The sequence below is a fragment of the Bacillus tuaregi genome (genome assembly GCF_900104575.1).
Taxonomy (GTDB): domain Bacteria; phylum Bacillota; class Bacilli; order Bacillales; family Cytobacillaceae; genus Bacillus_BD; species Bacillus_BD tuaregi.
On record NZ_LT629731.1, the window covers coordinates 4,074,228 to 4,131,898 of the forward strand.

The window sequence follows — 57,671 nt, forward strand, 5'->3', positions numbered from 1 at the left end:
TTTATTCGCAGTTTCCGGAGTTAATCCACGCTTTTTCAATTGAATTAGAATCGCGGTTCCCCAGAATAAACCGAACGTAACGTGCAATCCATGGGTTCCTAATGTTGTTAAAAGAATTGCAGTGAAGGCACTAATTTGGAGACCTGCTCCAATGTGTACATAATGAGCAAATTCATATATTTCAACACCTAAGAAGGCTAAACCAAGTACAAGTGTAATCGCAAAGAATGCCATCATTGCTTTTTTATTACCAAGACGCATTGCATGGACACCAAGACCAATAATGAAACTACTTGTTAATAAAAGAAGAGTTTCAATAAGAACTGGTGTAATTTCAAAAATCTCTGCCCCTGTTGGACCGGAACCTGTACGTCCTTCATAGACAAAATAGGTGGTGAAAAGTGTTGCAAAAAGCATTATTTCAGCGCCAAGGAAAATCCAGAAACCAAAAATATTTAAATCATTTTGGTGTGTACTATATTCAAGAGGCTGTGCATGTCCTGCTTTCATTATTTAGCACCTCCTAATTTTTCTTCTGTTTCAGTAACTTCCTCTAAAGAGATATACCGTCCGTGATCCTTTTCAAATGAGCGATGTGCCAAGCATGCGAAGATTCCGATCGTCGTAATGATAACAAGTGGCCAAATCGCAAATACAAATGAAAATCCCCATACAAAGAAAATCGCACTCATAATAAATGGAACACCACTATTATTAGGCATATGAATTTTTTCCAGTTTACCTTGGAATAAAACGTGTTTACGCTTCTTTGCATCCCAAAGTGGTTCGCTCGTTTTTACCTGTGGTGTAATCGCAAAATTGTATTCTGGTACAGGGGTATGTGTTGCCCATTCTAATGTACGCGCATCCCATGGATCTGCACTAATATCCCTTGAAGCATAACGAACACTGTAGTAAACATTGTATACAATTAATGCAAAGGCAACAGCCATGATTCCTGCACCAATAAATGAAATCATATTTAACGTACTAAAGCCAGATGCTTCAGAGTATGTGTACATACGACGAGCCTGCCCGTCTAAACCAGAGATATACATTGGGGCAAATGCTACTACAAATCCGATTGATAATAACCAGAATGTCCATTTTCCGATTCTTTCATTTAGCATGAAGCCAAACATTTTTGGCCAGTAGTAAGTTAAACCAGCAAGCATTGCGAATACAACACCTGGAATAATTGTGTTATGGAAGTGGGCCACTAAGAACATTGTGTTATGGTATTGATAATCAGCTGCTGACATCGCAAGCATAACACCTGTGACACCACCAATTGTGAACAGCGGGATAAAGCCTACCGAATATAGCATTGGTACTGTAAAGCGTATTTTCCCTTTCCACATGGTGAACAACCAGTTAAAGATCTTAACCCCCGTTGGAACAGCGATTGCCATTGTTGTAATCGAGAAGAAGCTGTTTGCTAGAGCGCCTTGACCCATTGTAAAGAAGTGGTGGGCCCATACAAGACATGAAAGGGCTGAGATCATAACCATTGAAGCAACCATTGATTTATATCCATATAAATTTCGGCTTGAGAATGTAGAAATAATCTCACTGTATAAGCCAAACGCCGGCAGAATTAGAATATAAACCTCCGGATGTCCCCAAACCCAGAATAGGTTTGCCCACATCATATCCATACCACCGTTTGTTGTAGTAAAGAAGTTTGTTGCAAATAGTCGGTCCATTGTTCCCATAGCAAGCGCAACCGCTAAGACTGGGAACACTGTCACAATAATTAAGTTAGCTACTAATGTAGACCATGTGAACATCGGCATCTTCATTAAGGTCATGCCAGGTGCTCTCATTTTCATAATAGTCGTAATCATGTTTATCCCTGTCATTAATGTTCCCAAACCGGATATTTGAAGTGCCAGCATATAATAGTTCGTTCCAACAGATGTACTGAAATCATTACTTGCCAATGGGAAGTATGATGTCCAGCCTGCATCAGGTGAACCTCCGACTACGAAGGAAATGTTAAATAACATGGCACCCATAAAGAATAACCAGAAGCTGATTGCATTTAAACGAGGGAATGCAACATCACGAGCCCCAATTTGTAATGGGACAATATAGTTCATGAAACCAATAATGAATGGCATCGCCATAAACATAATCATGACAATCCCGTGTGTTGTAAATACCTCATTATAGTGCTGTGAATCAAGTAATGTATTATCAGGTACTGCAAGCTGTGCACGCAGCATGATTGCGTCAACGCCGCCGCGGAAAAGCATTAATAAAGCAGAAAGTAAATACATAATACCGATACGTTTATGGTCAACCGTTGTTAACCATTCACGCCATAAATAACCCCATTTTTTAAAATAGGTTAAACCTGCGACAATCGCGATCATGACTAGACCTATAGCAACCATTGAAGCATATATCGCAGGACTTGGATGTGGTACGGCAAAACGTTCAAAGAATTCCATCCTTTTTTGACTCCTTTCGGGAATGATATTAATCAATTAAACTATTTCAAGTGAAATACGTACAATTTCTTAATAATTAGTGACCACTATGGTCTGAATGTTCTTCATTCATTTCCTCACTGTTCATATGTCCCTCATGTGACTCTGCAGAATCAGTTTCAGTAGCTCCATGATTATGCTCTGGTGCGGGAGAGAAATCTAAATGAGTTCCGGTAAATGTCATTTGACCAAGATGCCCCGGTTCAAGCAGCTTATCAAATTTTTCTTCTGTCAGAGGATCAGCTGTTTCATGAACCTCCTCTACCCATTCATCAAAATCTTTTTGAGACATAGCGGTAACATTGAACATATTTTCAGCAAAACCTTTACCGCTGAAGTTAGCATTGCGTCCCATCATTTCGCCCTTCTCGTCAGCCGCTAAATGAAGAGTTGTAACCATGTCTGACATCGCATACTTTTGTCCGCCTAGCTGTGGAATCCAGAAGCTTGTAATTGGTCCAAATGAGTATAATTTAAACTCCAACGGACGATCAGTTGGAATATATAAATAGTTAATCGTCTCAATATCTTCTTCCGGATAGCTAAAATGCCATTTCCAGTCTGAAGAAGAAGCATAGATAACTAACGGTTCTTTATCCTCATAGCCTTGAGGAGTTGCCTCAACAATATAGTTACTTTGTACAGATACAAATGAGAAATAGGCAACAATGATAACTGGAATACCGACACAAATTGCTTCCACCCATGGATTACCTTCGATGTGAGGAGGTTCATAATCAGGACTTTGCTTTGAAGCGCGGTATTTAATTAATACATAAATCAAAATAGCGAAAACAATGATAACGATAAATGACATGATACCGATGGATAACATAATATCCCTTGCTTGACGTTCGGCTTGAGGGCCTTTAGGGTCTAAAACCAACAATGGTTCACACCCTGTTAGCACCGTGGCAATAGTGATAATAAACGTGAATAAAGCCGATTTAAATTTCATACTAGTACCCCTTTCTTTGAAAGTATTAATATATTTTTCTTCAATAAAAAATTGCATGCTCTACAAAGCATCAATTCAAAATAAAAACAGTAAACATGAAATTGACATAAATTTTTTTCGATATGTGATTTTTGTCACTGTAACTGAATTTATTTTTTGGTAGGTTACATAAACAATATTAACACGATAACTACATAATTATCCTAAGGTAATTGTTACAAATTTAGTAAGGTAATATTTTCCAATTAACACATTACAGAAATAACTCCTCCTTTTTCAAAAGTTGCTACAATAGCGTTTGAAAGCCCTTTCATTAAGGGAACCAGATGAAATATAAGTCTTCCAAAGAAATTATAAATAATAACTTTATTAGAAAACTATACTAATATATGAAAAACTATTATCATTATTAAAACAGAAATTACATTAAAAAGGAATTATTTAGCACGCATTTTTAACAAATATTTCATTTATTTAGCAAAATATTGAAATCTATAGAAAAACACAAAAAGGTAAGAACTGAATCATTGACAGTTCTTACCTTTTTTAACAGCGAATTCAATTTTTATGTTTTATCCATTAGCCTGCGATGATGAAGTACCATTCTTATATAGTAGACAGCGCTAAATAATAAAAGCCCTGCACTGGCATATAATAAATAGATTTGATAGAAATAGTAGCTAATATAGACAAAAACTAGGCTCAATAGACATAGAAGAAATGCGTCTCTTTTTCTCGAAACAACCATTTCATGCTTCATCTTTAATGCTTCATTTGTTCGTTTCCATTCACGGTATTTCCTTGGTTCTTCTAGCACCTGTTGGATTTGATTCGGTAAGGAAACAAGTGGCTTTAAGGAAGATTTCGCAAAGTTTATTACGGTCGCTTTAGCCCCCTCTGAATTCTCCTTTAGCCAGTCCTTCAGCATCGGCTTACTCATTTCTATTAGGTCCATCTCAGGGTCAAGACTGTAAAGAATCCCAATGAACGTAGAAATAGCCCTTCCCAAGAACGCATATTCACTTGGCAATTGAATCGGCTGGTTGTTAACAAGCTTTTCAATGTCATTCATGATTTCTTCTACAACCCTTGTGTCATTTGCCTTTAAACCGTTATCGCTATAGGTTTCAATTAGCATTCTCAGAACCCGTTCAATTTCTTCCTTATCTGCATGTGGCAGCAAGAAACGCATTCCTTCTATACCATCAACAACCTTTTTATAATCCTTTAACATAACTCCAATAACAATATCACGGATATACATGGCATCTCTTTTTCTAATAACACCCACCATACCAAAATCAATTAAAACAATAGTACCGTCAGCCTTTACCATAATATTACCGGGATGGGGATCAGCATGGAACTTTCCTTCATTCAAAAGCTGCCCAAGAAAGCTCTCTAGCAGTACATTGGATATTTTATATTTGTCTATATGATGCTTTTCCAAGAAAGCTAAATCGTTTATCCGATTTCCTTCCTTCCATTCCATGACCAATACCCTTTTTGTTGAGTATTCCGGATAATATTGGGGAATTTCGAGACCGGGAAAATCCTCGTATTTTTTCTGAAAATAAAGCCCATTCTCAAGCTCCAAGTGAAAATCCAATTCATCACCAATGGTTCTGACAAACTCACGATAGAATAAAGAAAGGTCCATTGTATTTTCTAATTTTGTGAAACGTTTGGCTAGCCAAAGTACAATCCGTACGGCTCTGAAATCACTATAAATAATATCACCAATTTTAGGGCGTTGAATCTTCACAGCCACCTCTTCACCTGAGTGAAGTGTACCTCGATAAACCTCACCAATTGAGGCGGAAGCAATAGGCTCAGAGCTAATATCGTGAAGGACTTCACTATAAGACCTATTCCATTCATCTTCTAGTACTTTTTTCGACTTCTCCCATGGGACCGGTGGAACCTGGTCCAGCAGATCTGTTAATTCCTTTATATAGATATCAGGCATGATATCTTTACGTGTACTTAAGTATTGACCGAGTTTAATCATAACTCCTTCTAGGTATAATGCCTTCTCTTTGTATCTGCGCGCTTGTTTGCGTAGCAGTGCCTCCCACTGCTTATCTATTTTTTCATTCAAATTCCCGCGATGTCTTTTTTTAAAGAGAATAATCTCTATAAAAATCCTCACTGCTAGCCATACAATGGTGTATATTCTATAGAGGGAGAAATACTTCATGCTAATACCCCTTTTCAATAAATGATGTCTACTTCATTGTATATCATTCGACTTCTATTCGCATTTTTCACTCTTAACATTCTCATTTTTTCCAGCATTTTTATTAAAAAATCGTCATATTCCTGTAACTTTATTATTTACTATTTTTATGAGATAAAACCTTTGACAAAGAGGGTGTACATCCATTATAGTTGTGACACAGTATATTCAAATAATCAAATATACAAATATAAAAATCAAATTCGCCCGTCGAATTTGCGCCCGGATTACCTGAGCTCGCTCGATAAACTACCTTTTAAAAAACCTGTGACATCCGCCGGAGGCTTAACTTCATTCAACCGGGGTTTGAACCCCCATTGAATCGAAGTACCCTTTGCATTCATCCCCCACTTGTAGTAGTGGAGGACTTCTGCTGAATGAAGTTAAATTCTAGAATACAAAAAGAGGAGATACATAAGAAAATGGTTCGTAAATTTCTTTTTGACGAGAGATTTCAACATTATAGCTGGCAGACTTTACAGAAGGACCTAATATCAGGAACGATTGTAGGAATTATTGCCATTCCGCTCGGTATGGCATTTGCGATTGCTTCTGGTGTAAAGCCTGAATACGGAATTTATACGACCATCATTGCCGGGATATTAATTTCCCTTTTCGGTGGCTCAAAGTTTCAAATCGGCGGTCCAACTGGTGCCTTCATCCCGATTCTATTTGGAATTGTTATGTCCTACGGTTACGAGAATCTGCTTGTTGCCGGCATCATGGCTGGTATTATTTTAGTGCTAATGGGGATTTTCAAGCTTGGTTCGCTAATCAAGTACATCCCTCGGCCTGTCACCATCGGTTTTACAGCAGGGATAGCCATCACTATATTCACAGGACAGATTGCTAGTTTCCTAGGTTTATCAGGAATAGAAAAAAAAGAAAGCTTTATTGAGAATATGACGGAGATTGTCCATCAATTGCACACCGTCAATCTATACAGTGTCATAACCGCAGTCATTTGTTTCATTACCATGCTGCTTACACCAAGGCTTTTTCCAAAGGTACCCGGTCCATTAATTGGGCTCCTTTTATCTACTGTTGTTGCCGCTCTTCTGTTTCCAGGTCAAGTTGATACAATTGGTACGGCGTACGGTGAGATTCCAAGCTCTTTGCCGAGCATCTCCTTGCCACAGATCGATTTCGGGACCATTCAGCAATTAATTGGGCCTGCACTCGTCATTGCCCTTCTCGGCGGAATTGAATCGCTTCTATCTGCTGTTGTTGCCGATGGAATGACGAACACTCGCCATAACAGCAATAAAGAATTGATTGGTCAAGGGATTGCCAATATCATTACACCGCTTTTCGGTGGAATTCCAGCTACAGGTGCTATTGCCCGAACTGCTACAAATATTAAAAACGGAGCTGCCTCACCTTTGTCCGGAATCATACATGGTGTAGTAGTATTATTAATCTTAATGATTTTTGCTCCCTATGCATCACATGTTCCACTTGCTAGTCTTGCACCAGTATTAATGGTTGTAGCTTGGAATATGAGTGAAAGACATATTTTCTCACATATTTTAAAGACCAAGACATCTGATTCACTTGTTTTAGTCGTAACATTTCTTCTAACAGTATTTGTAGATTTAACTACCGGTGTGGAGGTTGGACTGCTTTTAGCTGTCGTCCTGTTCACGAAACGAATGGTCGATGCACAAGTCATTGCAAAAGCCCTTCCTAACCCAAATAAAGCCAGTAAAAAAGTTGAAACTCAAATGGTCACTGATGGACATGATTGTCCACAAATTACCATCTATAATGTAGAGGGACCATTGTTCTTTGGAGTTGCCCAGACATTTCAACAAACAATTATGCATACCATTAACCATAAACCATCTGTCCTGTTATTACGAATGGGAAAGGTACCTTTCATTGACATTACTGGTGAAGCAAACCTTACCAGTATCGTTAAAGACTTCTCAAAGCATGGCACTCTGCTCATTTCCGGTCTCAATGCTCAACCGGAAGAAATGTTAAGAAAAACAGGTCTATATGATTTGATTGGCGAGGAGCATTTCTTTAAGAGTACCGGAGAGGCTATCCAATTTGCCTTATATCACCTAGACACAACTAAATGCTTAGGGTGTAAACATTTCGCCTTCAGTGAATGTAAAAGCCTTTCAAATTCAAAAGAGTTGGTTGTTGAGCAAAAAAAAGTATATACTTCTATTAACTAAATAAAACGGACGTTACCTTGATAAAGCGTCCATCTCTCTAAGGAGCTGGATAAATTGAATTTAGAAATGCAACAGTTTAAAGCGGAATTCTTTAAGGCGTTGGCCCACCCACTTAGAATTAAAATTCTGGAAGTGTTGTCTGAAGGAGATTTCGGAGTAAACGAAATACAAAATGCAATTGGCAGTGAAGGCTCAACGGTATCCCAGCAGTTAATGGTTTTACGAACAAAAAACATCGTTGTCGGAACAAAAAACGGAAATCGAGTGATTTATTCATTACGAGACCCCTTAATCATCGATCTTCTTACTGTGGCAAAGCAAATTTTTAACAATCATTTAGTCGATACGATTAATATCTTAGACAAAATCGTAGATCAAGAAGATGAGGATTCTGCTGAAGGATAATCTTTACCACAAAAAGCGGGGTTGATTGGTAAGCTTCCAATCAACCCCGCTTTTTGTACGTTATTAGTCATTGAACATATTAAAAAGACCGCCAATACCGCCTTCACCTTTTGATTGCCCTCCGCTATGCGGTGCCGCTGCAAACACACGGCTCGCCAAACGGCTGAATGGCAGAGATTGAATCCACACCGAACCCGGTCCTCTTAACGTAGCAAAGAATAGCCCTTCACCGCCAAATAATGCGGTCTTCACGCCTTTGACCATTTCAATGTCATAATCGACTTCTTTTGTCATAGCAACTAAACAGCCGGTATCCACACGAAGAACCTCTCCTGGGGACAATTCCTTTTTAATAATGGTTCCGCCAGCATGAACAAAGGCTAACCCATCACCTTCAAGCTTTTGCATAATGAAGCCCTCACCACCGAAGAATCCGGCTCCAATTTTCCTTTGGAATTCAACTCCCACTGTTACTCCCTTTGCCGCTGCAAGAAAAGCATCCTTTTGACATATAATTTTACCGCCCAATTCACTTAAGTCCATCGGGATGATTTTTCCTGGGTATGGAGAAGCAAAGGAAACATGCTTTTTCCCACTGACTTCGTTGGTAAAGGTCGTCATGAACAAGCTTTCACCAGTGATGACACGCTTACCAGCATTAAGCAGCTTGCCCATAAGGCCTCCACCGCCGCCTGAGCCGTCGCCAAAAATCGTTTCCATACGGATGCCGTCCTCCATCATCATTAAGCCTCCCGCTTCGGCAATCACCGTTTCACCGGGGTCAAGCTCGACTTCAACAAACTGCATGTCATCACCGTAGAGTTTGTAATCAATTTCGTGATTATTCATATAATTCTCCTCCTGACAATATTAGGACCTTGACTTACTTCCATTTTACCATGTCTATTCCATTAAAAGATTAATACAATTGGTTACAATTGTTATATACAGCTAAGTCAGCCAGAAAGTTTCGTTATTTTCATTTTTTCCTTTTTATGCTATCTTCATTCCCCTGCTGGCTCCATTTTATCTTAGATTATAGTACCTATTTCTCCGCTAAAGGTGCCATTTTCTAAAGAATATCGTCGAAAATTGTTTCACATGAAACATTACTCTGACAATATCCTAAATCCTTCTATAGATACTCTATAAAGAACATAACGTTCTCAATAGTTATCACTCAATAATTTATTATAGGTATAATTAACTAATTTTTGAAGCTAGTTTCATCATTTGAAATTGGCTAACAATTTAGACTTGTTTATTAATTATTAAGGTGTAAAATATGGTTGCGGGTAAAAGTTACCTCACTTTAATAAGGTAATATGGGAGTAAAATAGTTTGATATCTTCCCATTTTATGGGAGGTGTTACCTATTAAAAGGGAGCTGATATCATTATTGTTTGAATAACAAGTGGGTGTTCAGTTACATGGTTTGCTGGATGAAAAGGGGTTCTGGGGTTTCTCTTTAGTAAATTTCGACTCAAAGATATTTTACTATAAAGGTTAAGGCAGTTCCACATTTCGACAGATTTTGCTCAAAAAAGCTAAATACAGGCCAAGATGAAAACGCAATCAATAAGATGCTTGGCACAAACCACGGCGTAAATAACAATATAATTATATGCTTATATTTTATATAAATATATAGTATAGTAATCCAATGTTTTTACTCCCTATTTAGTTAATTGAAAACATAATGTAACCCTTATTAAATAGGTAATTCAAGCTCTAAACATGCTCTATCCGTAAAAAAAGCAGAAAGAGAGTGATAAAATGGAAAAGCATAAAAAACGTTCCATCTCACGCACCATCTTCCTAGCATTGTTTGCTGCAGTGTTAATCTTTACACAGGCAATGGCAGCTAGTGCAGCAACCTTCTCTGATGTACCAGAATCTAGTGATTATTATGAGGTTGTTGAAGAAATCGCTAGTAAGGGCTATGTAAAAGGCTTTGATGATGGTGATTTCCATCCGGAAGTTCTATTAGACCGTGTACAGGGGGCTCTTATCTTTAGCCGCATTTTACACACAGATACATCAAATCTTACAAAACAATATTTCACGGATGTACCAAAAGAATACCGATTCTATAAAGAAGTATCATCCATTGCCCGTGACGGTGTAATTAACGGATACACTGACGGAACATTCGGATTATACGATTCACTTACACGTGGACAAGTGGCAATCCTTATCTATAATGCATTTGATGAATTCAAAGATTTCGAAACGGATAACGGACCATTCACAGATGTAGACGGAACAATCTATGAGGAAGCTGTTACTGCATTGTATAACGCTGAAGTAACAAAAGGAACAAGCTCTACTACATTTAGTCCACATAAAACAATTAAAAGAGGAGACTTCCTTCTTTTATTATCAGCTGCACTAAAAGCTGTTAACGGAGAAAAAGAGATTGCTAATGTTAAAGTTAATGTAAACGAAAACCAAACTGCAACCGTAAGTGGTAAAATTAAAGACTTTAAATTAAACGGTAAAGAATTAGTAAACATTAAAATTGAGCAAGGTGACAATCAACTTGTCAATGTGGATGTAGAGCCAACTGCAAGTCATAATTTCTCATACACTACTTCAGTTCTTGAAGTGGGTGATTACACAGCCAAAGTATCAATCGTTGGAAGTGAGAAAGTTAAATCTGTAGATTTTACTGTAACTGACATGATTGCACCAGCAGCACCTGGCATCTCCTTCGTAGGTAAAAGTGTTGTTGGCGATGTAGTTGATTTATTAGATTTAAAATCAGATTTAACAGTTCGTTATACTTTTACAACTGAAGATGCACGAGGAGCTAAAGTTGGTGACACACTTAAATATACGGTTACATCTGACTCTGGCAAAATTGAGGAATCTGTTATATTAACACAACAGGATATTAACCGAGGCTATGTTGAAGACGTAATCAAAACAAATGCATTAAGAAATCTATTAGGCGGCTTATTAGGTGGTACTGTCGGTGATCTTACTGGTGGATTATTAGGCGGTACTGTTGGTGGTATTCTAGGTGCTAGCACAAATGTTTCTGCAGCTGCAGCTGACGATACCATTATCGTTGAATCACCAAGCGGAGAAGAAATTGTTACTAGTGCAGGTCTTTTAGATGGTCTTTTAGGTGGACTTCTTGGTAATGATGGTCTTCTTGGTGGATCAGGTGATGGTGGAGTTCTTGACACTAACGGTCTTTTAGGATTACCTGTTAACGGTCTTCTAAACGGTGTTGTCGAAATTGTTGACGGCGTTCTTGTAACAGTTGTTGACGGAGTTATCGTAGGCGTTGTCGATGGACTACTTGATGGTGTCGTTGGCGGACTAGTTAGTGGTTCTGAAGAAGTAACAATTGAAGCGCAATTAATTGATGCTGCCGAACATAAATCAGAAATCACAAAAGAGGTCTATAAATTCCAAGTTTCTGATGTAGTCGGTATCCTATAATCACTTTCAAAGGACAGAGTCTTCACTCTGTCCTTTTCCATTTTATCGTTATTCCCCTATCCCCTTCGTCTTATTTGTACATGCCTTCATTGCTTCCAAGATTGCTGCCCGAAATTGCTTTTCCTCTAAGGCCGCAACAGCTCGAATCGTTGAACCGCCTGGTGTACAGACATCATCCTTTAACACACCTGGATGCTTCCCAGTCTCCAACACCATTTTTGCTGCTCCTAATATTGCCTGGGCAGCCATACGATAGGCTTGGACACGGGGAATTCCATCACGAACACCGCCGTCAGCTAATGCTTCAATGAACATATAGGCATATGCTGGTGAGGATCCGCTTATAGCTGGAACGGCATCCATGAGTTTTTCATCAATGACCTCTGTTTTACCAAAGCTATTCAATAAATGGAGAACAAGATCTAAGTCATTCTCCGTCACAAAGCGGTTGACACTCAGCGCTGTCATCCCTTCCCCCACAAGCGACGGCGTATTGGGCATGGTACGAACAACCTTGACACTTCGACCGATACCATTTTCAACCTGTTCGATAGTAATCCCAGCTGCCATGGTGATAATCACAGCATTCTCCTTCAGACTGCCCTTTATTTCAGCCAGAACCTGAACATGATCTGCTGGATGAACAGCAAGAAACAGAATATCCGACCATTCCGCAACCTCTTGATTATGAAGACTGCCCTTTACCTGATAATGCTCCTCTATTTCTATAAGAGTAGACTCTCTTCTCGTGCTTACCAATATATTCTCATTTAGTACAACACCAGCCTTAAGCATCCCTGCCATAATAGCCTTACCCATTTTGCCACAGCCAATAAATCCAATTCTTTCATCCATTTATTCCACTTCCTATTCTCATTTACTAGCTACCCACATCATAGCAAAAACAGCAGATGGAGAAAAACTATCCACATTGCTAAAAATTTAGGTTTCGGGAAATGCACAAAAAAACTTAGACATCTCATGAACGTCTTTATTCTCTTTGATTAAGCAAATTCGATTGTTATAATGGCATTAATTCCGGAAAAATTTTGATTTAAGTTTTCTGCATTAATATTCGAGAGGAGATCTTTATTATGAATTTAGCGCAGTTTCCTAGAAAGCGATACACAGCAAGCTACACACCCATTGAAAAATTAGAGAAGCTTTCTGAAGCTCTTGGCGGACCGTCTATTTATATGAAGAGAGACGATATGCTCGGTCTGACTGCCGGAGGTAATAAAACAAGAAAGCTTGAGTTTCTGATGGCAGATGCTCTGAAGCAGGGTGCAGATACGATCATTACCTGCGGCGGCATTCAATCTAATCACTGTCGCTTAACACTGGCTGCCGCAGTAAAGGAGAATTTGAAATGTTTCCTTCTACTCGAAGATGGAGAAGAGGAAAGCACGGAGCCTGATTTCAACGGTAACTATTTTCTCTATCATTTATTAGGTGCAGAAAAGATAAAAATCGTTCCAAATGGAACAGATTTAAATAAAGAAATGGAGCTTATGGCTGAAGAGCTTGCTAAGGAAGGCAGACAATCCTATATGATTCCTGTCGGCGGTTCCAATGTTATTGGTGCCACAGGCTATGCTGCCTGCGCACAGGAGATTTTAACGCAGATGTTTGAAGAAAATCTGCATTTTGATACCGTGTTGTGTGTAAGCGGCAGCGGTGGCATGCAGTCTGGACTAATTATTGGATTTGAAGCTAATCAAAGCGGCATCCCGGTTATGGGAATCAATGTCAGTCGTAGAAAAGCAGCACAAGAGGAGAAGGTTTTTCAATTGGTTAATGAAACAGCAAAGCACCTGGGCCTCTCTGGGAATATTACTCGTGATTCTGTTACCTGTTTTGATGATTATGTCGGACCTGGTTATGCGATTCCAACCCCAGAAATGGTAGAAGCAGTTAAACTGATAGCAAAGACAGAAGGTATTTTACTAGATCCTGTCTATACCGGAAAAGCGGCTGCAGGACTGATTGATTTAATTCGAAAAGGTTATTTCAAAAACGAAGACCATATCCTATTCGTTCATTCCGGCGGTTCCCCTGCTTTATACGCAAACACTTCTCTTTTTAGGTAAAGGTAATGGTTCGGAGTAAGCTACTGTTAGATATAAAGGACATTCCCTAATATGATTTTTTGGTAATGTCCTTCTCTCGCACTATACTACTCCTGTATCAACCGCAGAAATTGCTTTGTTCGCTCCTCCTTCGGGTCAGCAAACATTTCATCAGGACTGCTATGCTCGACAATTACCCCTCCATCCATAAAGATAACTTCATCTGCCACTTCCCTGGCAAAGCGCATTTCATGCGTAACCACAATCATCGTCATCCCCTCACGCGCTAAATCCTTCATTACCTTTAGCACTTCTCCGACAAGCTCTGGGTCAAGCGCTGAGGTCGGCTCGTCAAACAGCATCACCATTGGCTCCATCGCCAATGCCCGAGCGATTCCAACCCGCTGCTGCTGACCGCCTGATAGCTGGAAGGGGTAGTAATCAAGCTTATCACCCAGTCCCACCTTCGCCAATAGGTCCTCCGCTCTTTTTCTCACCTTGCCGCTTGCCTCTTTTTTTACCGTAATGGGCCCTTCCATGACATTTTCAAGCGCTGTTTTATGAGGAAATAAGTTATAGTTTTGAAACACCATCCCTGTTAAGCTCCGAAATAGTGGAATCTTCTTCTTGGCTATTGTCTTAGAAAAATCAAGCGATTGATTCTCAATTGAAACCATCCCATTTGTGGGTATCTCTAACACATTCAGACATCGAAGAAAGGTTGTTTTCCCTGAACCAGATGGGCCGATTAGAACAACCACCCTACCCTTCTTCACCTCAAAATTAATTCCCTTCAAAACCTCCAGCTCACCAAAACGTTTATGCAAATTTTTTATGCTAATCATCGGTTTTACTCCTTATCCAAGATACCTCCGCTCCATATGCATTCAATATCTAAGAGTCTCACTTTGCCACATAGCGGTCAAAACGGCTTTCCAGTCTGCCCTGTACAATCGATAGCAGAAAACAAATGGCCCAATAAATAAGGGCTGCCTCTGAGTATAGAAGCAAAAATTCATAGTTTGTAGCCGCAATTTCCTGCGCCCTGCGAAACATTTCCGTTACAAGAATCATCGCCGCCAGCGACGTATCCTTCACCAAACTGATAAATGAATTAGACAGCGGAGGAATCGATACCCGTGATGCCTGCGGGAGAATAATTCGTTTTAATGCCTGTGTATAGGACATGCCAATAGAATAGGCTGCTTCCCACTGTCCTTTCGGAATCGAAACAATCGCTGCTCGAATAATCTCCGAGGCATATGCGCCGACACTCAAGGAAAACCCAATGACTGCCGATGGAAACGGGTCGATAATAATCCCGACAGTTGGAAGCCCATAGAAGATAATAAATAATTGCACAAGTAAAGGCGTTCCCCTTATCGCTGATACATAGACTCTGGCAATCATTTGTAAAACTTTAATTGTAGATAACCGGGCAAGGGCTGTTAAGATGGCTAAAATTATGCCAATGATAAAGGCTATGATTGCTAAAGGAATCGTATAAAGCACCGCTCCCTCCAGCAAGGGCTGAAGGGAACCTTTTGCAATTTCAATGAGTCGGGCAGTCTTATCCTGGTGCATCATGACATTAGTTAAGTACATTTTCACCAAACCATTTCTCTGATATTTTTTCGTAGCTGCCGTCTTCAATCATCTCCTGCAGTGCTTTATTCACCGCCTCTACAAGAGTATCATTCCCTTTACGAAACATTAGTCCACTTTGACTTGCTTCTTCCTTCTCAGCGACAATTTTCACAGGTGCATCCGGCTGCTTTTTTTTGTAATCAAGAAATGAGATATTGTCGTTTATCGTTACATCGGCACGCTTTGAATTAATCAGCTCTACTGCCTGCATAAACCCCTCAATCCCGACGATTTCCGCTCCATGCTCTCGGGCAAGGTCTCCATAATTACTTGTCAGCGTTTGAGCTGCCCGCAGCCCCTTAATATCCTCGAAGCTCTTTATATTTTCATTCTCTTCATGGGCAATTAATACGGCCTTTGATGTGATATAATGATCAGAGAAATCATATTTTTCCAAGCGGTCAGGACGAATTCCAACTTGGTTCGCTATCATATCAAAACGCTCAGCATCCAAGCCCGCAAAAATCGCATCCCATTGTGTTTCTGAAAACTCCGCTTCAACCCCAAGACGCTTGGCCACTTCTTTTGAAATTTCTACATCAAATCCAGTTAACTCTCCACTATCATCATGGAAAGTAAAGGGTGGATAGGTGCCTTCTGTTCCTACCTTAAGCTTGCCGTCTTCTTTAATTTTCTCTAATAAATCCTGTTCTTTTTCTTCATTATCCTTATTGGCAGCCGTATTATTTTCTTCTTTATTTTGCTTTGCTTCATCTGTTCCGCATGCAAAAAGCAACATACTTATACTGAATAAAAACATGAGGAATACAAAGTATTTCTTCATCAGATTACCTCCTTATTTCTTAATATTTCTTTTGCTTTTAATAGGATTGTAAAAATCCCGTTTTATTATGCAAATAGGATGCTAAACTCTTACATGAAAATAACACTAGAAAACTCCCTATTCACACTCGACTATATTTTTAAAAAATATCCACTTCCATCATTCATACCTACTAGACTACACTTGATTCCAAGTCAAAAAACCTACCCTATTTCGACTAATAGTGCTAAAATAATAAAAAGTTGAAAAATTGACTAAAAATAGATTGCGAGAAAGCGGGGGAATTATTGTGGCAGAATTACGTAGTGACATGATTACAAAAGGTGTCGACCGTGCACCGCATCGAAGCCTGCTTCGTGCAGCCGGAGTGAAGGAAGAGGATTTCGGCAAACCATTTATCGCGGTTTGTAATTCTTATATTGATATTGTTCCTGGACATGTACATTTACAGGAATTCGGAAAATTAGTGAAGGAAGCGATTATCGAGGCCGGCGGTGTTCCGTTTGAGTTTAATACAATCGGTGTTGATGATGGAATCGCGATGGGCCATATTGGAATGCGCTACTCCCTTCCAAGCCGTGAGATTATTGCCGATTCAGTTGAAACAGTAGTATCGGCACACTGGTTTGATGGAATGGTTTGTATTCCTAACTGTGACAAAATCACTCCAGGAATGATGATGGCAGCTCTTCGTGTGAACATTCCAACGATTTTTGTCAGCGGTGGTCCAATGGAGGCTGGTACGGATGCAGCCGGAAACGCACTGGATTTAACTTCTGTGTTCGAAGGCGTTGGTGCCTATCAAGCGGGGAATATTGACGAAGCTAGATTAAAAGAAATTGAGACAGTTGCCTGTCCTACCTGTGGTTCCTGTTCAGGTATGTTCACAGCGAACTCCATGAACTGTTTAGCCGAAGGACTTGGACTTGCGCTACCAGGTAACGGTACTATTTTAGCAACAGCACCTGAGCGCCGTGATTTTGTGAAAAAATCAGCTAAACAATTAATGGAGTTAATTAAAAAGGACATTAAGCCTCGTGATATCGTGACAGTAGAAGCAATTGATAATGCCTTTGCCCTAGATATGGCTATGGGCGGTTCAACAAACACAGTGCTGCACACATTGGCATTAGCAAATGAAGCAGAAATCGAATACTCAATGGAACGAATCAATGAAGTGGCTGCTCGTGTACCACATTTGGCAAAAATTGCCCCTGCTTCAAGCTATCATATTCAGGATGTTCATCAAGCTGGTGGAGTGAGTGCCATCATCAACGAGGTTCTTAAGAAGACAGGCGCTATGCATGGCGATTGCTTGACAGTCTCTGGTAAAACGTTACGCGAAAATGTTGCCGGGGCAGATATTTTAGATACTGATGTGATTCGTCCATTAGATAACCCGCATTCTGAACAAGGCGGTCTTGCTGTTCTTTTCGGTAACCTTGCTCCACAGGGCTCCATCGTTAAGGTTGGTGCAGTTGATCCATCGGTTGGCGGCTATCACAGAGGTCCTGCGATTTGCTTTGATTCCCAAGAGGAAGCACTTTCTGGAATCATTACTGGAAAGGTACAGGAAGGCAATGTAGTTGTCATTCGCTATGAAGGGCCTAAAGGCGGTCCTGGTATGCCGGAAATGCTTGCACCTACCTCTCAAATTGTTGGACGCGGACTTGGTGCAAAGGTTGGTTTAATTACTGACGGTCGTTTCTCAGGTGCATCACGAGGAATCTCTATCGGACATATTTCTCCAGAAGCAGCTGAAGGCGGTCCAATTGCCTTTGTTGAAGATGGCGATATCATTGAATTGGATATGAACAACCGTAAGATCACGCTTGAGGTTTCGGATGAAGAAATGGCAAAGCGTAAAGCTAATTGGAAAGGCTTTGAACCAAAAGTGAAAAAAGGATATTTAGCCCGCTACTCCAAGCTTGTTACGAACGCAAGCTCCGGCGGTGTCATGAAAATCTAAGTCAAAAAGAAATCCCCCAGGGGATTTTTTTTTTATATCCAAATTGTCTAATATTTTTAATATCTCCCTAGTATTTCGTTAAGTTTTATCCTAGGGTTTCCATTTATACTATATTTAAAAGGAAAGGGACTAAACTTCCTTTACAATAGAAATAATTGTTGAAGAAACATTATCAAGCTTTTTAATCAACTCGATTACCCTTAGGAGATGATGATCTTGAAAAAATACACAGCCAGGGTTACCACCATCATCGCTGCCCTGCTTTCATTGCTATGGGTCTTTGGATTTGCCTGGTCTATAGAAGATTTCTACAATGGAGAGGTCGAAGCGCTAGAGAAGAAACCAGCAGAAGCGGAGAACGATACAAAAATGGAGGCTAAAGACATGACCGTTGTGGCACTCGGAGATTCACTAACGAGGGGCACCGGTGATGATTCAGGCATGGGCTACGTGGGGCTTGTGACAGAGGAATTGAAGGAACGATTAGCACCAAAGGACATTCAAGTATACAATCTAGGAATTAACGGTCAAACATCAGCTCAGCTCCTGCAGCAATTAGGTGAGCTTAACATTGGCCGGCAGCTAGCAGAAGCAGATGTCATTCTCATGACCATAGGTGGAAATGATCTTTTTCAGCAGGGTGACACGTTATTTGATTTAAATCTAGCAAAGGTTCAGGAGCTACAGCAGACCTTTCTAGCCAATCTACAGCAAATTTTCACTTTTATTCGTCAGCATAATCCACAGGCATCCGTATTTATTCTTGGACTTTATAATCCATTTATTGATTTAGAGGATAGTGACACGACCAATAAGATCGTCATGGGCTGGAATCATGCGACAGAATTAACCACAGGGCAATTTGAAAAAATTGTATTTGTCCCTACTTTTGACTTATTCCAGCTATCTGTTAATGAGTATTTATATACAGATAAATTTCATCCGAATCATGCAGGCTACCAGTTAATTTCTGATAGGCTGGCCCCACTTATCAATTGGGAAAAGGAGATACAACCTAATGACTGAAGTGACGCTAGAAGTAAAAAACCTGCGTAAAACAATTGGACGAAAAGAAATTATTAAAGGATTGAACTTTAAACTGCATAAAGGTGAAGTTTTTGGCTTTCTTGGTCCAAATGGAGCCGGAAAGACAACCACCATCCGTATGCTGACCGGCCTCATCAAGCCAACCACAGGAACCATTTCGATTTGCGGCTATGATGTAAGAAAGAATTTTACAAAGGCCATGGAGTATTTAGGCTGTATTGTTGAGAACCCGGAGCTATATCCATACTTATCCGGCTGGGATAATCTGCTGCATTTTGCACGAATGCTTCCTGCTGTTACAGAGCAGCAAATTGAAGATACCATCCAGTTCGTCGGACTGGATAACCGAATTCATGATAAGGTAAAAACCTATTCCCTTGGAATGCGGCAAAGACTTGGAATTGCCCAAGCTCTCTTGAATCGTCCCAAGGTACTTATTTTAGATGAGCCAACGAATGGGCTTGATCCTGCCGGGATTCGAGAAATGCGGCAGTTCATTCGTAATCTTGCCGAGAATGAAGGACTGAGCGTATTAGTTTCCAGTCATTTATTAAGTGAAATTCAGCTTCTATGCGACCGAGTGGCGATTATGAAAAAAGGAGAGATTATTAGCATTGATTCGGTGGATCATCTGCTGACTCGGCAGGAGAAGCTGTACTGGAGACTTACTCCGCTACAACAGGGAAGAAAAGTTCTGGAGCGATATACAGATGTTCTGGTGGAGGATGATTATTTGATTACTCCGCTAATTGATGAAAAAGCTGCCGAATGGAGTAAAGCATTAATGGATGAAGGAATCTCGATTCTAGAAATAAATCGTAAAATTCCTGTCTTAGAGGATTTATTTCTACAGCTGACAGGCGGTGAATCCGTTGATTAAGCTAGTACAAAATGAAATGATGAAAATTCTGGCGCGTAAACGGTTAATCGTGATTGCATTGATTACAGCAGTATTAGTTGGATTATTTACCTATGCACAATATAAACAAACGATGGAGCGGCAGGAAAAGCTGGGTACGGACTGGAGAGCACAGGTACAGGCACAGGTTGTTGATATTTCCAACCGGCTCAGTTCCAGTCGGATGTCGGAGGACCTTCGCGAGCGACTGCAAATAACTTTGAAGCAATCGCAATATTATCTAGATCATGACATTAATCCAAATGAACCAGGAGCACCATCTTTCGTAAGGATGTTCATAGAAAATTCGGGATCGATGTTTATTCCTTTGCTTGTGATGGTCATTGCCAGTGACCTTGTTTCCTCCGAGCATACTTTGGGCTCTATCAAGCTGCTCTTGACGCGACCGGTGAAGCGCTGGCGGATTCTTTCTAGTAAATATATAGCACTGGTCTTGTCCATTTCCATTATTATTGCAGTCGTAGGTTTGCTAGCCTATCTGATTTCAGGACTCGTATTTGGATATAAAGGGATGAACGCTCCTATCCTGACTGGCTTTACCGCTGAAGGTGGCAGCTTAGATACTAGTCAAGTAAGACTGATTAGCCAATGGAAGTTTATCTTTATGGACTTTGGATTGGTGTGGTTTGTTGCCATTGTCATCGGCACGCTATCCTTTATGCTGTCCGTACTCATAAGAAGCACCGCTGCTGGTATGGGAATTATGCTGGCAGCACTTATATCCGGTTCCATCTTAAGCAATATGGTTTCCGCATGGGAATTTGCTAAGTACCTATTCATGGTTAACCTAAACTTAACCGGTTATTTAAGCGGTGCCGCTCCTCCAATTGAAGGCATGACCCTGCTTTTTTCCATTACCCTCTTAGCCTTCTGGTGGCTAGCGGGCTTTATAGTATCATTCCTTGTCTTCACAAATCAGGACGTCTACTAACTTAACTGGTGCCTGACATATACAGTTAACGATATGGACAAGTGGAATACGTCAATAAATTTCTGAGCGATGCTTGCAGCTTATTCGAAAAAGCATGGGCATTTATATCATTTTATGTTAATCTTTCAGCATGGACTTTTTTCAATGTGCATATGAATGTAATATTGATTGTCCTAAATCAAAATATAGTAATGCGTGTCTGGTCATTAGAGGTCCTTCGTAAATAATTGGGACAAGTAGATTATACATAAAGTGATCATATGTTGGAGGTTGAAAATGGAAAGCTGGATTACAGGTTTTATGGAGCAGTATGGTTATATTGGCGTTTTCCTCATGATAGCACTAGAAAACGTCTTTCCTCCTATTCCATCAGAGATTATTCTTCCGTTTGGCGGATTTATGACTACTTACACGAGTATGACAGTTACAGGGGTAGTTATAGCATCAACAGCAGGCTCCGTTGTTGGGGCCGTGATTTTGTATGGGATTGGTCTTTTGCTTGATGTGGAAAGACTTGAGAAAATCATTGACCGCTGGGGCCATATTTTACGGGTGACTAAGGAGGATATCCACAAAGCTGATGCATGGTTTGACCGTTACGGCATTTGGACTGTACTGTTTTGCCGGATGGTCCCGTTAATTCGCAGTTTAATTTCGATTCCTGCTGGTATGTCGAACATGAAGTTTATCATATTCCTTATCTTTACGTTTATCGGAACGTTAATTTGGAATATCATCCTTGTTTCAGTCGGTGCCGCACTTGGAGACAATTGGCATGCCATTACAAACTTCATGGATGTCTATTCAAATATTGCTTATGCTGTTATCGCAGTAGGAATTATTGTATTTGTCTTCTTCTTTTTCCGCAATAAAAGAAAAAAAGTTTAAAACAAATAAGGAGCATATAATAGCATGGATTTTATTGAAATAGTGAAAGCTATTATTCTTGGCATGGTAGAAGGATTAACAGAGTTTGCACCTGTTTCCTCTACCGGTCACATGATCATTGTCGATGATATGTGGCTAAAATCTGAAGAATTCTTAACAAAATATGTAGCTAATACGTTCAAGGTCGTAATCCAGCTAGGGTCCATCCTAGCTTCCGTCATTGTCTTTAAGGATCGTTTTATCGATATCCTTGGGCTAAATCGCCTTTTCAATAAGAAGACGGTTGTAGCATCACATGGAGGCGGTCATTTTAATCTACTTCATGTGATTGTTGGTTTAATTCCAGCCGGTATCCTTGGTGTTTTATTCGAGGATTATATTGATGAGCATCTATTTTCGATAGAGACAGTTGCTATCGGTTTGATTCTTGGTGCAATACTTATGATTATTGCTGATAGATTTGGAGGAAAGCGTCCTTCCGTTAACTCCCTTGATGAAATCACCTACAAGCACGCCTTTATTGTTGGGCTGGTACAATGTTTTTCCCTCTGGCCGGGGTTCTCACGTTCAGGTGCAACCATCTCGGGTGGTGTCTTGTTTGGACTCAATCACAGGACCGCGGCTGATTTTACCTTTATCATGGCTGTACCAATTATGGCTGGTGCCAGCTTTATTTCACTCTTGAAAAATTGGCAATACTTCTCAATGGATTACTTACCATTTTTTATCGCCGGCTTTATCAGTGCATTTATATTTGCCTTAATTTCTATCCGCTTCTTCCTGAAGCTGATTAATAAGGTCAAGCTAGTACCGTTTGCTATTTATCGTATTATTGTAGCTGCCGTGATTTTTCTGTTATATTTCTAATATGAAAAGGGACTCCTACTTAATTAGCAGGAGTCCCTTTTTGTTGGATGGATGTACAATTGTGATGATATCAGGCATGGGTGCGATGAATCGTGTATCTGGTGCTATCTTATGATAAAATGCGTTTTTCGCCTTCCAGAGCACGAATTGGTGCTACGTTTTGTGTGAATTCCAGTGTTCCCAAGTACTTACCCTCTTCGTCTCTAACAGCAAAGTAACGAATGTAGACAAACTTATCTTTAAATGGAATCCAGAAATCCTCTACATCCTTTTTACCAGATTTGAAATCTCGTAAAAGCTCTTCTACGACATGAACACTTTGCGGCGGATGACAGTTTTGCACTGTACGACCGATAACAGCCTTCGTTCTTGCAAAGATTCTTTCTTTTCCATGAGAGAAGTAACGAACAACATCATTCTCATCGATGAACGTCAGATCAACAGGCAGATGATTCATCAATGTCTCTAATTGCTTCAGTGATACAATTCCTGTTTCAAAACGGATAAATCCGTCTTCCTTTACCTCTTCTACGGTTTCTTCTTCAACTGCAAGTGGATGGCGTTCAGGCTTCCACACACCGGCAGGGGATGTTAAACAGAAGCCAATTTCATCACTTTCAGCAGCAATTTTTACCCACTCATCCTCTGTTAATGTTTGAAGGGCCATTGGGAAAAGAATATTTTCTTCTTTAAAAATCATTTCAGATACTTCTTTAATTACATGCTTAAGAACACCGATTACTTCCATTTTATTTCCCTGATACTCTGTTAAAAATGCCTTTGCTTCTTTAATCGCAAGGCGAATTGCATCATCTACTCCCCACATAACCTTTGTCGGACCGTCGATTCCATATTTCTCAAGGTAAGGGAACAGTAGGTTTTCTTTTCTCGAATAATGCTTATCTACATCTAATAATAGATTCAAATCCTCAAGCAGTTTAAATCGATTTTCATCGGAATCTACTTTTTCAAAGCGTTCCATATGCAAGGAAAGCTTGAAATTGACAAGCATATCAATTTCCTTATTCTCTAGCTTCCAGGTGTGAATTGGATGTCCTGGCTGATCCTCTGGGTTGTCAGAGCGATGAATTTCTTCAATAGACCCTTTAAAAATTGCTGTGTGAACAGAGCAAAGTCGCTGTACTTCCTCTACTGGAATACCTTCTTCAACCATCAAGTCATGCTCCATTTGCGAAATTTCCGCTACAGTTACATCGCCAACTGCTTCTTCAAATCTTGCTTTTACCTCGTCAACACTTTTACCAGCATGAAGCTCTTTAATGATTTCCTTTAGCATTGCTTGGCGTTCAGTTTTGTTTTCCATTACTTCACGATTATTAATAAATTCACTCATGATTCCATCCTCCTAAAATCAATTTGTTCGTATTTTTTAACGTACCTATTGCTTAACGGTATATCCGTTACGTTCGAATGTTTGCACGATATCAGCCAGCTCGATTCCCTTCATGCGTGCTCCCTTGGCAATTGTCATCACTCGGCCTGCTGTCTGTAGCATTCCAGCCTTCGTGATTTGATCAAAGCCGAGCTCCTTCATGATTTCCATCACATTTGGATCTTCTGTACATATTTCATAAACTGTCTTTTGAAAGTCGATTGTTTTTTCCATTTTTTTACTCACCCCGTTAGTGAGAATTTATCTTAACTTTATTCATGTTTTATATATTATCGATGAGAACAATTCTCATATTGAAAGTATACTCCTTCTAAATATAATCAAAGTGATGAATATCACGTTCGAAAGTGAGAATTTCCGTAATTGTTAACAAAGTGTGGACATCAGTAATAGAAGAAGTGGACATGAATATATATAGATAGACAGGCACTCCGTTATATCGTCTTGACCCAGTAGATTAGATCAATACGTTGCTTGAAGGAGTTGATACAAAATGAAACCGGCTATACCTATCGTTGGACTTATCATTACCATAATTCTATTAATCTACTTAGAATCACCTTATTCTCTAATAAATAAAGATCATGTTACCATCTCCAGTATTCCGAATGAGGTCATACGAGCTGAGATTCAAGGAGTGGACGAAGGGTTAATTAGTGAACCAGCTGTTACAGGAGAAGAATCGAATGAAAGCGGCACCGAGGATATCGAAGGATTAACGCAGGAATACATGCTGGAAATGATTCTTGAGGACAAAACAATAAGGGATGACTATACAGTGGAAACCTTTAGAGAATATGAGATTTACAAAAATGAGCAAGGTGAAGTCATCAAAAAGGTCCCTACCTCCAACTTTGATTTTATACGTTATTATAATAGATAGGAAAAAGCAGTGCTGGATGTAAGCACTGCTTTATTTTTTAAAGGTAGTTTATCGAGCGAGCTCAGGTAATCCGGACGCAAATTCTACGGGCGAATTTGATATAGATTCTTATGGCTGCTGCTGATATAGAAGGGCTTGAGCAATCCCGACAAAGTATTCTGACTCGCGAATAATATGATCTAAGACGACTTTCGCGGTTGGATTTGCGCTCACGACCTTGCTCTCGTTTTTGATTTGCTGACAAAGCTTGATGAACTGCAGGCTTTGCTGCAGACAAAAGGAAACTAAATGCATCACCTGCTGCTGCAGAGCTTGGGTAATTTTATATCCTGTACGAGTAACCGTCTCAATAAACCGTATCACCTTCTGATGTGTTTCACTAAGTGCTGCCTCCCATTCCTCCAAGGCTTCTACATACTTTGCTTCAAGATTTGGTACAAGTGACCTGATTACCACCGTATGTTCAGCTTCCTGCTGCTTCCAAAATTCAGCTTCATCCAAAATACGTAAAGGCATTTGTGACCCATAATAAAATTGCAAAGCATTCCCCCCTTGTACATGTTCATAACAGTACAGTATATGGGAGAATCGATTAATTATGCTTAAAGCCCCCTATTGACTATATCAATCAACCTGTTTGTTTCAAACATAATTATGTTATGATGTTACAAGACATGAAAGGTTCAACGTATTTGGAGGAATTTCTATGGAAAAAAAGACAGAAAAGTGGTCATCGAAGCTGGGATTCATATTATCCTCAGCAGGTGCTGCCATTGGTTTGGGAGCAATATGGAAATTTCCGTACGTCACAGGAATTAGCGGTGGCGGAGCATTTTTTCTTATCTTTGTTATTTTTACATTAATAATCGGTCTTCCGATGCTAATCTCAGAGTTTATTATTGGACGCGGCACTGGTAGAGAAGCGATTAGCGCATATAAAGCTTTGGCACCAAAGAGCTTGTGGATAAACATCGGTCGCCTTGGAGTAGCTGGCTGCTTTCTACTTCTCTCTTTTTATTGTGTTGTTGGGGGCTGGGTCTTAATTTACAGCCTGTTATCAATTTTTGGTCGTGTCATTCATCCCGGTGCGAATTATCCAGAGTTATTCGGCATGGTAACTAGCAGCCCGGGTATTACATTATTAGGACTCGCTAGCTTTTTACTTATTAACATTGTCATCATTGCCTTAGGTGTTCAAAATGGTATTGAAAAGGCAAATAAATATATGATGCCACTGCTTTTCATCTTTTTTATTATTCTAGTTGTCCGCTCGTTAACATTGGAAGGTGCAATCGAGGGTGTGAGGTTTTTCCTTGAGCCAGACTTTTCCGAAATGACAAGTCAATCTGTGCTATATGCTCTAGGTCAGTCCTTTTTTGCCTTAGCAGTTGGATTTTCCTGTATGGTTACCTATAGTTCTTATTTAGATAAAAATGTCAGCATTCCTGCATCAGCAAGTTCAGTAGTGTTCATGAATATTTTTGTCTCATTGCTTGCTGGACTGGCTATTTTCCCTGTTGTCTTTTCCTTCGGATTGGAGCCCACAGAGGGACCTGGACTTCTCTTTATTGTCCTGCCGACAGTCTTTGGCCAGCTGCCATTTGGAGAATTGTTTCTTAGCTTATTTTTAATCCTGTTTCTTTTTGCTACACTCACCTCTTCCTTTAGCTTATTAGAAATTATTGTGGCAGCTTTTACAGCTAACGGAAAATATTCGCGCAAACGAGTTTCCTGGATTTCAGGCTTCATTGTATTTATTGCCGGTATTCCTGCTGCATTATCATCCAGCCTACTAGCGGACTTTAAGTGGTTTGACAGGACTGTATTTGACCTAACTGATTATTTGGTCAGCAACATTATGCTCCCGCTCGGAAACTTACTAATCGCATTCTTTATTATTTATAAAATGAATCAAACTCTTGTAAAACAAGAGTTTTTCCAAGCTAATACATTAAGTCAGTCTTCCCTGCAAGCCTGGAAGCTATTAATGACATGGGTTGTCCCCATTGTCATCATCCTCGTATTCCTAAGTACAACCGGCATCATAGGTTAACTCGGTGTCAGGCACCTAAAAAGACAAATGGTAGCCATTTGTCTTTTTAGGTGCCTGACACCTTTTTGTTTTACACATATATTAATTAATATTGATAGACATATATAATTAATGCATGCTAAAATGTGAATAAGTGAACAATGTATCAATAATTGTTCTTCTTACAAAATAAACATTCAATGAATATTCAAATTCTTTTAGAAAATTTTGTGTTAGAATGTGAATAAATACACAAATATGGAAGGGAGAAATATATGATGGGAGTATGCAAGATTTGTAATAAAGAGCTTAAAGATAGCGAATGGATAAAAATCGACCATAGGAACAGACTAACTCATTGTACATGCGACAGCCTGCGATCTGACCTAAAGGACCTTGATACGTACAAGAATATTAAAAATAAATACAACTTATACATCAAAGTGGCAAATTAATGCTGTTGATAACCAATTATGTAAACCCTTTCACAATTTGGTGTCAGACACCCTAAAAAGACAATTTCCATCTATCTGTCCTTTTAGGGTACCTGACATCACATCATATCATATCCACTACTCAAATCCAAATCCTTATCTCTCTTTCCTAACCCACCAGTTCAATATTATATAGAGTTTACTACTATTAGTACTACAAAGGAGAAATTAGACTATGGCAACCACACTTAAAAGCTTCGCTCTATCTGGGATTGAAGGTCAGATTGTTGAAGTCGAGACAGACGTACTTTTCGGACCGCCTTCCGTATCTATCGTTGGTCTTGGCGATAAGGCTGTGAGGGAGGCGAAGGAACGCATAGAGGCAGCCATTACTCATACACATTTTATTTTTCCTCAGCAGAAAATTGTCTTCAACCTTGCCGCTCTACAAAATTTACCTAAACTTACTTAAATACTACTTAGAGGCAAGTTTTCCAGTAAACCTTGCTCCCTTGGTCAAGCCATAGGATTCAATTTATTTGCACCGCTATTTCTAACGGATGCAATCGGTTTCTCATGATTTGCGAACAAATCATACCTTACCGCATAGGTGATACAAGCGAGCTTCCACTTTTTCACCCAGTCCGAGCCAGACAATATTTGTATCTTTTTAGCCATATTAATGGCACTATTTAAGTCACGAACAATGGTATGTCCACAAGAAAGACAAATAAACAAACGAACCTCCGGTTCTTTCTTTTCTTTATGACCACAAACACAACATTCTTTGGTTGTATTTCTTTCGTTTACCATTTTATATTGTTTCCCACGTTTAGAAGCAACCCACTGTAATATTTTACGGANTAATAAGTAAGTTTGAATAATTTTATTCTTTTATAACTTCTTCCACCATTTGTTTTAATTTTTTTGACTTATGGCTTCTACTTCCATATAACCGACTACTAAATACCGTTAAAATGGATAATATATCTTCTACCATTTCTTGTTCATATGTTTTGTCTTCTGTTTGATTAATGACTTCTATTTTCACATCGTGAAACTCGCAAATTTGTTCGATTAATTCCATACCAAATCGAATCAACCGATCTCGATAATTTGCCGTTTTTTCCTTTTATGTACACAGTATTTTGTTTGTTGACAAATTTATCTTTTTCTGTATATGCTAAATCGTTACTTTCCAATGTAATGTGTTCTTTCTTAATGCCAGCCAACTCATGTACTCTCGCACCTAAATATGCCATAGTCAAAATTGGATTTTTATATATACCCTTGACATTGGATAAAATCCTTTCTATCTGGTTATCTGTATAAAAACGTCTTGTGACTTGTCTAGCGTTTTTAGTATCTCCGTTCCGTTCGCCTTCCTTTTTTATATTAAAGTTTCTTACTTTGTCAGTGTAGAATGATTTATTTCCGAACTTGACATTTGCAGAATGAGATAATTTCATTAAGGCATTTTTATAACTTAATAGAGTCCGTTCTTTGCAAGACTCTTTCTTTTCTGTCAGGAACTCAATGCAATGATTTTCATTTATTTGACGAAGTTTTTTAACTTCTGGATAATTTACTTTTAGCCAACTTACAAAATGATTGCAACGTTCTAAAGTATCTTTTGCCGAGCGAATGGAAAAAATATATTTTTCCGATAGTTTTCGCTGCAATGTTTCCCCTTTTTTTGACTTAAATTCACTATCAATCTTGACATTTTTAAAATCTTTTTTTGAGGTGTCACTAAGCACTGCGCCGGTCATTTCTTCAAACTTTTCATCTCTATAATCCTTGTTAATTAATATAATTTCATCTAAGCAACTTTTTACTTGGTATTTCATGCTTGTATTTCTTTTCCCCATTTTTCGTCACCTCCCTTCATAAAGCCGAAAAATTCATAAAAAATATTCATTTCCCTATTAATTTCTTATTTTTCCTTTCATTATCTTTTTTTTCGCCCCTACATTATTTTTTTCATTCTTTCGCAGCCTAACCGTTAAAGCGTTTAGGCTGCCCTTTTATAACCGTCTCGCTTCGCTGCGGTTAGGAGTGCAAAAGAAAGTACAAAGTTTAAAAAGCAAAACTTTGTACTTTCTTTTGCACTACAATGTAGGTCTTGCTTTTTACTCATAAGTGTGTTATGTTGAGACCGTTTTTAAACGGTAGAGAGCCTGTCAATTTGGCTCAAAAAGTTATTAAAGTTTTTACGTGTTTTTACTAATTTTTCATTTGTCAATACCTACTTTTTCGTCTGTTTTCCCACCTTTCATTAGTTTAGTTTTTTTTAAAAAGTTGAGTCTCACCATTACTTTCTATTGTATTTTTCTAGAGTTTGAGACTCAGCCATTCTTTCAAGAGTGAACTTGAGGAAGTTGTCCTTTCTATCTTGATGGTGTACTAACATGTTATTGGGTAAGTGTCAAGAGATTCCTTCTTTTTAAAAAAGATTTTAATATATTGTTTTTATTTAACTCTATTAACAGTTTGCTTGTTCATATATACTTGATAATATTCTATGTAGATTATAGGAAGTGTTTAATAATGATTAATGATTTAAAATCAGATTGTAAAAATTGCTTTGGGTTGTGCTGTGTAGCATTGCCCTATGGTAAATCGTCAGATTTTCCTTTCAACAAAGCCGGAGGAGAACCTTGCCGAAATCTATGTTCTAATAATTTGTGTTCTATACATGATAAATTAAGGGATAAAGGTTTTCGTGGTTGTGTATCTTACGAGTGCTTTGGTGCTGGTCAGCATGTTTCACAGTCTATTTATAATGGCAAAGACTGGCGTGAGGATTTTGAACACGCTGAAGAAATGTTTGCTGTATTCCCCCTTGTGCAACAACTGCATGAAATGCTTTGGTATCTCAAACAAGCACTGGCTTTGAAGGAAACCCAATCATTTCAATCAAGCCTGCAAAAGATTTATGATGAAACCTTTGAACTAACTGTAAAAAAGCCTAAAGAGATTTTAGAGATAGATATTCCATCACATAGAAGCAAGGTCAACGCTCTACTAATAGAGACTAGCAGAGTGTATAGAGCCGCCATGAATAAAAAAGGTAAAAAGCACAGGATAAAGAAAGATTTAGACTACCTAGGAGCAAATCTAAAAGGGTTAAACTTGCAAGGCGAAGATTTTCGTGGAAAACTAATGATAGCAACAAATTTAAGCCAAAGTGATTTGAGAAGGGCTGATTTTATTGGGGCTGACCTTAGAGACGCAGATTTAAGTGGTGCTAACTTGACAGAGGCTCTCTTTCTTACACAGTCACAAATCAATTCAGCGATTGGGGATATTCATACTAAAATTCCAAGTTATTTAGATAAACCAAGCCATTGGTGTAACCGAAACGTTTCTTAATCTTTCCAATAAAGAGATGCATTAGTTATCAAAAGACCGTCCTATGACGGTCTTTTTTTGGTACTTAAAAATTTTCCTATTATCCTTTTTGTATTTTAAAAATGATATTGTTAAAACTATTTTTGTGTATTTGTATATGAACCCTTGCCCATGTGGATATTTTGGTCAAAGTCTCTGTCGTTGCACAGATTACGAGATACTATCCTACCGCAAAAAGATTTCTGGACCTATCCTTGATCGAATGGATATTCAAAAATATGTGATTGTAGTTGATATTTTCAACCATAAAAATAACGGAAAAAGTTCTTTAGAGATTCAAGCAGAAATTGAACGGGCGCGAATCATCCAAGCAGAGCGTTACAAAAATTATCGAGAGATTACCTGCAATGGTCAGCTTCCTGCCTCCTTACTTGATGAGTTTTGCTCACTTGATGAAGAGTCAGAAAAGCTACTCTCTAAAGCCGCTAAACACTTTGAATACAGCGGGAGAACCATACACAAATATATAAAAATGCTCGCACCATCGCTGACCTTGAAGGGGAGCCTACTATACAAAGCCACCATATGAAGAAAAGTCTATTCAGCAGAGATGTAGAAAAAGATAATTATATTTTTCAAAAAAGGGGATAGTTTATATGGATACTTACTGGATATGGTTCAGTTTACTTTCATACATAGGTCCAGTATTACAAAAGAGAATATTAAAGGAATTTGAATCACCTAAGGACATCTATCATGCGTCACGTGCTAAGCTGGAAAGTATCCCGAAGTTGAACAAACGTGCAGTTCACTCTATAATAAACAACCGAGATTTAGAAGTTGCCAAAAGAATACTTGAGAAGTGTGATCAAAAGGGCATAAAACTACTATCATTTTCTAATCATCTTTATCCTACATTTGCAAAGTCTGCTAAAGAATCACCTATTTTGCTTTACTACAGAGGGCATTTAAAGGAAATCACACACTCGATTGGCGTTGTTGGTTCAAGACGATGTACAGCATATGGCAGAAAAACTGCTGAGGAAATAGGGATTCATTTGGCTTCACAAGGCATTCCCCTTATAAGTGGATTTGCAAAAGGAATTGACAGCTATACTCAATCCTCCTGTATTAATCATGGAGGTTATACAATCCTTTTCCTTGCCGGCGGTGTCGATATTTGTTATCCGAGAGAGCAGGAAAAGCTCTATCATAAAACAATTGAAAATGGAGGAGTATTCCTCTCCCAATATCCTCCTGGAACAACGCCAAGTCCCAAACAATTCTTGCAAAGAAATGCTCTCATTAGCGCTTGGTCTGAAGAGTTGATTGTTGTGGAAGCCAGTCAAAAAAGCGGTGCCCTCTGGACTGCTGATTTCGCTAATAAGCAAGGAAAAACCATTTATGCTGTTCCACATTCTATCTATTCACCTGAAGGAAAGGGCTGTAATTTACTTCTTTCTCAAGGAGCAGTGCCCTATTTAGGGGTTGATGGCATTACGCTATCCCATTCCGTAAAACCCACTTTTACTCCTCAACTATTTCAAGAAGAAGACTTTATTCTAAATTGCCTTACTGAATGTCCAACTGAAATTTCTACTCTCGCAAAAAAGCTCCATACCACTGAATCCGAGGTAATAGATAAACTCCTTCTGCTAGAGCTAGAAGCCAAAGTAATTATTCGAGGCGAAATGGTCAGTCGTTACTAGAAAACCCAAAAATATAGCACCACTTCGGTGTCTCTTTCAGGAGTGCAAAATTAAGCATATTGTCCATTTTCTGTGCCTGACACCGAATTATTATGGATTTATATATTAAACTATTTTATGATAATAATAGTAATCCATATTCATAGATTAGGGGTTTTGAATCATTATGTATATTAAGCTTGATAAAAATGATAAGAGGACACTATGGCTGCAGATTGTTGATCAAGTGATTGAATATATTACAAATGGACAGCTTTCACCTGGGGATCCATTGGTTCCAAGCCGACAGCTGGCACAGGAGCTTTCGATTTCAAGGTCTACGGTGCAAATTGCTTATGAGGAGCTGCAGTCACGCGGATACGTGATTACTTCAAGAAGAGGCGGGACCCGTGTTTGTGATATTATGCCAGATAATGATACCTTCCCAATAGAGCAGGCGGTTCCTACAATTCCACCCAACCCGTTTCTTGAAGAAAAAAAGGAAGGTGTGGAGCACTGGCCTGAAGTGAATCATAAGGAGATAGCAGAAATTGATTTTCGCCTCCATGTACCCTATATTGATCCCATTTTCCAAAAGTCCTGGCGGCGTGCATCCAATGTAGCGATGAAAGAAGAGAATGTATTTGACTGGGGCTATAGCTCCCCCTATGGCTTATTTTCTGTTCGTGAACAAATCAGCCGCTATTTAGCGATTGAAAGAGGTATCCATGTGCAGCCTAATCAAATCCTTCTTACCCTAGGGGCAAGACAAACAATGGATATCATCGCCCAAGCACTGCTTCAGGAAGGGGATCAAGTGTCTGTTGAGGATCCAGGATTTCCAGTAGCCTGGTCATCGATGCGTTACCGTAATATGAAAATTGAACCGATTCCGGTTGATAATCAGGGCATTTGTGTTGACCAAATTTCTCCACATACAAAAATGATTTTTACAACTCCATCCCATCAATTCCCTAGCGGCGTACTGATGACGGCGAACCGCAGGCAAGAATTAATTCAGTTTGCCAAGCAAAATCAAACCTGGATTATTGAAGATGACTATGACGGAGAATTCCGTTATCGCGGTGGTCCAATGCCAAGCTTATATTCTCAATTGCCGACCAATATTTTATACCTATTAAGCTTCACAAAGCTGTTAGCTCCCGGCATCCGCTTAGCAGCTGTCATTGGACCAGAAGAGGCCATCAGCAGGATGGCAAAGGTTCAAGAGTTTGTCTGCCGTCACCTGCCAATTATGGAGCAGCTTGCACTTGGACAATTCTTCGAAACAGGCGACCTTCTTAGACATGTCAGAAGAATGCGCTCGATTTATCATAAGCGCCATCGTGATGTCATAAACACTTTAACATTATCCGGGTTAGCAGAGCGATTTCATATAAGCGGAACTGAATCAGGACTCCATGTACTATTGGAGGGCGACGAACACTTTGATGAATACAAAGCAGTTAACGAGGCATTAAAAACAGGTGTTGGGGTCTTCCCGCTCAGTCCTTATTGTTTAGAAAGCCCACGCAAAGGTTTGCTGCTTGGCTTCGCCCATCTTGAATCCGCTAAGATTATTGAAGGAATTAAGCGACTAGCCTGTGTACTGATTTAACCTTATTTAAAAAATGAATTCATCACCTAGTTTCAAACAGGTGATGAATTTCTAAATATTATTTAGCTAAGCTATAGAATAATATCCCATCTCTAATTTGAGACTTCACTTTTCCAATTGACTCAAGATAAATAAATCGTGTAATCGTAGCCATTAATTGGGGAGCAGATTTATGCGTCTTTCCCTTTCCATATATTTCCCCTGCAACTTTAAATGAAGTCTTTGCCTCATCTTTTATGGCTGTAATCATTTCCTCTAGACGGTGCTCGTGCCCTAAGCGAATTTCCTCCATCCGCTTATTTACATTTTCAATCACCTTCCCATGGCCAGGTAGTGCAATGGATACATTTAGCTTCTCGACCTTTTCAAATGATATGAAGTATTCCTTAAGAGGATTTATATCTTGAGGAGATTCAATTAATACGACAGGGGAGATTTTATCTAATACAAGATCACCAACAATCATAATCTGTTGCTTCTGCTGATAAAAACAGAAATGATCTGCAGAGTGGCCAGGTGTCCAGATCGCTTCATACATTTCATTACCTAACCTAATAGGCTGACCTTCATCGAATAATCCATTCGGTATAAAGTCATAAATATACTGATCATATTCTGATCCCCTTGGTGAATAATGGTCTGAGTTTCCATGCTGATTAAACAAGCGTATAACATATTCTCGATAATCCTTCTTTTGCCTTCTTTTAATTTCCCTGTAACCGATATTCGAAATATAAACTGGCACCCCATGCTTTTCCTGAAACCATTTGGCGAGCCCTAAATGATCCACATGATAATGGGTCAAAACAACCTTCTCAATGGCGACACCCATATCCATAATTCTGCTCCATATATCCATTCCCTCTATTGAATACACACCCGTATCAATTACCGTAAATCCACTTTCTCCTCGCAGTAAATAACAATTCATCTGCTTCATTCCAAATGGAACGGGTATAGATAATAAATAGATATCCTCTGTAACCTTTTTCACCATTGATAACTGATTTAATTTATTCATTGGACACTAATTCCTTTTATTATATTTTATGAATGTTCTGAATATTATTTTATCATAAACTAGATGGTGATTCTATGAACTTTCATAGAACTGGATATTATAGAATCCTATTTGTCCATAGAAAAAGGCCTGCGATGATAGCAAGCCTCTTCATAAACTTCCTTATCCCTCATGAATGGTAATAGATTCTCGAACCATTTCCATAAACAATTCTGTCATTCGATGATCCTCTGTCAGCTCTGGATGAAAGGAACAGCCAAGAATCTGTCCTTCACGAGCCGCCACAATCCTACCCTCATGCTTGGCAAGAATTTCAACATTTTCCCCTGCCATTACAATATGTGGTGCACGAATGAACACACCAACAAAGGGCTCGTCCAAGCCTCGAATGTGCAACTCTGCCTCAAAGCTATCCTTTTGGCGTCCAAAGGAGTTACGTTCAACAGCTACATCGAATATGCCAAGGTGGGACTCAGTATTTCCCACAAGTTCCTTAGCAAGCAGAATCAAACCGGCACAGGTTCCAAACATTGGTTTTCCCTTTGCCGCAAACACCTTTAATGGTTCCATAAAACCATACTGATCAATTAGTTTCCTCATTGTTGTGCTTTCACCACCAGGGATAATCAATCCATCGATCCCTTCTAATTCCTCTACTCGTTTTACAACGACAGCTTCGGCACCACAGGCTTGGACAGAGCGTACATGCTCTCGAACAGCCCCCTGCAAGCCTAATATTCCTATACTTATCATTTCAAAAACCCCTTACCAGCCGCGTTCCTGCATCCGATTTTCAGGAGCAAGCGTCGAGATTTCTATTCCTTTCATAGCAGCACCAAGTCCTTTTGATAACTCAGCAATTAACTTATAATCCTGATAATGAGTCGTAGCTTCTACAATGGCTCTCGCAAATTTAGCAGGATTTTCAGATTTAAAAATCCCTGAGCCAACAAATACCCCGTCTGCGCCTAATTCCATCATTAAAGCTGCATCAGCTGGTGTTGCTACACCCCCGGCAGCAAAATTGACAACTGGTAGCTTGCCATGCTCTTTAATTTGTAGCAGTATTTCATATGGTGCACCAAGAAACTTCGCCTCTGTCATTAACTCATCCTCACTCATATGAACAATCTTGCGAACCTGCGCATTAACCTTGCGTATATGACGGACAGCTTCAACGATATTCCCTGTTCCTGGCTCACCTTTTGTCCGGAGCATTGAAGCACCTTCACCAATACGACGGGCCGCTTCACCTAAATCTCGACAACCGCATACAAATGGAACGGTATACTCTTTTTTATTTAAATGGTATTCTTCATCCGCCGGTGTTAAAACTTCACTTTCATCTATGTAATCAACACCAAGAGATTCTAGTACTCTAGCTTCCACAATATGACCAATTCTAGCTTTGGCCATTACAGGGATACTAACCGCATTCATAACCTCTTCAACAATTGAAATATCAGCCATTCTTGCTACGCCGCCAGCAGCACGAATATCAGAAGGAACACGCTCCAATGCCATAACTGCAACGGCACCGGCTTCCTCCGCAATTTTTGCCTGCTCTGCATTTACAACATCCATTATGACGCCGCCCTTTTGCATTTCCGCCATACCTCTTTTTACTCGATCTGTACCTGTAATCATTGTTTTACCTCCATTTTTTCACTTTTCGCGATAAACAGAATATATCAGGATTATGGATTTTCTACTACATCCATATTTGCAAAATATTTCAATCCATAATTTCGCTATTATAGGAGGGGGGCTAACTTTCAAATCGTCATCAGGATTTATAGCAGCTAATGAATGAAAAAACTGGTTTCTATTAATTCATATTCCAAACCTTTGGATGATATTCTTTTGTCTTTTTAAAAAAGACGAAAATTAAAGATATGAACAGATATTTAGAGAAAATTAGGTATGATGTTCGTTTTCATTACTGTTGTTTCCGTTTTCATGTACTTTGCCAATATTTCCCCTATATAAGATAATAAAACCATCAACTAGAGAAAGGGTGTCACATAGTGAAAAAATTAATAAGAGATTTATTAAATGATATGAAAAAATCAATCAACGATTATGGAAAAAAACGTTTAGCCTTATACGAAAAACTGTAAAATTGTATAATAATAACCCTAATGATATAAATCAATGAAAAGTTAGGATGATTATTCTTGAATAACTATATTGAATATCAACATGGTTCAGAAACCAATTCTCCCCTATAGAAAGAGAATTGGTTTTTTGTCTTAATTTCCCCCTAGAACACTCCTCTCCTAACGTTAAAACAGTCCCTACTTACATAGTGATATAATTAATTAATATTCAACTATCTATAAACAATTAATATATATGTCTTGAACATTTATGTTTTCACTTGCATTTTCAAAATAGTTATTCTACTATTTAAACAAGTTGATATTCTTAAACAACCACTTATTTTGGCTAGTATCTCTGCAGAAATCTGCTAGGATATTAGCCTTTTTTTCTTTATTTTTATAATAATCAAATTCGCCCGTCGAATTTGCGTCCGGATTACCTGAGCTCGCCCGATAAATTACCCCTAAAAAATCCGTGACATCCGCCGGAGGCTTAACTTCATTCAGCCGGGATTTGAACCCCCACTGAATCGAAGTACAGTTTGCATTCATCCCCCACTTGTAGAAGTGGAGGACTTCTGTTGAATGAAGTTAAAAGCAACAGAAATCTCGAATGAACATTTCGGATAACAGGTGGTATAATAAGACCCGAGGTGAGCAAATGGCACGCGAGCGAAAGTTTTCTAAAGATGAATTATACCAATTAACAAAAGAGCTTCTTCTACATCATGGTTATGAAGGCTTCTCCTTTAGTCTTCTGGCAGATCATTTAGATGTATCAAGAGGAGCGATTTATAAATACTACAAGAATAAGGATGAATTAATCACTGACTTTATGCTTCATGAAATGAATCAGTTCTTGGTTGAATTAAGAAAAATTGAACAATATTCAGGCTTTGATGCTCAATTTGATTATCTTTTAGAGATTATTTTAAGAAAAACTGAAATACATCAATTGATTGGGATGAGTGCTCAAATTCCAACTGAAGTAAACGAAAATGTTAAAAGGAATAAATTGGAATTAGACAAACTACATCTGGATATGTATAGATACCTGCAAAGCTTTATTCAGCTAGGTAAGGATGAATCCAGGTTAAAGCCTCATATTGCCAATGGATTAATGCTGGGTTTTATCTTTCAATCTGTCGCAATCCCAAATCATTTCGGTATCCCGCACTCAGAATGGGTACAATCAATAAAGGAAATTATTAGTCATGGAATGTTTGTTTCTAAATAATTGACACTAGTGTCACCTTTGTTGATAATAATAACTGATACTTTAGCCCATGACCTTTTTCAAAAGTGACACAATCGTCACTTTAATGTCCTATTCTCATGAAGGGTGAAGCTAGAAACCAAGATAAGGGGATTTGATAAATGAAAAACATCATTCATTTTATTACTGATCGTGTAACAACCAAAAGGGGAATGTGGCTAACACTGATGATTTGGCTGGTAGCCACCTTATTGTTAGCCATCTTTGCACCAAGCGCAAAGGATTATGAAGTCTCAAGCATTAATTCTATCCCTGAAGATGCACCATCTGTTATTGCACAAAATAAAGTGGATCAATACTTTTCCGAAAATGATGGAACTCCTGGAATACTGGTGTTTCACTCTGACAAAGGAGAAATTGAACTCGCGGAGCTCATTCCTTTCTTTACAGAAATTGAAGAAGTCGAAGGTGTTGAACAGGTTGTACCATTTACAGCCCTTCCTCCTCAAGCAATGGATGGTTTTCTTTCAGAAGACAAACAGACAGCAGCGATCCCACTGACCTTTGACTCCGCTTTAGAGTCGAAGGAATTAAGAACGAGATTAGAGCAGATTGAGATTATAGCAAAGGATGCCACAAGCTTGGATTTATACGTAACCGGTCCTGCAGGAATTGCCGTTGATTCCCTAAATCTTTTTTCACGGGCTGATGTTGTTCTTATTCTATCAACCGTTGGTTTAATCTTGATATTATTAATTGTCATTTACCGTTCACCATTATTAGCGTTAATTCCCCTGCTAGGGACAGCCTTCGTATACGAAGTGGTTTATCAAATTCTTGGTTTAATGGGGAAAGCTGGACTCCTGATGAGTAACCAGACATTATCGATCATGACCATCCTGCTATTTGCAGCTGTGATTGATTACTCCTTGTTTGTTTTCTCGCGTTTCCGTGAAGAATTGAAGGCGCACGAAAACAAGTATGAAGCAATGAAATTTGCAATGCGGGAAACCGGAATGCCTGTTTTCTTTTCGGGAGGAACGGTATTAGCGGCGATGCTCGTTCTGTTCTTTGCTGAATTTGGCGATTATCGTAATTTTGCACCAACCTTTGCCACAACGATGGCTATCATTATGCTAGCATCCATTACGCTGATTCCAGCACTCTTTACACTTTTTGGAAGAAAATCCTTTTGGCCTAAGGTTCCTTATGTGGGCGACCAGCATGTTAATAGCCATTCAATCTGGAGTAAAATCGGCCGGTTTGTCACAGTGAAGCCAGGTATTGCTGCAGCCGTTATCGGTATCATTTTACTGCTATCAGCCAGCAACCTATTCAGTCTAAATTATGAATTCGATACGATGAAGTCATTTCCTGATGATATGCCATCTCGAATGGGATATGAAATTTTAGAAACCGAGTTTGATAAAGGTGATTTAGCTCCGACCACTGTTCTTTTTGAAGGAAAAGACATCCTGACGAAGGAGGACCAGGACCAATTAATCTCTGTGCTGTCAGACCAGGACCAAGTCAACAGCGTCCGATTAAGCGGTCTGACTGAGGATCAAAAGGTTCTCAATCTAAGCCTAACATTTAAGGAAAGTCCTTATGCAGTTGAAACAATGGATGCCTTGGAAAAGATGAGAGACAACGTAGATAAGTTGGTAACTGACAGTAGTTTGAACGGAAAAATCTACTTTGCTGGTGAAACAGCGAAAAAGGTGGATGACCGTTCCGCAAATAACCGAGACCTTATCGTGATTGTCCTGTTGGAAACCGTGTTAATTTTCCTATTACTGATTGTGTTAACAAAATCCTTTAGGATGCCGATTTACATGATGGGTACCATCTTAGTCTCCTTCCTTGCCGCCTTGGGCTTAGGTATGTTTTTAACTGATTTATTCTTTGATATCGCGACTATTTCAAACAGGGTTCCACTGTATTCCTTTGTATTCTTAGTGGCGCTTGGAATCGATTATAATATTATTTTAATATCACGGTTCCAGGAGGAAAGACTTAAGCACTCTGTCAAGAAGGCAGTCGAAATTGCCGTTTCTCACACAGGCGGTGTGATTTCTTCAGCCGGAATTATCTTAGCTGCAACCTTTGCTGTCCTTATGACACAGCCGGTTGAATTATTGTTTGTGTTCGGCTTTATTGTTGCAGTAGGGATTCTTTTAGATACCTTCTTAATTAGAGGCATTTTATTACCCGCCCTTCTCGTTTTACTCGAAAAGGATAAAATTAAGGAAACCAAATCAAATTTGCCCGTCGAATTTGCGTCCGGATTTTTATCGAGCTCGCTCGATAAACAACCTTTAAAAAATCCGAGACATCCGCCGGAGGCTTAACTTCATTCTGCCAGGGTTTGTATCCCCACTGAATCGAAGTACCATTTTCATTTATCCCCCACTTATAGAAGTGGAGGACTTCTGCTGAATGAAGTTAAAAATTCGCCCATCCAGGTATGCTAATGCAGACCTGGATGGGCTTTTATTTTTCACATGCAACATAGGACTTGCTTACAATTAATAAGCATATATATGAAATAGTAAGCAGAATTTCACTGATATGACAACAGCAGTAAAAAGACGGAGGTTATCACCCTGAAATCAAGAAAGACTTTTTCCTACAGCAGGATATTCGTAATTGGCAGTGGTTTCTTGACATTAATGCTTGTATGGACCTTTTATAATGCCTATATGCCACTTATTCTAGGGGGATTTGTTGAAAGTAGAGCGATCCGAGGGATGATAATGGGACTGGATAATTTACTAGCCGTTCTATTGATTCCAATGATTGGCGCTTGGTCAGATAATGTGGATACAAAGCTAGGGAAACGTCTTCCTTTCATTGCGGTTGGAATGCCGATTGCAGCTCTTTTTTTTATTTTAATTCCCTATGGTGCCTCCATATCCTTTTGGACGTTAATCACGATTGATATTATTTTCCTACTTGCCATGACGATTTTCCGGGCACCTGTAATAGCCCTCATGCCTGATCACACCCCTACAGAAAAAAGGTCATCCGCTAATGGTGTCATTAATTTTATGGGCGGCATCGGTGCGATTATTTCCCTGTTTGGGTTATCACTTTTATATGACTGGGACCGTTCATACCCCTTTCTGGCTGCAGGTCTTTTACTGCTATTAACCTTTTTACTCCTCTTTTTCACCGTAGACCGGAATCCGCCATTTGGCGGGCAGATTGCCTCTGAATCGGAGGAAGCAAAAATCTCTCATTCCTTTCTTTCTGATGTCCAGCACCTCATAAAGCCACAATATAGAGGGCAACTTTTTATTTTACTGGCTATATTTGTCTATTTTATCGGGTATACCGGTGTTGAAGCATTATTTACGGTCTATGCTGTCGAATATCTAAATATGAAGGAAAGCGCAGCCGGTTTGACTCTTGGCTTTTTCAGCCTCGCCTTCTTACTATTTGCCATTCCCGCAGGACTGATGGGAAATAAATGGGGGAAACTGCCGCTTATGAGCATTGGACTCATCCTTCAGCCGCTCTTCTTTCTAAGCATTCCGCTGCTTCCCATCCTCATGACCCATTTCCCAGCTCTAAACGAGGCTCTATTATTGCAAATCATCCTTTTTATCGGCGGTATCACATGGGCACTGGTCAACGTTCAGGCTTATCCGCTCGTTGCTGATTTAGGTGGAAAAGATAAAATTGGCTTTTTCACCGGCCTGTATTACTTATTTTCCATGGCCGCCGCCATCGTTGCCCCAAGCATATTAGGACTCATGATGGACTTATTCACCCATCCCGCTCTCTTCTACAGCTCAGCTATCAGCTTTGTCATCGCCTATTACTTACTAAAGAAAGGTAGCCGTTTTTTGCAGCAGGAGGATGCAGCTTCCCGACCTCCTTCCGTATAAAATCGCAAAAAAGCGACGGTGAAGTGGAATCCCCTTTAACCGTCGCTTTTTAATCAAATTCGCCCGTCGAATTTGCGTCCGGATTACCTGAGCTCGCTCGGGTAATCTACCTTTAAAAAATCGCAAGACTCGCCGGTGGCTTAACTCCATTCCGCCGGGGTTTGCACCCCCACTGAATCGAAGGACCATTTGCCTTCATCCCCCACTTGTAGAAGTGGAGGACTTCTGCTGAATGAAGTTAGATATTTCCAACTACTTTACCAACTGTTTTAATTACTTCTAATCTGCTCATTTTTTCTTTGCCTTCTATTAAAGCCTGTAATGTTCCATGAGCAAGTGCCAATGGGATTTTACAGAATCTAAGAATCGATTCATTTTTGATATCCTTTACATATTGGTCAGCCAGCTCAAGATTACGGCGTGCATAAGCAAACATATCCTCCAGCTTCCAGCCTTCCGGAAAGAAGCTAACACCTCGGTCCTTATCCTCATTGTGATTACGAAGAATATTAACCGCCTGTAAACCGCGACCGAATGCAATCGCTAAATGTTCGTCCGCTTCTGTCTGGTCATACCACTTCCATATATCAGTAAGCATAACGCCCACAAGACCCGCTACATAATAAGTATAGTCATCTAAATCCTCTTCATTTTCAATTTGCCAGTCTTTTTCTACCCACTCAGCCATTCCTTTGGCCATTATTGAGGTTGCTTCTAAAACCTTTTCGATAATCGTATCTGGACAAAGCTTAATCCACTCGCTAAGCTTCACAGTAACCTTTGGCAGCTGTGATCGGTACGGTTGGAAAAGGACTGTTAACTCTTTCTCATGAGAAGATTTCTGGAGAATTTGACTAATGGAAAATAACAGATGGCTTTTATCTTTTGAATCGAGATCGGGGTGATCTTCTATCTCATCAATTGCTCTCATACATAAGTAAGCAGATGCAACAGCCTCCTGTAAGCCTTTCGCCAGATGACTAATCGGAATATAGAATGTCCGGCTTGTCGCCTTCAGCGTTTCTCTAGCATTTTTATCTAAATACTTCGTTTCGCTCACCCTGTATGACCTCCTGTTTTCCTTATGATTATTTGTCTCTATCGACAAATTTTTTTCTCGTCAGAATCCAATTTAGAGAAAAATAATCTTTACAAGAATAGCGCAAATTAAAATATAGACTAATCTAGTATAGATTATACGATTATAAAAGCCAATAAACAACTAAGAGCCAATGAAAACCTTGTTTTTCCAAAATCAATTTGACTAATAAAAAAATTAAGACCTATAATATATTGAAATAATTAACAAGGAGGTCTATATGTCTTTCTCTACCCTTATGTATCATGAAATAAGAAAAGAACAGGATTTTAATCCGGAAACCCCGTCGCATATTGACGTTAAGCAGGATTATGATGATGTTCTACCAGCACCACTCTTTGTCACTCTTGAGCATTTCGAAGAGCAGATGGCTTATTTACATGATCAAAACTATCACACATTATCATTATCCGAAGTAAAAGAATATTATTCCGGAAAAGAAATTCCAGAAAAGTCTGTGCTGCTGACCTTTGACGATTGCTTTCAATCAATTAAGGAGTACGCTTACCCCATTTTAAAAAGATATGGCTTTCATGCAGTCGCATTTGTTGTAACCAGTTGGCTTCAGGACACACCGAAAGAGTTTAGTCCTGAAAAATCAGTCTGCCTAACGAAGGATGATTTAGCGGACATCTCAGATGTTTTTGAATACGCCAATCATACACACGCTTTTCACCAAAGATCAAACGCAACGACGAGCATGATGATGGAAGCGAGTGATGAGGAGCTAGCACTGGACCTTGATATCTGTAATCAATTTGTAGGTGTGAAGGATGTATTCGCCTATCCATTTGGATTATTTAATGAACGAAATGTATCCCTTTTAAGGAAAAAAGGCTTTGTATTAGCTTTTACATCTGAAAGTGGTTCAAATGACCGACAGACCGACCCGCTTCTACTTAAGCGAAACGTTGTTCCGTATTTCATTCATTTAGATGCTTTCCAGAAAATAATTTAGTAAATGATAGGAGAAATATAGCATGAAAAAACGATTAAGAGCTTTACTGTTGCTTGTTTTTTTATTCCTTTTAACAGCATGTGGGAACGGAAATGAAAATGAAGCAGCCGATAAAACCGAAACTAAACAGGATGAAACCATTGAAGCAGAGGCTGCCGAGCCAAGTGGTGAGGAAATGACGATTGGTGTTCTGCCAGCTGAATCAGCTATCCCTATTATCCTTGCGAAGGAAAAAGGTTTTTTTGAAGAAGAGGGCGTTAACGTCTCAATTAAAACCTTCTCTTCTCCAAATGATCGGAACGTTGCCGTTCAAGCCAAGGAACTGGATGCCACGATTGGTGATGTGATGACAGAAGCAACTTTTAAGGATAATGGAATTAACATGAAAATCACCTCAGATATTAGTGAGGATTTCAAAATTCTCTCTTCTCCAGATTCGGGCATCACTGAGATGAGTGGATTAAGTGATAAGAAGGTTTCTCTTGTTCCAAACTTTATACTAGAGTACATAATGGATGAATTCGCCAATAAGGATAGCTTTGACTATGAGGTGGTTGAGATTCCTTCCTTCTCCGGAAGAGCTGAAGCCCTATTGTCTAACCAAATTGATGGTGTTGTTTTTACGGAGCCACAGGCAGGTATGCTAGTAAAACAAGGCGCCCACCTGCTAGGGAGCTCCAAGGAAGCCGGGATCAAGGGTGGTACGCTACAATTTACAGATGAGATGATTGACTCAAAACCAGGCGATATTAAAGCCTTCTATTCAGCCTATAATAAAGCAGTTGATTATATGAATGAGACAGAAGCAGCGGAATACAGTGATATCCTATCAAAGTATCAATTCCCTGAACAAATGAGCGCTTATTTATCCAGCATGAAGGATGATTTTGCCTATGCAGGAAAGATTGATAAAGAACAATTTGATAACATCATCAAATGGACAAAAGAAAAAGGACAGATTAAGAAAGAATACTCTTACGAGGAATTAACCGACTTCCGTTTTATAGAAGAATAGAACATGGTATCAGGTACCAAAAAAAGACAAATGGATTCCATTTGTCTTTTCTTATTTTGTTATCCATGGGGTATAATGTGTTTCTAATAAATCTAATAGCTTAAAGAAAAGAAGGCCAATAAAACCTAATACGATGATTCCGCAGAACATTTCCTCATAATTCATTTTCGTCCATGCGCTCATGATAAAGTATCCGACCCCATATGTCGTCGCATAGTTCTCAGCAAAGAATAATGATGCTAATGAAATACCGATACTGATTCGCAAACCTGAAAATACCTGCGGCAGAATAGCCGGGATGATCAGAAAGCGGTATTGTTGTCTGATAGACGCAGAAAAGCTGTTCATGACTTTGAAATGAGATGCAGGTATGTGCATGACTCCATCCCGAACAGACAGGATCATCTGAAAAATAATGATCCAAATAATTAACATGATTTTTGATACATTTCCTAGACCAAATAACAGCATAAATACTGGCAGGAAGGCAACCTTTGGTATCGGATAGATATAGTATAAAAACGGAGAAAATAGACGATTGATTTTTTTATTAACACCAAGATAAATACCGGCTGGAATTCCAAGCATTAAGGAAATGCTCATGGCTACTAATACCCGTAGAATACTACCGAGGGAATGAAGTCCAAGGTCCCCTATGATAGTCAATAAATAGGTAAATGTCGCAATCGGCGAAGGAATCGTATGTGTATCGACTAAAAGATAGATGACTTCCCAAAAAATAATAAAGCTAAAAAACCCGACAATCAACTGGTTGCTAGCTATTTTCCGTATGATGTTCATTAACCACTGTCTCCATATTCATTAATTTTCGAATTTCGATACAGGCTTCGTAAAATCCAAGCTGCTCCTTTGCGTTCTTTTGCGCAAAATATGGATTCTTCACCTCTTGAATATTTCCATTTTTATTTAATATCAAAATGACTTCACCTAAGAAAACCGCCTCTTCAATATCATGTGAGACAAAAAGCAGGGTCGTTTTTAATTTCTGCTGTTGGGCTAAGATTAATCGCTGAATCTGTTCCTTTGTCATCGCATCCAAGGAAGATGTCGGCTCATCCATTAACAGAAGCTCTGGTTTTCCGATTAATGTTCGTGCAATCGCTACCCTTTGCCTTTGACCGCCGCTTAATTGATGAGGGTATTTATCCTTTAGGCTCTCAAGCTCCATTTCCTTTAGTAATGCTAAAACCTGGGCGAATGCCTTATCTTGATTTTTCTCACCCTTTAGTACTAAGGGCATCATAATAGCTTCCGTAACAGTCTGCCACGGGAAAAGACCTAAATTCTGAAAGAGGAAGGCTATTTGCCCTTTAGATTTTTTGACTGTCTCGCCTCCGATAGTGAGGCTTCCCTGACTTGGTTGTATGAAGCCGGCAATTAAATTCAACAGCGTGCTTTTTCCTACACCGGACTTTCCAATCAAAGCATATGATTTCCCCTTCTTCAAGGATAAACCGACATGATGTAATATCATTTGCTCTCCAAACTGAAACGTAACATCACGTAAAACCACAAAATCTTCATTACTCATAAAGTCCCATCCTTTAATCAGAGATATGAACATAATATCACAAAAAAAAGAACCACTGTAATGGTTCCTTCGTGTATAAGAGAGCACTTGGCTCTTACTCTCTATAATGAAAAAGTTTCAGCTCACTCTGTATCAAACCTCCAGCTGTCTATTTCAAGTTGACCGTTAAGTCCAGCATTGGGATTCCCTTTATTTTCGGGTAGAGTGATATCTCCATCAAACTCTTTATTAATATCCTTCTCAGGGTCTTTTTCAACCGGATTGGTTGGATTCTCTTTTTGTGGGCATGTTTTTTGAACATCCTTTTCTGTCACCCACCACAGCACCTTCTTCTTTACCTTTACAACCGTACAGCCTTCACTATCTACATAATTCGAAATTTCGGAGCATCCACTAAGACTGAAAAGCACGGCCATCGATAATAGCAAAACGAGCAACCTTTTTTTCATTATTTATCACTCTCAATAATAATTTTCTTCTTATTTTTTTCATTAACATAAAATAATTTTAATTCTTCTAGTTGAATTCCATTTGCTTTAAGGTCCATACCATTCTTTGAGATCACATATTTAGCTTGTAAATTCATATTCCTTTCGATATCTTTCCCAGTGTAAATGTTTATCTCCATATTTCCATTCGAAATAATACTTCCATCAACAATCACTTCATTTACATTTGAAATGGACAGCTTAGGGTCCTTTCCATAGGTCACTAAATCTCCCTTAATATGAACTTTATTAAAATTTGAAATGGCCAAGCTTCCGTTTGAATAGAGTGAGCCATTAATCGTTAAGGTTCCACTTTGTCTACTAGGTCCAATGATTTGGTTTCCTTTATTAGCATTACGGTTGCCAGCAATCCAAAGACTTTTAAATTTTATGTCATTAAAGCCTGGCTTAACTCCAAAAATAATATATTCGTCAATATATAAATTTTTATCCTGATAATTCGCTAATATATTTCTAAACTCTTGATCAGGAACTTGATCTAAATATTGAATTAAATCATCCATATCAACGTAGGACATGAATGAATTATCTGGATTCTCTCTTGCCTTAGGAAAGGAGCTGCTATACCAATATAATTTATAATCCATTATTTGGTTAAATACAAATGCATCTCCGATTGAATCAATATTCTTTATAAAGCCTGTACAATCTGTTGCAGCATTAGAAATTAAAATCTTTATAGAATTACTACATTTTGAGCCTGATTGCATGACAAATGAATTGGACTCAAAAAGATTATGGAAGGTTTTATAAGTAAAAATTAACTTGCTGTCATCCCGTTTCGTATCATTATTATTTTTTGCAGTAATCGTTACCTTGTTTAATCCTTCATCCAGCTGAATGTTAATATTTTTATGACGATAATAAGCATTTAAATTAGTTATTAACTCTTTAAACATCGCATTTTCATTAATACTATTCGCTTCAACAAAGCCTTTGGTAATTTCCATTACACTTTCTGCAGTATAATTATTCGTATCTCTATTCACTTCTGTTGTTATTTCCCTCGAACCCATTAATACCTTGCTAATCATTGGGATGACTAGGATAAAAACAATCGTAACCATTAGTAGGACATAGATTAGTGTATAACCTCTGTCATTATGATAAAATCTACTAAGCAAAGTCTTTACCTCCAGTCAGGCAACAGTATCGATTGATTAATAATCGAGACTTCAACATTTCGGTTTTTAACACCATCTTCAAGAATGACACTGTATAAGACCTCATTACTTAGAAGAGAATTATTTGTTTGTTTTGTGATGACCTCGAATTTTTTTATTTTAGATGAAAGCTCCATTGTATTGGTTATCCCATTCTCTGTTTTAGTGAAATTAAGCTTTTTTCCTACTACTTGATAATAGGATTTCTCATTCCTGTTTGTGTATGCCAATGTCAGAACATATCTTGAATTAACTGAATCAAAATCTATCGCTCTGGAATTCTTAATATTATCTTTCAAGTGGGATTCAATAAATTGTAATTCATTGTGCAGCCCTGATTTAACTTGGCTTTCATTGTAATGATTTAACCCGCTAATTAAGAAGCTAACGATAGCCGTTCCAATAATGGATGAGATCGTTAATGTCAGTAACAACTCGATAAGTGTCAAGCCCCTGTTATTCATTACGTACCACCACAGCCATTGGCAGAAAGTTTAATAACAGAAAGCTTCTCAGGTTGTAGTTTGTGATTTTCGGGCGTTAATGTAAGATCAATCTTAAATAGATTCTTGGGTTTTTCTTTTCCAACGACGGCGTTTAACTGTTCAAGCTCCGTCGAGTTACTATAATTTGTAACGTTTACGGTTAAATTAAACCGATAATTCGTTTCTGATAATGTAATGGTTGTTTTCTGTGGCCCTGTTCTAAAGCCATTTGGATAAACAGCTCCACATGGCTTCGCCGGAATCATAATCGTATAGTTACCGAGACGTGTTTCAAGCGGCGTACCCTCTGCCACTGCCGACTTTATCTTTTCAAAGGCAGTAATCGCCTGCGTATGAAGGGCTAATTGCAATTCATTTCTGTGATTCGCTTTATAGGTTTGCGCGTAGAAATTCATAATAGGGACTATAACAATGCCCAGAATGGTAATAGAAACAAGAACCTCAACCAACGATAATCCTTTCTCGTTATAGAGGAAACGCGTCATGGAATTCCCAACCCTTCATACCTCATGATATCTTTAAAAAGAGAATATCAGCTTCTTAAAAAGAAGCAAAATTCTCTTTTTCAATATAATATTTTTGTCATTCTCTCACATCATAATCATTCTTATACTGTTTGTATATAAATATTTATTTCCACAAACAAAAATAAAAAAAGCAGCCAAGAGACCTGCTGCTTTTCTTAAACAAATGTTTGATTGAATGATCCATTGCTACATGTAAACATACAAAATGACCAACACCCGGGCTTTTATTCCTTCAAAATCCGTCTAGCCTCCAGCAGCCTCTGCATCCCCGTGAACAATTCGATGAAGATATAGAGAATAGTGGTGTAGACCAGATAGGACTGGAATAATACCATTAAGGAAAATAGGATAAAGCCCTCTGTTCGTTCGGCAAGCCCCGGCTGATAGTAGAAGGATTTTTCACTTTGCTTATCTGAGACGGCACCAACAGTTAGAAAAATAGTCATCACGATAATAATGGAGCTAGCCAAAAGCATGAGTAAAAAGAGAATTTTAGGTTCTGGGTGGCGCAGCGCCAAGGCGATAATGATGCCTACTTCTACAACCCGGTCAAAGGTTACATCCAGTACGGTCCCCCAGCCTGAGGAGGTACGGCTTAGTCTCGCCATACTTCCATCTACAGCATCAAGAAACCCCGAGATCCAAAGCACCGCCACACCTAAATATGGCTGATCAAAATAGATGATGACACTCGCTGCCACTCCTACTAGAAAAGCCGTAACTGTAATTTGATTTGCAGATAATCCGAGCCGAAGCAGACCTTTTGCTGTTCTTTCTATCAAAGGCTGCACATATATACGTCCATGTGTATCAAGCACATTCATCTTCCTCTCAACAATCTATTTCTCGCCTTGCACATAGCAAAACTCTATGTCAAATCCCCTTAGGATACCAAACGATCTTCTCTACTGGAATACAAAGCTTCACGCTAGTGCCCATCTCTGGCGCTGTACCCCAAATCGGATGCTGAACCTCTATTTCATGGTCCTGGATCTCCACTAACACCATTTGCATCTTCGGTTCATACTTCACTCTTTTAACCCTGCCGTCCAGTACTACTTTATCCTTTTCACTATCCCAGCTTGAACCGTGGACAGTCAGCTGCACAGACTCTGCAGGCAGCCAGCCCATATTATATTCGGTAGGTACAGACGGAAAACACTCTCCTAACCATTCCTGCCATTGTTCACGCGAGAAACGATTTTTTAATGAGAAGAAGGTGGCGACTTTTTCACTGCGGGGTCGTTGATAAAAATCAAGTGGCTTTCCTTCCTGAAGAATTCTTCCGTTCATTAACAATCCCACTCGATCAGCAACAGAAAAAGCCTCATCCATGTAATGGGTAATCCATAAAATTGAAAACCCATGTTGCTTTTGCAGATTATAGAGCCATTCAGTAAGCTGCACTCGAAGCGGGGCATCAAGCGAGGCAAAAGGCTCGTCCAATAAAAGCAAATCGGGCTTCAGCACAAGGACCCTGCCAAGCGACACACGCTGCTGCTGTCCGCCGGAGAGCTGGTGTGGATAACGATTCTCCAGCCCTTCAAGCTGTAAAATACTTAAATATTGCTTCACCTGTTCATAGCGTTTCTTAGCTGGAATAGCGCGGGCACGTAAACCAAACGCTAAATTATCCAGCACCGTCATATGGGGAAATAGCCTCGGCTCCTGAAACACCAATCCTGTTTGCCCGCGTCTATCCTCCTTCCAGAGAATAGTACCTTCTGAGAAAGAAGAAAGGCCGGCAATTCCTCTTAATAAGGTTGTTTTCCCGCTTCCAGACGGTCCCATCAATACATAGATTTCAGACTCATCTATTTCGAGTGTAATGGAGGAAAGAATTTGTTGATTTCCATAACGAATGCCAGCATCTTTTATTTTCAACATTTGACTCACCCCCTAAGCCCTAATATCTTTTTATTACACCATTTTAAAAGAATATAATAAACCAGCACTAACAAAATGACCGGCACAAAAAACCATAATGAGTAAACAGCGACAATTGATGCATTTCCACTTGAGGCAAAAGGAAAAATAATTAAAGGCAGCGTCATTAAGGTCCCCCCGCTCATAATCCAGGTTGGTAAATATTGACTCATTGATATGACCACTACCAGTAGACAGGAAAGCAGCAGTGCAGGAAGTAATAATGGAAGCTCAATCCAAATAAATATTTTCCACCCGCCTGCTCCAAGACTTAAGGCAGCCTCCTGGAGTTTCCCGCCCAGCTGATTAAATTGATACCAAAGCATTACAATAAAATAAGGCATCGTGATAAGTGAGTGCACAAGCGCCACGCTTATATAATCAGATAAAAAATCAAAGTGAAGGGACAGATGGTGCAGCCCCATCACCGATACGGTCAACGGGATGAATAATGGTGAAAGGAGAACAATAAATACGCCCCCTTTTCCTGTGAAGCTTTTTTGGCTCAGTGCTTTTGCAGCAGGAAAACCTAATAAAATATTAAGCAATACCGTAATCCCCGCAACAAGAAGACTGTTTGTCAGTGCTTCCAAGGCTCTGCCAGAGGGTGAGAATAGATAATGCCAAGAATCAAGATTCCATTGCTTTGGAAAGAGCTCCGGCCATGGCCACAGCTTAGTAAAGCTCCAAATGATTACAGATATAAATGGAAGAATAATAAATAAGCTCATTCCAATTAAACAAAGTGCAATAAGTATTCTATTTACCACTATACTTATCCTTTCCATACACTCCTCCCACTGGCCAACCATTTCCTTTGGCAGATTAATAAAACGATTCCGATGAGAAGAGCAACCAAAGCAAGCACGATATTCATGGCCATCGCGAGCGGCTGTCTGCTTAAACCGAACTGGGTATATTCCTGCCAGGCCAGCACAGGAATAAAGCCGAATGACGTTTTGGCCATCAAGGCTGGAATTTCATATGAGCCTAATACAAAGGAAAACACAACCCACATACCACCAACCCAAATCGGTAACAGAATCGGAATAAAGACCCAGCGAATCATTTGCGATTGATTCGCTCCCAGCATTTTGACTGTGTCCTTCCATTCCAAGAAAAGCTTTATCACAAAGGGATAAAGCAGCAGAACAATAAAAGGAATCTCCTTCCATGAATAGGCAAGGATTACTCCTATCCCCCATTGATCATGAATTAAAACTGGAAAGGCTTCAAACGAGTCAATCCAGCCCAGATGATAGGCAATACGGGAATACCAGCCGGTTTGCATAAAGGTCTGGGTCAGCATATAAGCCGCTAATAAATGCGGAACCCCAAAGGGAAGCTGGAAAATCAGATGGGACCATGTCCGGTTATACGTATACGATGCTAAAAGCAATGCAATGAACAGCCCAATCATGCCGGCAAGAAGTGAAACCGCCCCTGCTATTCCAACCGTTACACCAAGGGATTCAAAAAAGGAAATATCAAACAGCTCTTTATAGGCCCAGCCTGCCTCACCTGCTCCGTATATTTCCTCATAATCCCCCAGACTAATTCGAAAGGAATGAATAAACCCTCCAATAAAAAAGAAAATCACAAACAAAAGGGCCGGGAGAACCCCTAACAGCCCTTTATGCTTATGAATAAATGTCGTGATATTATTGATTTGCCACATTGTCAATCCAGCCTCGTTCAAGCCATTCAACATATTGTGCACTCATCTCTGGAAGCCGGTGCTCCGACAGCTCTTGCTCTGGTAAAGTTGCCGGACCCCTATCTATCTCTTCTAACCTCTGCTTCATATCTTCTGGCAAACGGTTAACTGCTAGGGCCGTATTTTCTCCCCAATATTCGAGCTCCATCTTCTTCAACTGGGCATCAGGTGATAGTAAATGGTTGATAACGACCATTGCTGCATCCTGATGTGGTGCATTATAAGGTATGGCTAAAAAGTGTGTATTGGTGAGAGTTCCTTTATCAAGGACAAAAGTCTTTGAGCTTTTTGGAAACTCTCCGCTCGTCATATAATTTGAAGTACCTGCTTCATCATACCCCATTGTCATCCACACTTCACCATTTTTATATAGCTGGTCAAGCTGGGCAAGGGATTGTGGGTATGAGCTCCCTTCTCTCCATAGATACGGCTTCATGCGATTTAAAGCCTTCCATACTTCCTCTGCTTCTTGTTCAATTAAATCCTGATCAAAAACATCTAGGAAAGCGGAGTAATCCTCACTTGTTTCATTTAAGATATGACGTATAAATGCACTACCTGTAAAATCGGGCGGAGCCGGATACGTAAATTTGCCCGGGTTAGCCTTTACCCATTTCTCAAGCTCTGCTAATGATGAAGGAGGATTCTTTACTTTACTTGAATCATATGTAAATACAAATTGCACTTTCCCCCATGGAGCTTCATATCCTTCTGTTGGATAACCAAAATCATATTGTACATCAGGACTATCCTTATCAACATATTGCTGATAGTTAGGTAAAGCCGCTGTAATCGGTCCTAATAATAGATCCTTTTCTTTGGCTGTTTTAAAGTTTTCGCCATTAATCCAAAGGACATCCATGACTCCGTCTTCTTTGCCAGACTGTTTCTCAACCACGAGCTTGTTAATAAATTCGACGGCGTCCATCGGCTGTCTTTTCAGCGTAATATTATATTCTTCCTTCAATTGCGGGGCAATATACTCATCAATATAGCGATTGACGCCCTCATCACCGCCCCATAAGTAGAAATGAACGGTACTTCCTTTTGCATCTTCTACAATGGTTTCCCAATCCTTATCTAATACAGATACTACCGCTTGATTATCGTTACCCTTCTCATCCTTCTTCTTGCTTTCTTCGTTATTCGAACATCCAGACAGGATAAGAAAAAACACCATGAGTAGTGCAACAGATTGTTTCTTCCAGTTATTCAATCTTCATTACCTCCAGGTTAGATACTACAGTTAGATTTGCAATCCAAATAGCCATCCAACTGACTAAGCAGAAAATAGAGACAAAAACTCATACTATCAATTGTAATCACTACTTGCAGCTTCAGGTAAAAAAGTAAACTGAGGCCATTAAATAGGATTAACATAAGCAACAGAATCCAGCGTATATGCCAAATAATCCTCTGATACATTTTCGTTCTATCTCTAGTCATTTGTTACGTCCTTTCCATTTATAAGGAAGCTTCACGATCGTTTCAGGCTCTTTCATGTCCTTTAAATACTCAAGGCAATCTACTAGTATTTGTCTTTGCATCATGACCTCACCTGCTTTCCCAAAGCTGCGCCCGAGTGGGAATTTTATTTGTAATGCCCTTGGAACTCTAACCTTTCTAGTTAAATGGCCGAGATGTGAAATGGAAATGGTCGGAATCCCTGCTTCCTCAATTGCATATTGAATCAATCCCACGGATTGATGACATATATATCAGCCTGGGTTTAAAATAACCGCATCCACCTTTTCTTCCTTAAGCCGCTTGATAATCATGGGTATGCTTTCTTCAATCAATGGGTTCGTGTCTGGTATATACCCCATCAATCCATAATTTGTTGGTGCCACATTACCAATGATTCCTTCAGCTACTAATTCTTTTAATCGTGTTAATGGAAAAACACAATTAATATCCTGATCAGCATCTGTTCGGTCATAATGGGTGTGACTAATCATCAAATCTTCCTCACTAAGGTCTGCCGGGAGAAATCTAATGGTATGGTCCCCAGCATCGACATCGAATACCTCTTGTGTTTTTAGATGAACACCTGATGTTGTCACAAGCGCAATAACCGATTCGTTCGCAGGCTTTTTATATACGGTAAAAGGAATATCACCTTCAATTGTTTGCACCATATTCTGAGCCTTTAATCCAACCACAGACTCAATCAGCTTATTGCCTGATAGCTTCATGACGTGCTTCTCTCCTTTCAATAAGCCAAAATAATCCACCTATCGCACTTGATATCGTAACAAGAAAGAAAAATAATAGCGAAACGGACAATGCGATTCCTTGTGGTACCCCAAGACCTTGGAAGAAAAAAACATAACCAGCCTCCCTGACTCCAAGACCATTAAGAGACACAGGCAGCATTGTGATGACTGAAATTAGGGTAATAATGACTAATAAGTGAAGAAACGGAATATCGATTCCAAAACTTAAGAATAATAAATCATTGATCCACGCCATTCCTATTTGAAAAAGCAGAGATAGTAGAAGTATCATTCCCCACCATTTCCAGCTCTCGGTTCGATAATCCATAGCCTTTTCTCCAACACCTCTTATAGCCTGTTTTCCTTTTATAAGGGAGCTGTTTATTTTTCCGAGGATCGTTGTTGTTTTAGGCTGAATGGAATGATGAATATCCTTTTTCAGCCAATGCTTGATTAGCAAATAACCTATTATACTTACTGCAAGCAGAATGCATAATGAGATGATATAGGGTCTTGATTGATCCATGAATAAAGCAGATATGAGAACGATTCCAACTAGAGCCAGGCCGCTTGTTAATCGTTCGAATAAAACAGATGCAGTCGCTGTCGATACAGTTGTATTTTTACCTAAATAATAGATCCTGACCACATCTCCGCCTACACTCCCCGGCATAAAATTGTTAAAGAATAATCCAATATAATATAGCTGTCCTAATTTTGCCATTGATGTATATTTATTCGAACTCTGTTTACTTGAACTATCTACAAGCATTTTCCACTTCCAAATACTCGTCAGTACGGTTATTTGTATCGCAATAAACGCTGCACATAGAAAAAGGGGAGAGCCCTCCTTCATTACACGAAGGGCCTCTTCCCACTCAATCATTAGCATTAACCAAACCATTAATCCTGCGCTTACTGCCATTCTTAAGATTAATTGGATTCGAGATTTTGCTTTTTCTATTTTTTCGTGACTCATTGGACCTTAGCCCCCTTTTTACCCTTCAAAAATGCATCCAGTTTTGGTTTGAAGATTATGCCCAATACAGCTAAAGCAATGACAACTGTAAACAGGGTAAATAATATTTGTACCGTTCCTGTGGCCGTTTCACCAAGATAGGAATATAGAATCGTAGCCGGCAACTGCCCAAGACCTGTTGCCCAGAAAAAGGACCAAAAGCGTATGGACGTAACCCCTGCAGCATAGCTGACCATATCAAAGGATACAATCGGCAGAATTCTTGCTAAAAACACGGAATGTTTACCATACTTATCAAAGAAAAGATCCCACCACTGCAGCGCCTTTTTTGAAACGATTTTTTCTACAACAGGGCGTCCTAAAAATTTAGCAAGATAGAAGCAAATGATGGCTCCCAGCATGGCACTGCTCCAAGACAGAATAGCACCATAGAACCAGCCGAATAAAAGTCCATTTGCAAATGTAATGACAAATGCCGGAAGAGGTGCCATAACGGATTGAAACACCATTAATAATCCTGAAATAACCGCCGCTAAAGGTCCAAATGAAAGCAAGAAATCACGAAAGCCCTCCACATCAGCATTCTTTAAGTAAACAACAGAGCTATTGACAAGGTCATTAATTGAACCTTGGCCCAAGTAGAAAATTAAAAATACCCCCAGCAACCCGAAAAATGCCATCATTCCATATCTGCTAGACGACGAAAGCCTGTTCCAGTCCATATTTGGGTTACTTTTAATGGTCAGCGGGGTTTTCCGTGCTACCAAAAGCGAAACAACACCGACTAGTAAAGCTATTACTAAAGCAATATTCATTCCACCTAAAGATACCGCATTCTCAAGAAACAATCCCTTACGCACCATAAAGGCTGGCATGATAGATAAACTTCCATTCATTATATGAATGATTATGATAATAGCAAAACTAACACTAGTTGCAATAGGACCGACTACCTTTTTCTCCCATAATGATAGATTCTTCGCATTCATAAA

General features: G+C 39.2%; 54 protein-coding genes and 1 pseudogene (2 of these 55 cut by a window edge). 22 read left to right on the forward strand and 33 right to left on the reverse strand.

Translation table 11 applies throughout. The features are described from left to right. The 4 genes from qoxC to BQ5321_RS22005 form a co-directional block, all read right to left on the reverse strand. Positions 1-510, reverse strand: the 5' portion of a protein-coding gene (gene qoxC, locus BQ5321_RS21990; RefSeq protein WP_071396489.1) for a cytochrome aa3 quinol oxidase subunit III. Its footprint begins 87 nt before the window's first position; the window shows 510 of its 597 coding nt (coding positions 1-510); the start codon lies at positions 508-510; its stop codon lies beyond the left edge, outside the window. After that, positions 510-2,456: a cytochrome aa3 quinol oxidase subunit I gene (gene qoxB / locus BQ5321_RS21995; RefSeq protein ID WP_071396490.1), complete on the reverse strand. Its 1,947-nt coding sequence runs from the start codon at positions 2,454-2,456 to the stop codon at positions 510-512. The genes qoxC and qoxB overlap by 1 nt, the downstream gene beginning before the upstream one ends. Positions 2,457-2,532: 76 nt before the next feature. After that, positions 2,533-3,453, reverse strand: coding sequence for a cytochrome aa3 quinol oxidase subunit II (qoxA, locus tag BQ5321_RS22000; protein ID WP_071396491.1), 921 nt, complete (start codon positions 3,451-3,453; stop codon positions 2,533-2,535). A 565-nt stretch (positions 3,454-4,018) separates the two neighbouring features. Further along, positions 4,019-5,653, reverse strand: coding sequence for an ABC1 kinase family protein (locus BQ5321_RS22005; protein WP_071396492.1), 1,635 nt, complete (start codon positions 5,651-5,653; stop codon positions 4,019-4,021). Positions 5,654-6,114: 461 nt separating this feature from the next. Here BQ5321_RS22005 and BQ5321_RS22010 point away from each other — a divergent pair, with 461 nt between their 5' ends. Then, positions 6,115-7,878, forward strand: coding sequence for a SulP family inorganic anion transporter (locus BQ5321_RS22010; RefSeq protein WP_071397022.1), 1,764 nt, complete (start codon positions 6,115-6,117; stop codon positions 7,876-7,878). Positions 7,879-7,932: 54 nt separating this feature from the next. Then, positions 7,933-8,283 (forward strand): ArsR/SmtB family transcription factor, encoded by a 351-nt coding sequence (locus tag BQ5321_RS22015; protein ID WP_071396493.1) that lies wholly within the window; start codon positions 7,933-7,935, stop codon positions 8,281-8,283. Between the two features lie 63 nt (positions 8,284-8,346). Here BQ5321_RS22015 and BQ5321_RS22020 read toward each other — a convergent pair whose 3' ends face one another. After that, positions 8,347-9,132, reverse strand: coding sequence for a TIGR00266 family protein (locus BQ5321_RS22020; protein WP_071396494.1), 786 nt, complete (start codon positions 9,130-9,132; stop codon positions 8,347-8,349). A 927-nt stretch (positions 9,133-10,059) separates the two neighbouring features. Between BQ5321_RS22020 and BQ5321_RS22025 the strand changes: the two genes are divergently transcribed. Next, positions 10,060-11,736, forward strand: coding sequence for an S-layer homology domain-containing protein (locus BQ5321_RS22025; RefSeq protein ID WP_071396495.1), 1,677 nt, complete (start codon positions 10,060-10,062; stop codon positions 11,734-11,736). Between the two features lie 48 nt (positions 11,737-11,784). On the opposite strand, the gene proC is transcribed toward BQ5321_RS22025, so the two are convergent. Further along, positions 11,785-12,591: a pyrroline-5-carboxylate reductase gene (gene proC, locus BQ5321_RS22030; RefSeq protein ID WP_071396496.1), complete on the reverse strand. Its 807-nt coding sequence runs from the start codon at positions 12,589-12,591 to the stop codon at positions 11,785-11,787. Between the two features lie 239 nt (positions 12,592-12,830). Between proC and cuyA the strand changes: the two genes are divergently transcribed. Beyond that, a complete protein-coding gene (cuyA, locus tag BQ5321_RS22035) occupies positions 12,831-13,826 on the forward strand; it encodes a D-cysteate sulfo-lyase (protein ID WP_071396497.1) in 996 nt (331 codons plus the stop codon). An 86-nt stretch (positions 13,827-13,912) separates the two neighbouring features. Here the strand turns inward: cuyA and BQ5321_RS22040 are convergent, their stop codons facing one another. The 3 genes from BQ5321_RS22040 to BQ5321_RS22050 are packed head-to-tail and all read right to left on the reverse strand — an operon-like array spanning position 13,913 to position 16,236. Continuing rightward, positions 13,913-14,650 (reverse strand): amino acid ABC transporter ATP-binding protein, encoded by a 738-nt coding sequence (locus BQ5321_RS22040; RefSeq protein ID WP_071396498.1) that lies wholly within the window; start codon positions 14,648-14,650, stop codon positions 13,913-13,915. Positions 14,651-14,708: 58 nt separating this feature from the next. Then, positions 14,709-15,410: an amino acid ABC transporter permease gene (locus BQ5321_RS22045; protein WP_071396499.1), complete on the reverse strand. Its 702-nt coding sequence runs from the start codon at positions 15,408-15,410 to the stop codon at positions 14,709-14,711. Continuing rightward, on the reverse strand, positions 15,397-16,236 hold the full coding sequence (locus BQ5321_RS22050) for an amino acid ABC transporter substrate-binding protein (protein WP_071396500.1): 840 nt from the start codon (positions 16,234-16,236) through the stop codon (positions 15,397-15,399). The genes BQ5321_RS22045 and BQ5321_RS22050 overlap by 14 nt, the downstream gene beginning before the upstream one ends. 289 nt (positions 16,237-16,525) lie before the next feature. Here BQ5321_RS22050 and ilvD point away from each other — a divergent pair, with 289 nt between their 5' ends. From ilvD to BQ5321_RS22080, 6 genes are all read left to right on the forward strand, one after another. Continuing rightward, positions 16,526-18,205, forward strand: a complete 1,680-nt coding sequence (gene ilvD / locus BQ5321_RS22055) for a dihydroxy-acid dehydratase (RefSeq protein ID WP_187143770.1) — start codon at positions 16,526-16,528, stop codon at positions 18,203-18,205. Positions 18,206-18,421: 216 nt separating this feature from the next. Beyond that, positions 18,422-19,231, forward strand: coding sequence for an SGNH/GDSL hydrolase family protein (locus tag BQ5321_RS22060; protein WP_159433442.1), 810 nt, complete (start codon positions 18,422-18,424; stop codon positions 19,229-19,231). Next, positions 19,224-20,132, forward strand: coding sequence for an ABC transporter ATP-binding protein (locus tag BQ5321_RS22065; RefSeq protein ID WP_071396502.1), 909 nt, complete (start codon positions 19,224-19,226; stop codon positions 20,130-20,132). Before BQ5321_RS22060 ends, BQ5321_RS22065 begins: the two co-directional genes overlap by 8 nt. Continuing rightward, a complete protein-coding gene (locus BQ5321_RS22070) occupies positions 20,125-21,102 on the forward strand; it encodes an ABC transporter permease subunit (protein WP_071396503.1) in 978 nt (325 codons plus the stop codon). The genes BQ5321_RS22065 and BQ5321_RS22070 overlap by 8 nt, the downstream gene beginning before the upstream one ends. Before the next feature lie 276 nt (positions 21,103-21,378). Continuing rightward, on the forward strand, positions 21,379-21,990 hold the full coding sequence (locus tag BQ5321_RS22075) for a DedA family protein (RefSeq protein WP_071396504.1): 612 nt from the start codon (positions 21,379-21,381) through the stop codon (positions 21,988-21,990). 24 nt (positions 21,991-22,014) lie between these two features. Then, positions 22,015-22,857, forward strand: a complete 843-nt coding sequence (locus tag BQ5321_RS22080; protein ID WP_071396505.1) for an undecaprenyl-diphosphate phosphatase — start codon at positions 22,015-22,017, stop codon at positions 22,855-22,857. A 109-nt stretch (positions 22,858-22,966) separates the two neighbouring features. Here BQ5321_RS22080 and BQ5321_RS22085 read toward each other — a convergent pair whose 3' ends face one another. Continuing rightward, the gene (locus tag BQ5321_RS22085) at positions 22,967-24,211 is read right to left on the reverse strand and encodes a DUF438 domain-containing protein (RefSeq protein ID WP_071396506.1); all 1,245 of its coding nucleotides are present in this window, start codon (positions 24,209-24,211) and stop codon (positions 22,967-22,969) included. Between the two features lie 45 nt (positions 24,212-24,256). Next, positions 24,257-24,484 (reverse strand): DUF1858 domain-containing protein, encoded by a 228-nt coding sequence (locus tag BQ5321_RS22090; protein ID WP_071396507.1) that lies wholly within the window; start codon positions 24,482-24,484, stop codon positions 24,257-24,259. Between the two features lie 280 nt (positions 24,485-24,764). On the opposite strand from BQ5321_RS22090, the gene BQ5321_RS22095 reads away from it, so the two are divergent. Further along, positions 24,765-25,154, forward strand: a complete 390-nt coding sequence (locus BQ5321_RS22095; RefSeq protein WP_071396508.1) for a hypothetical protein — start codon at positions 24,765-24,767, stop codon at positions 25,152-25,154. A gap of 108 nt (positions 25,155-25,262) precedes the next feature. On the opposite strand, the gene BQ5321_RS22100 is transcribed toward BQ5321_RS22095, so the two are convergent. Next, positions 25,263-25,694, reverse strand: coding sequence for a DUF2935 domain-containing protein (locus BQ5321_RS22100; RefSeq protein WP_071396509.1), 432 nt, complete (start codon positions 25,692-25,694; stop codon positions 25,263-25,265). 166 nt (positions 25,695-25,860) lie between these two features. On the opposite strand from BQ5321_RS22100, the gene BQ5321_RS22105 reads away from it, so the two are divergent. Both BQ5321_RS22105 and BQ5321_RS22110 read left to right on the forward strand, forming a co-directional pair. Further along, positions 25,861-27,207, forward strand: a complete 1,347-nt coding sequence (locus BQ5321_RS22105; RefSeq protein ID WP_071396510.1) for a sodium-dependent transporter — start codon at positions 25,861-25,863, stop codon at positions 27,205-27,207. Positions 27,208-27,855: 648 nt separating this feature from the next. Beyond that, on the forward strand, positions 27,856-28,092 hold the full coding sequence (locus tag BQ5321_RS22110) for a magnesium chelatase domain-containing protein (protein ID WP_071396511.1): 237 nt from the start codon (positions 27,856-27,858) through the stop codon (positions 28,090-28,092). A gap of 44 nt (positions 28,093-28,136) precedes the next feature. Here BQ5321_RS22110 and BQ5321_RS22115 read toward each other — a convergent pair whose 3' ends face one another. From BQ5321_RS22115 to BQ5321_RS22120, 3 genes are read right to left on the reverse strand one after another with little or no spacing between them, the layout of a single operon-like run. Further along, the gene (locus BQ5321_RS22115) at positions 28,137-28,505 is read right to left on the reverse strand and encodes a zinc ribbon domain-containing protein (protein ID WP_315970119.1); all 369 of its coding nucleotides are present in this window, start codon (positions 28,503-28,505) and stop codon (positions 28,137-28,139) included. 1 nt (position 28,506) lies between these two features. Continuing rightward, a complete protein-coding gene (locus BQ5321_RS24155; RefSeq protein WP_200798722.1) occupies positions 28,507-28,671 on the reverse strand; it encodes a recombinase family protein in 165 nt (54 codons plus the stop codon). Next, positions 28,652-29,491 carry a site-specific integrase gene (locus tag BQ5321_RS22120; RefSeq protein WP_071396513.1) on the reverse strand — a complete coding sequence of 280 codons (840 nt, stop codon included), beginning with the start codon at positions 29,489-29,491 and terminating at the stop codon, positions 28,652-28,654. Before BQ5321_RS22120 ends, BQ5321_RS24155 begins: the two co-directional genes overlap by 20 nt. Before the next feature lie 679 nt (positions 29,492-30,170). On the opposite strand from BQ5321_RS22120, the gene BQ5321_RS22125 reads away from it, so the two are divergent. The 4 genes and pseudogenes from BQ5321_RS22125 (at position 30,171) to pdxR (ending at position 34,280) form a co-directional block, all read left to right on the forward strand. After that, positions 30,171-30,995 carry a pentapeptide repeat-containing protein gene (locus tag BQ5321_RS22125; RefSeq protein ID WP_071396514.1) on the forward strand — a complete coding sequence of 275 codons (825 nt, stop codon included), beginning with the start codon at positions 30,171-30,173 and terminating at the stop codon, positions 30,993-30,995. Between the two features lie 136 nt (positions 30,996-31,131). Continuing rightward, positions 31,132-31,625, forward strand: a pseudogene (locus tag BQ5321_RS22130) (magnesium chelatase subunit ChlI family protein). Positions 31,626-31,630: 5 nt separating this feature from the next. After that, positions 31,631-32,683: a DNA-processing protein DprA gene (dprA, locus tag BQ5321_RS22135; protein WP_071396516.1), complete on the forward strand. Its 1,053-nt coding sequence runs from the start codon at positions 31,631-31,633 to the stop codon at positions 32,681-32,683. A 166-nt stretch (positions 32,684-32,849) separates the two neighbouring features. Continuing rightward, positions 32,850-34,280 carry a MocR-like pyridoxine biosynthesis transcription factor PdxR gene (pdxR, locus tag BQ5321_RS22140; protein WP_071396517.1) on the forward strand — a complete coding sequence of 477 codons (1,431 nt, stop codon included), beginning with the start codon at positions 32,850-32,852 and terminating at the stop codon, positions 34,278-34,280. Positions 34,281-34,338: 58 nt separating this feature from the next. Here the strand turns inward: pdxR and BQ5321_RS22145 are convergent, their stop codons facing one another. The 3 genes from BQ5321_RS22145 to pdxS form a co-directional block, all read right to left on the reverse strand. Next, entirely contained in the window at positions 34,339-35,301 is a 963-nt protein-coding gene (locus tag BQ5321_RS22145; RefSeq protein WP_071396518.1) for an MBL fold metallo-hydrolase, read from the reverse strand. 162 nt (positions 35,302-35,463) lie between these two features. Continuing rightward, positions 35,464-36,054, reverse strand: a complete 591-nt coding sequence (gene pdxT, locus BQ5321_RS22150) for a pyridoxal 5'-phosphate synthase glutaminase subunit PdxT (protein ID WP_071396519.1) — start codon at positions 36,052-36,054, stop codon at positions 35,464-35,466. Between the two features lie 12 nt (positions 36,055-36,066). Further along, entirely contained in the window at positions 36,067-36,948 is an 882-nt protein-coding gene (gene pdxS, locus BQ5321_RS22155) for a pyridoxal 5'-phosphate synthase lyase subunit PdxS (protein ID WP_071396520.1), read from the reverse strand. A 1,116-nt stretch (positions 36,949-38,064) separates the two neighbouring features. Here pdxS and BQ5321_RS22165 point away from each other — a divergent pair. The 3 genes from BQ5321_RS22165 (at position 38,065) to BQ5321_RS22175 (ending at position 42,512) form a co-directional block, all read left to right on the forward strand. Further along, positions 38,065-38,640: a TetR/AcrR family transcriptional regulator gene (locus BQ5321_RS22165; protein WP_071396522.1), complete on the forward strand. Its 576-nt coding sequence runs from the start codon at positions 38,065-38,067 to the stop codon at positions 38,638-38,640. 140 nt (positions 38,641-38,780) lie between these two features. After that, the gene (locus BQ5321_RS22170) at positions 38,781-40,970 is read left to right on the forward strand and encodes an MMPL family transporter (protein ID WP_084786891.1); all 2,190 of its coding nucleotides are present in this window, start codon (positions 38,781-38,783) and stop codon (positions 40,968-40,970) included. A gap of 312 nt (positions 40,971-41,282) precedes the next feature. After that, on the forward strand, positions 41,283-42,512 hold the full coding sequence (locus BQ5321_RS22175) for an MFS transporter (RefSeq protein ID WP_261798747.1): 1,230 nt from the start codon (positions 41,283-41,285) through the stop codon (positions 42,510-42,512). 238 nt (positions 42,513-42,750) lie between these two features. Here the strand turns inward: BQ5321_RS22175 and BQ5321_RS22180 are convergent, their stop codons facing one another. Further along, on the reverse strand, positions 42,751-43,572 hold the full coding sequence (locus tag BQ5321_RS22180; RefSeq protein WP_071396524.1) for a squalene/phytoene synthase family protein: 822 nt from the start codon (positions 43,570-43,572) through the stop codon (positions 42,751-42,753). 259 nt (positions 43,573-43,831) lie between these two features. Here BQ5321_RS22180 and BQ5321_RS22185 point away from each other — a divergent pair, with 259 nt between their 5' ends. Both BQ5321_RS22185 and BQ5321_RS22190 read left to right on the forward strand, forming a co-directional pair. Further along, on the forward strand, positions 43,832-44,569 hold the full coding sequence (locus BQ5321_RS22185; RefSeq protein ID WP_071396525.1) for a polysaccharide deacetylase family protein: 738 nt from the start codon (positions 43,832-43,834) through the stop codon (positions 44,567-44,569). Positions 44,570-44,591: 22 nt separating this feature from the next. Then, complete coding sequence (locus tag BQ5321_RS22190; RefSeq protein WP_071396526.1) at positions 44,592-45,584, forward strand: ABC transporter substrate-binding protein; 993 nt, start codon at positions 44,592-44,594, stop codon at positions 45,582-45,584. A 51-nt stretch (positions 45,585-45,635) separates the two neighbouring features. Here the strand turns inward: BQ5321_RS22190 and BQ5321_RS22195 are convergent, their stop codons facing one another. The 14 genes from BQ5321_RS22195 to BQ5321_RS22265 form a co-directional block, all read right to left on the reverse strand. Beyond that, positions 45,636-46,385 carry an ABC transporter permease gene (locus BQ5321_RS22195; protein WP_071396527.1) on the reverse strand — a complete coding sequence of 250 codons (750 nt, stop codon included), beginning with the start codon at positions 46,383-46,385 and terminating at the stop codon, positions 45,636-45,638. Further along, complete coding sequence (locus BQ5321_RS22200) at positions 46,360-47,136, reverse strand: ABC transporter ATP-binding protein (protein ID WP_071396528.1); 777 nt, start codon at positions 47,134-47,136, stop codon at positions 46,360-46,362. The genes BQ5321_RS22195 and BQ5321_RS22200 overlap by 26 nt, the downstream gene beginning before the upstream one ends. Before the next feature lie 122 nt (positions 47,137-47,258). Then, positions 47,259-47,585: a hypothetical protein gene (locus BQ5321_RS22205; RefSeq protein ID WP_071396529.1), complete on the reverse strand. Its 327-nt coding sequence runs from the start codon at positions 47,583-47,585 to the stop codon at positions 47,259-47,261. Continuing rightward, positions 47,585-48,769, reverse strand: coding sequence for a hypothetical protein (locus BQ5321_RS22210; protein WP_071396530.1), 1,185 nt, complete (start codon positions 48,767-48,769; stop codon positions 47,585-47,587). Before BQ5321_RS22210 ends, BQ5321_RS22205 begins: the two co-directional genes overlap by 1 nt. A gap of 5 nt (positions 48,770-48,774) precedes the next feature. Continuing rightward, positions 48,775-49,272, reverse strand: a complete 498-nt coding sequence (locus BQ5321_RS22215) for a prepilin-type N-terminal cleavage/methylation domain-containing protein (RefSeq protein ID WP_071396531.1) — start codon at positions 49,270-49,272, stop codon at positions 48,775-48,777. Next, complete coding sequence (locus BQ5321_RS22220; protein ID WP_071396532.1) at positions 49,272-49,799, reverse strand: PilW family protein; 528 nt, start codon at positions 49,797-49,799, stop codon at positions 49,272-49,274. Before BQ5321_RS22220 ends, BQ5321_RS22215 begins: the two co-directional genes overlap by 1 nt. A 266-nt stretch (positions 49,800-50,065) precedes the next feature. Next, positions 50,066-50,659, reverse strand: a complete 594-nt coding sequence (locus BQ5321_RS22225; protein ID WP_071396533.1) for a CDP-alcohol phosphatidyltransferase family protein — start codon at positions 50,657-50,659, stop codon at positions 50,066-50,068. Positions 50,660-50,714: 55 nt separating this feature from the next. Further along, positions 50,715-51,728, reverse strand: a complete 1,014-nt coding sequence (locus BQ5321_RS22230; RefSeq protein ID WP_234978438.1) for an ABC transporter ATP-binding protein — start codon at positions 51,726-51,728, stop codon at positions 50,715-50,717. A 5-nt stretch (positions 51,729-51,733) separates the two neighbouring features. Then, positions 51,734-52,555 (reverse strand): ABC transporter permease, encoded by an 822-nt coding sequence (locus tag BQ5321_RS22235; protein WP_071396534.1) that lies wholly within the window; start codon positions 52,553-52,555, stop codon positions 51,734-51,736. After that, entirely contained in the window at positions 52,543-53,478 is a 936-nt protein-coding gene (locus BQ5321_RS22240) for a spermidine/putrescine ABC transporter permease (protein ID WP_234978439.1), read from the reverse strand. Before BQ5321_RS22240 ends, BQ5321_RS22235 begins: the two co-directional genes overlap by 13 nt. Beyond that, complete coding sequence (locus BQ5321_RS22245) at positions 53,429-54,700, reverse strand: ABC transporter substrate-binding protein (protein ID WP_234978440.1); 1,272 nt, start codon at positions 54,698-54,700, stop codon at positions 53,429-53,431. Before BQ5321_RS22245 ends, BQ5321_RS22240 begins: the two co-directional genes overlap by 50 nt. Before the next feature lie 226 nt (positions 54,701-54,926). After that, positions 54,927-55,679 (reverse strand): glycine/sarcosine/betaine reductase selenoprotein B family protein, encoded by a 753-nt coding sequence (locus BQ5321_RS24885; RefSeq protein ID WP_261798748.1) that lies wholly within the window; start codon positions 55,677-55,679, stop codon positions 54,927-54,929. After that, positions 55,660-56,679, reverse strand: coding sequence for a lysylphosphatidylglycerol synthase transmembrane domain-containing protein (locus tag BQ5321_RS22260; RefSeq protein WP_071396538.1), 1,020 nt, complete (start codon positions 56,677-56,679; stop codon positions 55,660-55,662). The genes BQ5321_RS24885 and BQ5321_RS22260 overlap by 20 nt, the downstream gene beginning before the upstream one ends. Beyond that, a protein-coding gene (locus BQ5321_RS22265) for a TVP38/TMEM64 family protein (protein ID WP_071396539.1) crosses the window boundary here: on the reverse strand, positions 56,676-57,671 show its 3' portion. 180 nt of this gene lie beyond the right edge of the window; the window shows 996 of its 1,176 coding nt (coding positions 181-1,176); the start codon falls outside the window, past its right edge; its stop codon occupies positions 56,676-56,678. The genes BQ5321_RS22260 and BQ5321_RS22265 overlap by 4 nt, the downstream gene beginning before the upstream one ends.

What these genes read in the sequence shown, in the direction of transcription:
- qoxB (WP_071396490.1), bottom strand. Translation starts at nt 2,456, where the DNA reads ATGGAATTCTTTGAACGTTTTGCCGTACCACATCCAAGTCCTGCGATA.
- qoxA (WP_071396491.1), bottom strand. Translation starts at nt 3,453, where the DNA reads ATGAAATTTAAATCGGCTTTATTCACGTTTATTATCACTATTGCCACG.
- BQ5321_RS22005 (WP_071396492.1), bottom strand. Translation starts at nt 5,653, where the DNA reads ATGAAGTATTTCTCCCTCTATAGAATATACACCATTGTATGGCTAGCA.
- BQ5321_RS22010 (WP_071397022.1), top strand. Translation starts at nt 6,115, where the DNA reads ATGGTTCGTAAATTTCTTTTTGACGAGAGATTTCAACATTATAGCTGG.
- BQ5321_RS22020 (WP_071396494.1), bottom strand. Translation starts at nt 9,132, where the DNA reads ATGAATAATCACGAAATTGATTACAAACTCTACGGTGATGACATGCAG.
- BQ5321_RS22025 (WP_071396495.1), top strand. Translation starts at nt 10,060, where the DNA reads ATGGAAAAGCATAAAAAACGTTCCATCTCACGCACCATCTTCCTAGCA.
- proC (WP_071396496.1), bottom strand. Translation starts at nt 12,591, where the DNA reads ATGGATGAAAGAATTGGATTTATTGGCTGTGGCAAAATGGGTAAGGCT.
- cuyA (WP_071396497.1), top strand. Translation starts at nt 12,831, where the DNA reads ATGAATTTAGCGCAGTTTCCTAGAAAGCGATACACAGCAAGCTACACA.
- BQ5321_RS22040 (WP_071396498.1), bottom strand. Translation starts at nt 14,650, where the DNA reads ATGATTAGCATAAAAAATTTGCATAAACGTTTTGGTGAGCTGGAGGTT.
- BQ5321_RS22045 (WP_071396499.1), bottom strand. Translation starts at nt 15,410, where the DNA reads ATGTACTTAACTAATGTCATGATGCACCAGGATAAGACTGCCCGACTC.
- BQ5321_RS22050 (WP_071396500.1), bottom strand. Translation starts at nt 16,236, where the DNA reads ATGAAGAAATACTTTGTATTCCTCATGTTTTTATTCAGTATAAGTATG.
- BQ5321_RS22065 (WP_071396502.1), top strand. Translation starts at nt 19,224, where the DNA reads ATGACTGAAGTGACGCTAGAAGTAAAAAACCTGCGTAAAACAATTGGA.
- BQ5321_RS22075 (WP_071396504.1), top strand. Translation starts at nt 21,379, where the DNA reads ATGGAAAGCTGGATTACAGGTTTTATGGAGCAGTATGGTTATATTGGC.
- BQ5321_RS22080 (WP_071396505.1), top strand. Translation starts at nt 22,015, where the DNA reads ATGGATTTTATTGAAATAGTGAAAGCTATTATTCTTGGCATGGTAGAA.
- BQ5321_RS22085 (WP_071396506.1), bottom strand. Translation starts at nt 24,211, where the DNA reads ATGAGTGAATTTATTAATAATCGTGAAGTAATGGAAAACAAAACTGAA.
- BQ5321_RS22090 (WP_071396507.1), bottom strand. Translation starts at nt 24,484, where the DNA reads ATGGAAAAAACAATCGACTTTCAAAAGACAGTTTATGAAATATGTACA.
- BQ5321_RS22095 (WP_071396508.1), top strand. Translation starts at nt 24,765, where the DNA reads ATGAAACCGGCTATACCTATCGTTGGACTTATCATTACCATAATTCTA.
- BQ5321_RS22105 (WP_071396510.1), top strand. Translation starts at nt 25,861, where the DNA reads ATGGAAAAAAAGACAGAAAAGTGGTCATCGAAGCTGGGATTCATATTA.
- BQ5321_RS22110 (WP_071396511.1), top strand. Translation starts at nt 27,856, where the DNA reads ATGGCAACCACACTTAAAAGCTTCGCTCTATCTGGGATTGAAGGTCAG.
- BQ5321_RS22120 (WP_071396513.1), bottom strand. Translation starts at nt 29,491, where the DNA reads ATGGGGAAAAGAAATACAAGCATGAAATACCAAGTAAAAAGTTGCTTA.
- BQ5321_RS22125 (WP_071396514.1), top strand. Translation starts at nt 30,171, where the DNA reads ATGATTAATGATTTAAAATCAGATTGTAAAAATTGCTTTGGGTTGTGC.
- dprA (WP_071396516.1), top strand. Translation starts at nt 31,631, where the DNA reads ATGGATACTTACTGGATATGGTTCAGTTTACTTTCATACATAGGTCCA.
- pdxR (WP_071396517.1), top strand. Translation starts at nt 32,850, where the DNA reads ATGTATATTAAGCTTGATAAAAATGATAAGAGGACACTATGGCTGCAG.
- BQ5321_RS22145 (WP_071396518.1), bottom strand. Translation starts at nt 35,301, where the DNA reads ATGAATAAATTAAATCAGTTATCAATGGTGAAAAAGGTTACAGAGGAT.
- pdxT (WP_071396519.1), bottom strand. Translation starts at nt 36,054, where the DNA reads ATGATAAGTATAGGAATATTAGGCTTGCAGGGGGCTGTTCGAGAGCAT.
- pdxS (WP_071396520.1), bottom strand. Translation starts at nt 36,948, where the DNA reads ATGATTACAGGTACAGATCGAGTAAAAAGAGGTATGGCGGAAATGCAA.
- BQ5321_RS22165 (WP_071396522.1), top strand. Translation starts at nt 38,065, where the DNA reads ATGGCACGCGAGCGAAAGTTTTCTAAAGATGAATTATACCAATTAACA.
- BQ5321_RS22170 (WP_084786891.1), top strand. Translation starts at nt 38,781, where the DNA reads ATGAAAAACATCATTCATTTTATTACTGATCGTGTAACAACCAAAAGG.
- BQ5321_RS22185 (WP_071396525.1), top strand. Translation starts at nt 43,832, where the DNA reads ATGTCTTTCTCTACCCTTATGTATCATGAAATAAGAAAAGAACAGGAT.
- BQ5321_RS22190 (WP_071396526.1), top strand. Translation starts at nt 44,592, where the DNA reads ATGAAAAAACGATTAAGAGCTTTACTGTTGCTTGTTTTTTTATTCCTT.
- BQ5321_RS22195 (WP_071396527.1), bottom strand. Translation starts at nt 46,385, where the DNA reads ATGAACATCATACGGAAAATAGCTAGCAACCAGTTGATTGTCGGGTTT.
- BQ5321_RS22200 (WP_071396528.1), bottom strand. Translation starts at nt 47,136, where the DNA reads ATGAGTAATGAAGATTTTGTGGTTTTACGTGATGTTACGTTTCAGTTT.
- BQ5321_RS22205 (WP_071396529.1), bottom strand. Translation starts at nt 47,585, where the DNA reads ATGAAAAAAAGGTTGCTCGTTTTGCTATTATCGATGGCCGTGCTTTTC.
- BQ5321_RS22215 (WP_071396531.1), bottom strand. Translation starts at nt 49,272, where the DNA reads ATGAATAACAGGGGCTTGACACTTATCGAGTTGTTACTGACATTAACG.
- BQ5321_RS22220 (WP_071396532.1), bottom strand. Translation starts at nt 49,799, where the DNA reads ATGACGCGTTTCCTCTATAACGAGAAAGGATTATCGTTGGTTGAGGTT.
- BQ5321_RS22230 (WP_234978438.1), bottom strand. Translation starts at nt 51,728, where the DNA reads ATGTTGAAAATAAAAGATGCTGGCATTCGTTATGGAAATCAACAAATT.
- BQ5321_RS22235 (WP_071396534.1), bottom strand. Translation starts at nt 52,555, where the DNA reads ATGGAAAGGATAAGTATAGTGGTAAATAGAATACTTATTGCACTTTGT.
- BQ5321_RS22240 (WP_234978439.1), bottom strand. Translation starts at nt 53,478, where the DNA reads ATGTTGAATGGCTTGAACGAGGCTGGATTGACAATGTGGCAAATCAAT.
- BQ5321_RS22260 (WP_071396538.1), bottom strand. Translation starts at nt 56,679, where the DNA reads ATGAGTCACGAAAAAATAGAAAAAGCAAAATCTCGAATCCAATTAATC.